The following is a 57,671-nucleotide window of genomic DNA, read 5'->3' as shown; positions in this document are numbered from 1 at the left end:
CTGGCGAAATGATTCGCCACAACATGTGAGGAAAAACAATGAAAAGCTTGAAAACCCTCGTTTGTGCAACGTCGTTTGCCCTGTGCTTTGGCGCGGCGTCGATGGCTAATGCGGCAACTATCGCGCCGGCCGGCGCCGGCTTCTCGACGGCAGGCTCCATCACTGTGACGTCGCCTGCCTCGCTGAACCTGCCCGTCACCTGCAACATCACCTTCACCGGTACCGTCGCAGGCAATGGTGCGAGCGCTGCCATCACCGGCGCTTCGGTCAGTGGTTCCAACTCCCTGTGCAGCGTGCCGGTGCTGCAAGGCCTGCCCTGGACGCTGAGCGTCGCCAGCGGGGGCCCGGATGCGTTCACCGGGACGGTTTCCGGGGTGAACTTCAAGATCCTCAACAACTGCTCGAGCTCGCCGGTGACCATCAATGTCAACTGGAGCAACTCCACCAACACCTTGAGCGTCCCAAGCGCCCAGACCGTGGGCAGCTGCAAGATCACTGCACTGACCGCCGTGCCGAACCCTGCGTTTACCGTGACGCCCTGAGGGCCCGGAGCGCTTGACGTGATGATCACACGTTGAAACACGCAAGTGCCTCGCAAGAGGCACTTGTTGCGGCAGGCCAGGTCGGGACAGCCGATCCTGGAGGATAAAAATAAGGAGTGGAGCATGAATAATAAGAAACGGCAGGCCCGCACGTTGTTGAGCCTGGCAGTCCTCGGCGGCCTTATCGGTGTAACGGGTCAGACGCAAGCCGGCGGTTTTGGCACGCCGACCTTTGGCGCTCCCGGATGGGGGCGTGCCTTCGGTGGCGGCTCGCTGTTCCAGAACGATCCTTCGGCGGCCTATAACAACCCGGCGGCCATGGCCTTTATCGATCACAACATCTCGCAGTTCACCGTTGATTACGCGCGTATCAACGTCAAGTACAAGGGCACGGCCAAGGATTATGCCGGCAATGCACCGGCCAGCGTCGACCCCACGGATTTCAGTTCCACGCCTCGGACCGGCGACGGTGGTCAGGGCGGCTTCACCGCATGGTTGCCAACCGGCTTCATGGTAATGCCGATCAACGATCGCTTTGCCTTCGGCTTGAGCCAGGTGGTGCCGATGGGTGCGCGCACCACGTGGGACCAGGACTGGATCGGCCGCGACTTTGCCGTCGATACCCGCATTGAAACGGTCGGTGTCACCGGCTCGTTATCGTTCAAGGTCAACGATCAGTTTTCGCTGGGCGGTGGCGCCATCGTGCAGCACACCAAGGGCTTTGTGAGCCAGAACCTTGACCTGTATTCGGCCGCGGCGCTGTCGCCGAACATCGGTCTGCCGTTCCCCTCAGGCGTAGGCTCCGCGCTGATGCGCGTGAAGGTGGATAACACCTCCGTGGGCTGGTTTGCCGGGGTGGTCTGGAAACCGACCGATGTCGACACCCTGGGCCTGAACTACCACGCAAAAATCAAGAACAAGCTGGAGGGCAAATACAACATCTACGCCGACGAGACCAACAGGACGTTGATCGAAAGCGGCCTGCCGTCGCTGGCTTATCCAGGGCTGAACCTCAACGCCAACGGCGCCAATGCCTCGGCGCAACTGGACGTGCCCGCCAACGCCTCCGTTGACTGGGTCCACCAGTTCAATGACCGCCTGACCTTGGGCGCCAGCGTCACCTGGACCCAGTGGTCGTCGTTCAAGGCGCTGACGTTGAAGTCCGACGGCCAGCAAATCGTGTCGATTCCCTATAACTACAAGGACACGTGGATGGTGTCGCTGGGCGGTGACTACAAATTTACCGATGACTTCACCTTCCGCGCCGGCGTGGCCACCGACCAGACGCCTACGCGCAACTCCACGCGTGACCCGCGTATCCCGGACGGGGATCGGATTTTCGCGTCCCTGGGCTTCGGCTACAACATTCGCGCCATTCCCGGTTTGAGCATCGACGGTGCCTACTCGCGGCAATTCGTCGAGAAAGCCAAGCTCAGGACGCAAAACCAGGATCGTCTCGGTGGGGCGACGCTGGACGGTAAGGCCGATGCGAAGGGCGAGGTGGTCAGCCTGTCGGCGACCTACGCGTTCTGACCTGTCGCCATGGGTCGCGCAGGCGACCCATGGCGATGCAATCAAGTAACAGGCGGCTGACCGGGTCGGCTGCTTTTTTTGGCTAAAGCATTAAATAAAAATTTCAAAGTTTAATTTGAATTTGCTCCGTCCTGAAATCGAGAGAGGTGTCCCATGGTTATCTGGTTATTGGTGGGTTTCGCCGCCGCGATTGTCCTGGCGTATCGACAAGCCGCCGCCGCGCTGTGGCTCGGCACTGGCCTGGTATGGCTGGCGATGGGTTACCTGTTCAGCGTGGTGGCGGGTGTGGGCATCACCCTTGCGGCGCTGCTGGTGGTAGTGCCCGCGCTGCTGCTGGCGATCAAACCGCTGCGCCGTGCGCTGTTGACCGGCAAGGCGCTCGCGCTGTTTCGCACGATCATGCCGGCGATGTCCGACACCGAGCGTGCGGCCATCGAGTCCGGCACCGTGTGGTGGGACGCCGAACTGTTCAGCGGCAAGCCCGACTGGCAGCGCCTCTTGAAAGCCGCGCCGGCCAGCCTGAGTGCCGAAGAGCAGGCCTTTCTCGACAACGAAGTCGAAACCCTGTGCGACATCGCCAACGACTGGGAAACCACCCAGGTCTGGCAGGACATGTCCCCGCAAGCCTGGCAGTACACCAAGGACGCCGGGTTCCTCGGCATGATCATTCCCCGGCAGTACGGCGGCAAAGGCTTCTCCCACTACGCCCATTCGCAGGTGGTGATGAAGCTGTCGACCCGCTGCTCGGCAGCGGCGATTTCGGTGATGGTGCCTAATTCCCTGGGCCCCGCCGAACTGCTGTTGCATTACGGCACCGATGCCCAGCGCAACTACTACTTGCCGCGCCTGGCGCGGGGCGAAGACATCCCGTGTTTCGCGCTGACCAGCCCGTATGCCGGCTCCGATGCCGGTGCGATTCCCGACCTCGGCATCGTCTGCAAAGGCCTGCACGAGGGCCAGGAAGTCCTTGGCTTCAAAGTCACCTGGGACAAGCGCTACATCACGTTAGGGCCGATTGCCACGGTGCTCGGCCTGGCGTTTCGCGCCGAAGACCCCCAGGGCCTGCTCGGCGCGCCGGGTGCGCTGGGCATCACCTGCGCATTGATCCCCACCTCGCACCCCGGGGTGAACAGCGGCCGTCGCCACTGGCCATTGAACGCGGTATTCCAGAACGGCCCCACCACCGGCAAGGATGTGTTCATTCCGCTGGAGTGGGTGATCGGTGGCCGTGAACAGGTCGGCAATGGCTGGCGCATGTTGATGGAATGCCTGGCGGCGGGGCGCGCGATTTCGCTGCCATCGGCCAACGTCGGCCTGGGCAAGGTTGCGGTGCGCGGCACCACCGCGTACGCGGCAATGCGCAAGCAGTTCGGCCTGCCCATCGGCAAGTTCGAAGGGGTACAGGCACCGCTGGCGCGCATGGCCGGGCATCTGTATGCCTGCGATGCGGTGCGCAAGGTGTCGGTGGCGTCGCTGGATGCCGGGGAGAAGCCTTCGGTGATTTCGGCCATCGCCAAGTACCACGTCACCGAACGTGCGCGGATGATCGTCAACGACGGCATGGACATCGTCGCGGGCAAGGGCATCTGCATGGGGCCCAACAACTTCCTGGCCCGTGCCTACCAGCAAAGCCCCATCGCCATCACGGTGGAAGGCGCAAACATCATGACCCGCTGCCTGATCATCTATGGCCAGGGCCTGATTCGTTGCCATCCCTATGTGTTTCGCGAGATGGAAGCGGCGCGCAACCCGGACCGGCGCAAGGCGCTGGAAGCGTTCGACAGCGCGATGTTCGGCCATATCAGCTTTGTGCTGGCCAACACCGTGCGCGCGGCGGTGCATGGTCTGACCGGCGGCCGCCTGATTGCCGCTCCGGCCCACACCGAACCAGCGCTGGCGTGCTACTACCGCCAGGCCAATCGTCTGTCGGTGGTGCTGGCGCTGGTGTCGGACGTGTCCATGGGCGTACTCGGCGGTGCCCTCAAGCGCAAGGAAAGCATCACCGGGCGCCTGGGCGATGTGCTGTCGCAGTTGTACATCCTGTCCTGCGTGCTCAAGCGCTTTGAAGACGACGGCCGGCCCCAGGCGGACCTGCCGTTGGTGCACTGGTCGGCCCGGGATGCATTGCTGCGGGCCCACGAAGCGTTGGCCGAAGTGCTCGATAACTACCCGTCCAAAGCGGCGGCGGCGGTGCTGCGTGGCTTGAGTTTTCCGTTGGGCATTCCCCAGCGCAAACCGTCCGATCGCCTGCTGGCCGAGGTCGCCGACCTGGTGCAGACGCCCTGCGAAACCCGCGACCGTTTGCTCGCTGATTCCTATATTCCCCGGCCGGAAATCGACAAGCTGGCTTATGGCGAATTGGGTTTCCGGTTGCTGCCTCAACTGGAGTTGATCGAAGCGCGGCTCAAGCCTGCGATCAAACAGGGCCTGCTCGAACCGATGCCGATTTCTGCCACGGCCTTTACCGCCTGGCGCGTCAAGGCGCGGGCGCTGGACCTGATCAGCGACGACGAAGACAGCCTGCTCGGGCGCTATGTGGAATACGCCGACCACGCCATCCAGGTGGACGACTTCGCGCAGGACTTCGGTTTGCTGGAGGCACTGCAGCAGCGCAAGCAAGCGCTGGAACCGGCCAAAGTGGCGAGCGGGCTTACCCCGCGTTGGGGGGCGAAGCAGCCCCAAAACCAGCCCACGCGGAGTGCCTGATACCACGCATTCGTCTTACGGGGGCTGCTTCGCCGCCCAACGCGGGGCAAGCCCTAATGCCGTTCAGTCAAGGAAAATGTGTGGGTTTATTGTGGCGAGCGGGCTTGCCCCGCGTTGGGGTGCGAAGCGCCCCCCATCGAGCAAAACGCGGTGTACCTGATACGGCTCAGCGCCTGGCTTTGGGGCTGCTGCGCAGCCCAACGCAGGACAAGCCTGCTCGCCACAGGGAGTCTGCGCTTAGCTGAACGGCATTAGGGCGCGCTGCAACATCAGGCCGGAGCCTCTGTGGCGAGCGGGCTTGCCCCGCGTTGGGGTGCGAAGCGCCCCCCATCGAGCAAAACGCGGTGTATCTGATACGGCTCAGCGCCTGGCTTTGGGGCTGCTGCGCAGCCCAACGCAGGACAAGCCTGCTCGCCACAGGGAGTCTGCGCTTAGCTGAACGGCATTAGGGCAAGCCTGCTCGCCACACAGGCCTGTGGCGTTTTCGAATAGTGTGCAAGGAATGTATTTATGAGTGACCGCTACCTTTCGTTCGTCAATTCCCCCTGGGGGCGACGCGTGGCCCAGGCCGCCGGCCTGCCGCAACCCGTGCCTCTGCAGCGCCATCGCAGCGGTCAGGCCGCGTTGGTCAATCCGGTGATCGTCGCCGGGGCCGGGCGCCTGGCTGAGCCTGTGCAGCGCCTTTTCACGGCCACCGACACCGTCGCTGCCACCCCGGCGACGCTGAAGGCGCCGTCCACAGTGAAGGTGCAGGGCGCGGTGTTCGATGCCACCGGCGTGGTCGACGTGCAGCAGCTCGACACGCTCTATACGTTCTTCCACGCCAATGCCCGGCGCCTTGGCCCGCAGTCACGGGTGGTGGTGCTCGGCACCGCGCCGGAACACTGCCAGGCGCCGCCGCAGTCCATCGCCCAACGCGCCCTCGAGGGCCTGGTGCGCTCGCTGGCGAAGGAGCTGCGTCGGGCCATTACCGTGCAGTTGCTCTACGTGGCGCCGGGCGCCGAAGACGCGCTCGACAGCAGCCTGCGTTTTTTCCTGTCGCGCCGCTCCGCGTATGTCTCGGGGCAAGTGGTGCGCCTGGAGAAACCGGTGGACGGCCAGGTCGCGGTCGACTGGGACGCGCCCTTCGCCGGTCGCCGTGCGTTGGTGACCGGCGCCAGCCGGGGCATCGGCCTGGCCATCGCCCAGGTACTGGCCCGGGACGGCGCCCATGTGGTGTGCGTGGATGTGCCCCAGGCCCGGGATGCCTTGCAACAGGCGGCGAGCAGCGTGGGCGGCGCGGCCCTGGCGCTGGACATCACCGCCGCGGATGCCGCCGCCCTGTTGCACGACCACATCAGCCAGCACGGCGCCTTTGATGTGGTGGTGCACAACGCCGGGATCACCCGCGACAAGACCATCGCCAAAATGAGCGAAGACGCCTGGCGCAGTGTGCTGGCGGTCAACCTGCAAGCGCCGTTGCAATTGAGCCAGGCGTTGCTCGACCAGCAGGGCCTGAACCCGGGCGGGCGCATCGTCTGCGTGTCGTCGATTTCCGGCATCGCCGGCAACCTGGGGCAGAGCAATTACGCCACCTCCAAGGCCGGTGTGATCGGTTTGGTGAACGCGCTGGCACCCCAGGCGGCGGCGCAGCAAGTGACGGTGAATGCGGTGGCGCCCGGGTTTATCGAAACCCGGATGACCGCGAAAATTCCGCTGATGATCCGCGAAGCGGGGCGGCGCATGAATTCGCTGTCCCAGGGCGGTCAGCCCATCGACGTGGCCGAGACCATCGCCTGGCTGGCCCATCCGGCCTCGGGCGGGGTCAATGGCCAGGTGGTGCGGGTGTGCGGCCAAAGCCTGTTGGGAGCCTGAGCCATGGACTACGTGACGCAGATCATCGACCCGCCACCGTCGCGCAGCCGGCTGCTGCTGGACGGGGTGCGCGCCTTGCGCAAGCCCACGCTCGACGGTGCACCGCCGTTGCCCACTCAGCGCCTGGTGCGTTCGGCCGTGGAGCTGTCGCCTGCCGGTATCGCCGCCTATGGCCGTGCCTGTGGTTTCCGGCGCGAGCAGGGCGTGCCGCTGTCCTATCCCCACGTGCTGGCGTTTCCCTTGCACCTGATGTTGCTGACCCGGCCGAGTTTTCCGTATCCGGCCAGCGGCATGGTGCACCTGGCCAACCGCATCCGTCAGCATCAGCGTTTGCACGAAGGCCAGGCCCTGCGCCTGGAGGTGTATTGCGAACGCTGGGTGGCCCACCCCAAGGGGCAGGCGCTGAGCATCGCCACTCGCGCTTACGGCGCAGGCGCTCTGGTGTGGGAAAGCGACAGCCTTTACTTGCGCCGCGAGGTGGAAAATCCCGTCGGCGAGCTGTGGGACGACGCGCTGGCCTTGCCGGAAGAAGGCCTGTTGCGCACCCAGCGCTGGGTGTTGCCCGCCGACCTGGGACGTCGCTTCGCCAGGGTGTCGGGGGACTTCAATCCGATTCATACCTCGCTGATCGGTGCAAAAATCTTTGGTTTTCGCCGCGCCATCGCCCACGGCATGTGGACCCTGGGCCGGGCGCTGGCCGCCGGGCAACCTCCGGGCGGCCTGGCCGCAGCCGAGGCCCATTGCGACTTCAAATTGCCGATCTTCCTGCCCGGCCAGGTCGCGCTGTGGAGCCATCCGCTGAGCGGCCCGCGCCGGGCATTCGAAGTGCGCAACGTCGCGGGCGACAAGCCGCACATGCGCGGGCTGTTTATCTGGAAAGAGAACCTGGCATGAGTGACTACAGCTTCAACCCGGCGCCGACCCGCCGCGTGGCGATCATCGGCGGCAACCGCATCCCGTTCGCCCGTTCCAACACGGTGTATGCCTTCGAGAGCAATCAGGATTTGCTGGTGGCTGCGCTGCAAGGCCTGGTGGATCGCTACAACCTGCACGGCCAGCGCTTGGGCGAGTTTGCCGCAGGCGCGGTGATCAAACATTCGCGAGACTTCAACCTGGCGCGCGAGTCGTTGCTGTCGACCACGCTGTCCCCTCAAACGCCCGCCTACGATGTACAGCAGGCCTGCGGCACGGGGCTTGAAGCGGCGTTGCTGGTGGCGAACAAAATCGCCCTCGGCCAGATCGAGGTGGGCATTGCCGGTGGCGCCGACACCACGTCCGATGCGCCCATCGGCATCAATGAATCCCTGCGCCACGTATTGCTGGCGGCCAATCGCGGCAAAGGCCTGGGCGATAAGCTCAAGGCGCTGCTCAAGGCGCGCCCGGCGATGCTGTTCAAGCCACTGCTGCCGCGCAATGGCGAGCCGCGCACCGGCCTGTCCATGGGTGAGCATTGCGAAGAAATGGCCAGGCGCTGGCAGATCAAGCGCCTGGCCCAGGACGAATTGACCCTCACCAGCCATCAGCGTCTCGATGCCGCCTACACGCGTGGCTTTTTCGATGACCTGATCAGTCCCCATCGCGGCCTGACCCGTGACAACAACCTGCGCGCCGATACCAGCCTGGAAAAACTCGCCGGCCTGGCGCCGGCCTATGACCGCGAGCACGGCACCCTCACCGCCGGCAACGCCACGCCGCTCACCGATGGCGCCTCGGTGGTGCTGCTGGCCAGCGAAGCCTGGGCCGCCGCCCATGGCTGGCCGGTGCTGGCTTACCTGCGCACCGGCGAGACGGCGGCGGTGAATTTCGTCGACGGCAGCGAAGGCCTGCTGATGGCCCCGGCCTACGCCGTACCGCGCATGCTCAAGCGTGAAGGGCTGGGCTTTGCCGATTTCGATTTCTTCGAGATCCACGAAGCATTCGCCGCCCAGGTGCTGTGCACGCTCAAAGCCTGGGAAGACCCCGACTATTGCCGCGAACGATTGGGCCTGGAGGCGCCGTTGGGCGCCATCGACCGCGCGAAGATGAACGTCAACGGCGGCTCGCTGGGCTGCGGTCACCCCTTTGCCGCCACCGGAGGCCGGCAACTCGCTGCTCTGGCCAAGGCCATCCATGAACGCGGCGGCGGGCGCGGCCTGATCTCGATCTGCGCAGCGGGCGGCCTGGGCATCACCGCCATCGTCGAAAAATAGCGCCACCCATAACAACAACAGGGAAACTGCCATGAACGCTATCAGCCTGGAACAGACCGAACGCATCTGGTTGAACGCATACCTGCCTGGGGTTCCGGCAGACATTGAGGCCGATATCGAGGCCTACCCATCGTTGCGCGAAGTGTTCCTCGAACACCTGGAGAAATTTCGCGACCGCGTGGCGTACGTCAGCATCGGCACCGAGATGACGTACGCCGACTGGCAGGCTCAGGGCATTGCGTTTGCCGCCTGGCTGCAGGGCCAGGGCGTGAAAAAGGGCGACCGCGTGGCGCTGATGATGCCCAATTGTTTGCAATATCCGATCTGCCTGCTGGGCACGATCCTGGCCGGTGCGGTGGTGGTCAACGTCAACCCGTTGTACACCTCCCATGAGCTCAGGCACCTGCTCAAGGACAGCGGCGCCGAGACCGTGGTGATCTTCGAAAACTTCGCCCACACCCTGGAAAAAGTCATGCAGGGCAGCAGTGTCAAACGCGTGGTGGTGGCAGCCATCGGTGATCTGCTCGGCACCTTCAAGGGCGCGGCGATGAACTTCATCCTGCGCCGTGTGCAGCAGCAGGTGCCGGTGTTCAACCTGAGTGGTTCGGTGCGTTTCAACCAGGTGCTGAAACAGGGGCGGGCGCTCAATCACCTGCCGGTGCCGATGCAACGCGATGACCTGGCCTTTCTGCAATACACCGGCGGCACCACGGGCGACGCCAAGGGTGTAATGCTCAGCCACCGCAATATCATCGCCAACCTGTTGCAGGCCAAGGCCTGGGTCGGCGACCAGTTGGACCAGGCGCAACAGCAGAGCAACGTGACGCTGCTACCGCTGTACCACATCTTTTCCCTGACGGTGAACTGCCTGATGTTCATGTGCCTGGGCGGGCGCAATATCCTGATCGCCAACCCACGGGACGTGAAGCGTGTGCAGATGATCCTGCGCAAGGAACGCTTCAACGGGATCGCCGGGGTGAACACGCTGTTCAACGGATTGCTGGAGAACAAGGACTTCTGCGCGCGGGATTTTTCCGCCCTGCGCCTGGTGATCGCCGGCGGCATGGCCACCCACACCGCGGTGGCCAAGCGCTGGAAGGACGTCACCGGGCTGCCGATCATCGAGGGCTACGGCCTCACCGAATGCTCGCCGGTGGTGAGCATCAGCCCCATCGATATTTCGCGCATGCGCGAGATGGAATTCACCGGCAGCATCGGCGTGCCGCTGCCGTCGACCTGGGTGCGGTTCGTGCGGGCAGACGGCGAGATTGCCGAAATTGGCGAGCAGGGCGAACTGCAAGTGCGCGGCCCGCAGGTGATGCAGGGTTACTGGAAGCGGCCCAAAGAAACGGCGGAGGTATTGGACGCGCAGGGGTGGTTGTCGACCGGCGATATCGGGGTGATGGATGAGCGCGGGTATATCCGTCTGGTGGATCGCAAGAAGGACATGATTCTGGTCTCGGGTTTCAATGTGTACCCCAACGAGATCGAAGACGTGGTGGCGATGCATCCCGGCGTGGCTGAAGTGGCGGCCATCGGGGTGGAGGATGGGGTGACCGGGGAGAGGGTGAAGATTATTGTGGTGCGCAAGGATCCCAGCTTGAGCCAGGCGCAGATTCTGGCACATTGTCGGGAGTATTTGACGGGGTACAAGGTGCCCAGGTATGTGGAGTTTCGGAGTACGGAGTTGCCCAAGACTACGGTGGGGAAGGTGTTGCGCAGGGCTTTGCGGTGAGCTTTTTCGCTGGGTTTTACGGGGTACATATCTGTTATTTGGGTAACGGCTGATTATGGTTCCGCCCTTACGGCGGGTCACTTTTGGAAAAGAGCCCGGAATGCCGGCCCAGCCAGCTTGCTCCCGATGAGGGTGGGTCAGTCAGCTTATGGGTAGCTGACCCACTGCTATCGGGAGCAAGCCCCCTCCCACATTTGGATCTCCATTTGTCTGAATGGATATCACACTGCTCTGCTCTGGCTTTTGATCTGCTTTGGCTTTTGATCTTGATCTTGATCTCAGGCGCCCCGTCAACCACGCTGGCCGCACGCAGGCTTGAATCCGTGGGTAACCCGGCAGGACGCCGGGTTAGCCGCGCTGGGCCAGGGATGGCCCATCGCGGCGGCCCACGGATTCAAGCCTGCGTGCGGGCACACCGAGCCTGAGCGAGGTGCCGAGTGGTGGGGCAAGAGCCTTTTTGGTTACTTTTGGGGCTCTTTTCCAAAAGTGACCCGCCGTAAGGGCGGAACCATAATCAGCCGTTACCCAAATAACGGATATGTCCCCCATAAAACCCCAAAAAAAGGGCTCAACCCACATAAGCCCCCGGATTCACCAAATTCAAAGGCCGCTCCCCGCCCAACGCCGCCAGCAGATTATCAACCGCACACCTGGCCATTGCCTCCCGCGTTTCATGAGTCGCCGAACCAATATGCGGCGTCGCCACCACATTATTCAACCGCAGCAACGGCGAAGCATGCTCCAGCGGCTCACGCTCAAACACATCCAGCCCCGCCGCACGAATCGTGCGCTGTTGCAACGCATCCACCAGCGCCGCCTCGTCCACCACCTTGCCCCGCGAGATATTGATAAAGATCGTCTCCGGCCCCATCAGCGCAAACTCGCGTGCGCCGATCAGCTTTTCCGTCTGCGCTGTCAGCGGCAACGTGAGGCACACAAAGTCAGCCTGTTGCAGCAGGTCGTCCAGGCTGCGGTACTGCGCAGCAAAACGCGCGTCCACCGCAGGTTTTGGCGAATGACTGTGGTAGATCACCGGCATGCCAAAGCCGAAATGCCCGCGTTGGGCCAGGGCTTCGCCGATGCGGCCCATGCCGACGATGCCCAGGGTCTTGCCGTGCACGTCGCTGCCAAAATGCGCGGGGCCGATGTTTTTGTGCCATTGACCGGCGCGCACCATGTCGGCCAGTTCCACCACCCGGCGGGCGGTGGCGAGGATCAGCGCAAAACCGGTGTCGGCGGTGGTTTCGGTGAGTACGTCCGGGGTATTGCTGAGCAGGATGCGGCGTCGGGTGAGGTAGTCGATGTCGTAGTTATCGACGCCCACCGAGACGCTGGCCACGGCCTCGAGTTTGGGCGCCAGGTCGAGCAGTTCGGCGTCCAGGCGCAGGCTCGCGCCGAGCAGGCCGTGGGCGCCGGGCAGGGCGTCGCGCAGTTTGGCCAGGCCGGCTTCGTCAAGGGCATCGATCAGGGTCACGTCTGCGTGTTCGTGCAGGCGCGCCATCAGCGGCGCGGAGAGTTTTTTGTACAGCACGACGGATTTTTTCATGAGGTCTTTACCTTCAGCTCCAGAGTAGGTGAGGACGCGCGGTCGCTGGCGCCGGGCTTGAGGAAAATGGTCAGCACCACTGACAGCATCAACGCACCGCTCATCAGCAGGTAGGAAGTGCCCGGCGAACCGGTGCTGCTGTTGAGGTAGCCCACCAGGTACGAGCCGCCGAACGAGCCGAGAGCGCCCATGCTGTTGATCAGTGCCATGGCGCCGCCGGCGACGTTGGCCGGGAGAATTTCCGGCACGATGGCAAAAAACGGCCCATAGGGCGCATACATACAGGCCCCGGCAATCACCAGCAGGGTGTAGGACCACCAGAAGTGTTCGGCGCCCAGCGCGTAGGAGGCATAGAAGGCGATGGAGGCAATCAGCAGCGGCGGCCACACGAAGCGTTTGCGCTTTTGCAGTTTGTCCGAGCCCCACGACACCACGAGCATGGCGATCACCGCCGCCAGGTATGGCAGCGCTGACAGCCAGCCGGCCTCGACCATGTCCATTTGCAGGCCTTTCTTGAGGATCGACGGCAACCACAACACAAAGCCGTACACGCCGATGCTCCAGCAGAAAAACTGCAGCGCGAGAATGATCACCTTGGGCGAGCGAAACGCTTCGGCGTAGTTTTTTACGGCCTTGATGCCCACCTGTTCGGCGGCGAGGGCGCTTTCCAGGCTGTGTTTTTCGCTGTCGCTGAGCCATTTGGCGTCCTTGGGGCGCTCGTCGGCGAGTTTCCACCAGATAAACGCCCACAGCACCGCCGGCAGGCCTTCGATGATGAACATCCAGCGCCAGCTGAAATGCTGCACCAGGTAGCCGGATACCACCGACATCCACAGCATGGTCACCGGGTTGCCGAGGATCAGGAAGGTGTTGGCCCGCGAACGTTCGGCACGGGTGAACCAATGGCACAGGTACACCAGCATCGCCGGCATCACTGCGGCTTCGACCACGCCGAGCATGAAGCGAATCACGATCAGCATGTAGGCGTTGGACACCACGCCGGTGAGGGTGGCGAGGCCGCCCCAGAGGATCAGGCTGACGAAAATCAGTTTTTTGACGCTGCGTTTCTGCGCGTAGATCGCCCCCGGCACCTGGAAGAAGAAATAGCCAAGGAAAAACAGCGCACCGAGCAGTGATGACATGCCCGGCGTGATCATCAGGTCTTCGGCCATACCGGAGGCGGCGGCGAAGCCGTAGTTGGCGCGGTCCAGGTAGGCCAGGCTGTAGGTGATGAACACGATGGGCATGATGTACCACCAGCGGCGGGTGGCGAGTTTCACGGTTTCCATAAGGTTGCTCCTGAGCTTGTTGTAGTTGTGGCAACAGGGAATGGGTTATGCGACGGATCGGGTGGTCAATTCAGCACGGGTCGGCAGGCCCTCCATGTCGCCGCGACTTTGCACGGCGCGGCTGCCGATCCAGTTGCCGCGCTGCACCGCTTCGGGGAAGCTCAGGTTTTCCAGCAGGGCGCTGATCATGCCGACCGCGAAGCCGTCGCCGGCACCGACGGTGTCGACCACTTTGTCCACCGGCACGGCGGCGATAAATCCCTGGTCCATCTGGGTGCGGAAATAGGCGCCGTCCGCGCCGAGCTTGATGGCCACGGCTTCGGCGCCCTGGTCCAGGTAGAACGCGGCGATATCGGCCGGGTCATCCAGCCCGGTGAGCAGACGCCCTTCGTTCAGGCCCGGCAGTACCCAGTGGGCGAGGGCGGCAAGGGCGTTGATTTCGCGGATCATCTGTTGCTGACTGGCCCACAATGCCGGGCGCAGGTTGGGGTCGAACGACACACTGCGTCCGGCCTTGCGCATCTGCGCCATCAACTCGAAGGACAGCGCGCGCGTAGCGTCGGACAACGCCGGCACAATCCCGGTGGCATGCAGATGCCGCGCCTGCAGCAGCGCCAGGTTCAGCGAGTCGACGGACAAATGGCTGGCCGCCGAGCCCTTGCGGAAATACTCCACCTGAGGATCGTTGCCCGTCTCTTCGCGGGACTTGAACTGAAAGCCCGTAGGGTGAAGCGGGTCGACCGCCACATGCCGGCAGTCCAGCCCTTCGTTTTGCAAGGTGTCGACCACAAAGCGGCCGAGGGAGTCGTTGCCCACCCGGCTCAGCCAGGCGACCTTGAAACCCAGGCGCGCCAAACCGATGGCGACGTTGCTGTCGGCCCCGGCAATGCGTTTGTGAAATTGCATGACCTGAGCCAGATCACCGGTTTGCTCGGCGACCAGCATCGCCATGGTTTCGCCGAACGAAAGGATATCGATCTCAGGCATGGGCACTCTCCGCGCGAGGTTGGCCAAGGCAGGCGAGGGCGGCGACCTGGCGGGCAGTGACCTCGACCAGGTCATCGCCCTGCAACGGAAACTCCACCGCCCGGGTAATACCTTGGTTCATGTGTTTGAGTAATTGTTCCCACAGGTGCAGGTCGGTGACACTGGGCGGCAGTGCGACCAGCTTGCCGTCCGCACGCCGGGCCACGGCCTTGCAATGCAGGTAATCGACGTGCCTGCCCAGCAGGCGCGCGGCCGTGAGGGACGACTGGTCCTGCCAGTGCCAGTTGCCGATATCGAAGGTCATCTTCACTGGCAGGCCAAGGCGCTCGACCTCGCTGAAAAAACGCTGCATCGGTTCGATCCGCCCGCCATGCAGGGTCTGGTCGTTTTCCACCAGCAACTGCACCGCGTGCCGGTTGAGCAGGGCGTGCAGGCTTTGCAGGTCGTTGGTGTCGGTGAAGTAGCCGAGGGAGACTTTCAGCCAGCGCGCGCCAAAGGCCTGGGCACGGTCCAGGGTGGCGGCGAGTTCCGCATTCGGCTGGGCGCGGCCGGCCACCCACAGCTCCAGCGGTGAAGAAAATACCGCTTCGAGGCCATGACTGGCAGCGGCCTGGGCCAGCTGGGCGGGTTGCTCGGTGGTCAGCAATTCTTCGCGCAACTCGATGCGTTGCGCGCCGGCAGACGCCAGCAACTGGACGAAACTCAATTGGCCCTGCTGGCGAACCAGGTCGGCGCCGTAGCTGGAAAGGCTGATGGAAACGGGGTAGTTATGCATTGTTGTGTACCTCTGAAACCGGTTTCATTTTTATACGCAAACAAATGTGGGAGCTGACTTGCCTGCGGTAGCGGTGGGTCAGTCGACTACTGCTTCGTCTGATAAACCGTCATCGCAGGCAAGCCAGCTCCCACAGGTAATTGGGTGGAGCCTCGGATAATCAGTTGCGGCAAAAAATCCAGCGTGCGCGTCGGCGCGTCATCACCGCGCAAGCGTTTGAGCAGGCAATCGAAGGCGCTGGCGCCAATCGCTTCGGTCGGCTGGGCGAGGGCAGTAATGCCGTTGCCCACCAGCGGATACCAGTCCAGGTCATCCAGAGCGATCAGGCCGACTTCCTCAAACAACGTGCAACCCAGGGCCTTGAGCGCGCGCGTACAGGCCAGCGCGGCAATGCCGTTGGCGCAGAACAGCGCCTTGGGGCCAGGGTTGGCAAGAAAGGTGTGCAAGTGCTTTTCCAGCGCACTATCCAGCTCCAATACCGCGCCGGTCAAACCAGGGCGGGCGGCGATTTCGGCCTTGAAACTGGTCTGGCGTTCCAAGCGGGAACTGGTGCCGTCGGCGGCTTCGCTCACCAGCAACACATTGAGATAACCCTGCTGTTGCAGATGCTCGACGGCGATGCGCACGGCTGCGGCGTTATCCAGCCCTACCAGGTCGCTATGCAGCGGCTCAACCTTGCGGTCCACCAGCACCAACGGCATTTCCTGTTGCAGTTCCAGCAATTGATCAAGGTGATGGCCGAGGGTATTCACGATCAACCCTTCGATGTTGTACGAGCGCAGCGCGGCGAGGTGCTGACGCTCCTGCTCGTCGCACCGGTCGGTGTTGCACACCACCAGGCTGTAGCCATGCTGGCGGCAGGCAGTCTCGACGCCATGCATCACGGCAATCGAATAGGGGTTGCGGATATCGGCCACCAGCATGCCGATCAGGCGCGTGCGGCCACGCTTCAATCCACGTGCCATCTGGTTGGGGCGGTAGCCGAGTTCGCTGATGGCCTGTTCGATGCGCAGGGCAATGGCATCGGAGAGCAGGGCGCGGTCGTCGCCGATAAAGCGTGACACGCTGGCTTTGGAGACGCCTGCGCGCTGGGCCACGTCAAGCATGGTCACGCGGCTGCGCTGGGCGGAGGAAAAGGAAGTCACGATAGCGGCCTTTCTTATTGGAGTGTGCGGTTCCCGCGTGGGCATGCGAACGATGAAACCGGTTTCATAAAATGCCAGGCTGCCGGGTTCCGTCAAGGACTATTTGGAAATGCTCGCTGCGCCGAGCTGGAAAAAACCGACGAATGGATGGGGCCACCTGTTAGTTATGACAGTATCCGGGTACGGGCTTTCAGCGTTTAATTTTTCCTACAGCAGCCAGGAAGTGCTCTTCCCCTGACATGCGGTGGCGAAACTAATCCCGAGGCCTGGAACATGACCATTATCGTAAAGCCCTATTCGCGTCGTTCCGGGCTGACCGCGAGGATCGCCGTCACCTCAACTGGCCTGGACCCGCTAACGGTACCGGGCGTCAATACCGCAGACGGCAGAGGCGTGGTTGCGCAAAACTTGTTGCTGGCTCCGCTGAAGCTGCAAATCCCCGCCTGGCAACCCATCCCGGACGCGGTGGATGATCCCATGCATACCTGCGAGGTCTGGTGGGAGAGCGATGATGGCGTCAGGCTTCTCGACCGGTTTTACGTGGGCGCGCCACCGCCGGACATGCCCGCGTTTTACGAACGTGAAATCAGCCTGCTCAACCTGCGCAGCCGCACTCGGGTCGCTCACCTTTATTACAGCGTTCGCAACGCCAGCGGGCAGACGTCCAGCGATCCCAAAGTGACGATCACCATTGACCTGGAGCGCCCGACACTGCTGCGCCCAACCGACAGGCTGGAGTTTCAGGTGCCTCCCGTGCCGGTGCTTGATGAGCAATATGTGCTCGACCATCAACCCACGGTCTTCAAGCTTCCGGCTTATAACATCGAGGCGCCCGGGGATCGGGTCGAGATCTATTTATCCAATTCGAGCACCCCTCCGGTGGCGCAGGCAGACGGAGGCTCGCCAGTGAATTTCGGCACTGTCCCGCGCACGGCCACGCTGAATGCTGATGCTTTTCGAGATCTGAATAATGGCCAGGCTTATGCGTTCTTTCGAATTTTCGACGAGGCCGGCAATTTCAGCGAGATGAGTGCGGGCCTGCCTTTTGTGATGGGGATTGGCTTGCCGGCGCCAAGCATTCGTCCTCCTGCCTATGACGATCGGTTGATCAAGCGTGATGACGCGCGTTCGGGCGTGTTCGTTCGTATCGACTATCCCGGATGGTCGGCAGCCGCCGGGCATCAAGTGATCGTGTACTGGGATGCTCGGCCAACGAACGCGCAAGGGGTGTCCCGGATGCCTTTCGAGGTTGAAATTCCGTGGCCCGTTCTAAGAGGACCCAAACCTGCGTTGGCGGCAGAAACTGTGCAAGTGCGTTACGAGGTGATCGGCCTCAATCTTTCGCCGACACCGTCAGCGCCCCTCGCGGTCAATGTCAACCTGACGATTGCCGGGCAGGATCACGCCAATGCGCCCGCGTTGCTCAACCCGACGCTGGCGCCGGTGGAAGTGGTGGGGCGCACCGGCACCAATCTGCTGGTCAACGACGACAGGGGCTACCCCATTCGTGTGCGCGTGCGTCTGTTTGATACGCCGCGACCAGGGGACACACTGCAGCTGTTCTGGAATGGCGACGGTCCGGTGGCCACTTATTCGGTAAGGGCGGGCGATGTAGCCGGTAGCTGGGTGAATTTTTCCGATGTGCCGGCTGCCGTGCTCGATAGCACCACCGTGACCGCTCACGCGGTGCATTACATCACCAGCAACGGTGTTAACGAGCAACGTTCCCCGGTGACCACGGTGAATGTCAGGTTCGTACCGTTGCCTGCACCGGTGGTGCAACACACGTTAACCAATGGTTATTTGACCTGTCGCTCGCAAACCCAACCGGTGAATGGGGTGGCGTGGTCGATGTTGGCCAATGGGGTGCGCTGGTTTATCGCCGCGCACACCGGCCTGCGGGTGGGCGACACGATAAGGTTCAAGTGGCAAGGGTTTAACGAGAATAACTGGAGCACCCAGAATTCGAATGTTGTATTCGAGCGGTCATTGCGTTGGGAACCTGAATACGCTGCCGCAGGAACAACGATCGTCGTGGACGCCTACGACACGGCGTTGTACCCCTTGCGTAATTTCAAATCCGCTACCGGCAGTTATGAGGTATGGCGTGACGGAGTGAAAGTGGGCGCGTCCGCGCCCGGGTGGGTGCGAGTTGATTTGACTTACTCCACCGGTTGTTACTGCACGCCTCGCGGAGTTGTGTGCGGTTGAACGAAGTTGTTTTCGCCTTCCGTAATCAGGTGAGTTGTTGTGGCGTTGTTTGCAGGCTTTAAAAAATTCGTGGTTGATGAACCCATCAGGTTCATTCAATTAACGAGGCGTGTCCTGATGTTCAGTGGCTTACTGTCCGGAGCAAGATAATGGAATCTACAAACAGAGAAATCATTGACAACTTTGTACCCAAATTTCCTAACGATTACACGCCTCAGCGATTTGACATCGCAGCGCTTGAAGATCAGGTACCCGGTTATACCGGCTTGCTTTCACGCACGGGCTCAAAGAAGCAACAGACTAACTACAATATTCCCCTGTGGATCGGTGCCAGTACCGACTCGCTCCAGCCCGATATCGTCACCTTAGAGATTGCTCCCTATCTTGATCTGAGCGGCCTGGACTCAACTGCTGAAGATGCCTATTTCGCTAGCAACAGCAGCAGATTTCAACGTTCTCTGAGCAATCAGCCTGACCCTGTGCCGTTGCCGATACCACAGTCCTATCGTGCCCCCGGCTTGTATTTGATCAGGTACAGGGTGTTCGTCGCGGACTCGGGAGTGGATAACTATTCGGTCGCGCAACTCCTGGTCGTTGACGAGACGACTCCTTACGACGGCCCCCGCGTCAAGCCTCCCGCACCACAGCTGCCTGCGGGTATGACCGGACCGCTGGATCGCGCGTTTATCGCCAGCCAGCCAAACCAGACGGTAAACCTTCCGATTCCATACAGCGCGCTGGACGGGCTGTCTCCGGACGATACCGTTGAAATGTTTTTTGGCTCTTCGGACAGACCCTACGTGTTCACGCCTGCCCCAGGCACCGACACGAAATATCGCCTGGATCCAGCCTTGCCACCGTCTATCCCACTGCCGCTGTGGGTGGTTGAGGCTGAAAAGAAAGGGAATTACACAGTTCGCTACGTCATATCCGACGTTGCCGGCAATCCCTCTGAAATATCCTACAGCCTTGACCTTGAAGACTTGGCTGAGGCTCCCGCACCTTCAGACTTCCTGACACCGCAGGTCGAACTCGCCGCCCCGGGTGACGGTTTAATTAACATCAAAGACGTGGCTGATGCGAACGGTGTCAGGGTGATGATTCCGTCCTACCTGAACGTTGTGCGTCCGACAGACCAACTGGTCGTCACGCTCTCCTCGTCGTTTGGGTCAATTCCCATAACCGTACCGGTGGGCAACACGCCCTTTGCGATTCCGGTTACATTCACGCCCGCCAACATGGATACGCTGTACGGGCCTCGAGCGGCGGGCAAGAGCCGGGTGCCGGTGACGGCATCCTACCAGGTAAGACGCGGGACCAGCATCTATCCGGCCGCGCCGTTAAGCACTCCATTCGATCTGGACCTGTCGGTGGTGGGGCCAGACCCCACGCCGCCAGGGGACGTCAACACCAACCTGCCGCCAGTCGTGGTTCAGGCGATACGTGCCGGTGGTACATTCGGGCCACCCAATCACCTGGAGGCGGCCGACGTGAATCTGCCTGCCAGAGCGCTGGTGCCATTGTGGACGGCGGCGGTGCTCCCCCAGGATTCGTTGCCTTTCACGGTGACGTTGAATTACGGTGGTCGGCTGTATCCGCAGACCGTCACGGCCATTCCTCCGTCTGGGGCCATCGAATTCCAGATTCCCTTCGCCGATATCAGGACGTTGGGCGGTCCTACCCAGCCGGCGTCTTACACCCTCACCTCGCTTGCCAGTGCAAACCCGCAGACGTCGCCCCCTACACTGGTCAGGGTAGACTCCGTGATTCTGCAAATGAGCGCACCGAGGGTGCTTAACAACACCGGAACGCTCAACTGCGACAGCCTGCGACCCATTAACAGTGGCAACCTCGTCGTGCATATTCCCGGTTCGGAATATTTGACGGCAGGGCAGTTCGTCAGTGTGACGTTCGCCGGTTATCAAAACAACACCGGTTCGGGGGCTGCGGTGGTTACTGAAGTTCGAACTTTCTCGGTGCCGGATGATGTGGCGGCCCGTAATGGTTTCGATGTGACGTTCCCTGCAAACTCTACGCTTCTGTTTAATCCAATTAACGCCAATAGGTCGTTGTTGACCACTGGTTCTGCAACGGTCACTACCAGCACGCTGTACCTTGGCTCGACAGTGTCCTCGCTTCCCGCAACTTATCGTGTTCGAGGGTTCAGGCCTGCCACCAGTAGCGCCAACTACTGTGCCGGGGGGGCAGTGCCCACGTAATTGAAGTTCAAGCGTAAATGCCAAAGAGGGGCGTCACCCTCTTTGGCGTTTTCCCCATTTATTATTATTTATTGTGCAACGGTACCGCTGCAATTGCGCCTACGCATCTCGCTGCGTATTCAATTGAATTGTTCGGAAATGTCCTACAGATTTCGGGCTTGCACTGATCAATCATGGCGCCGCTTGATTGGCTGGGTCTCAAATGGTTTAGAACCCGCCCTATCGTTTCGTGCAGGAACTAGAGGTTCACTATATGTCGGCAGTCTTTAACTTCAAACCCACCCCCCTGAGCGTTGCGTTGACGGCCCCAGCCATTGCGTTATTGCTTTTGGCAGCGCCCAATGCTCACGCGCGAACCATCGTTACACTCCCAAATACCTCGATATCGAGCACGACGCGTGTTGATGATTATTCGCTGAACCCAGCCTCAAGCTTGATTGCCCACGGCGCCATCACCAATCAGATTGTGATGAGCGGTGCAGGCCTGACGGCAGAGGCAGGTAGCAGGACGTTGGATATTGATGCAAGGCAGCAGTCGACTGTGGTCATCGATGGCTCACAAGTGACTGCCCGTTCGATGATAAACCAGGCCATTCTGGTTACCGGCAACAGCAGCCTGCTGGTGACCAATAACAGTACGGTTACAAACTCTACCGGTTGGGGTGTGTCCGTCACCCGGACGACAGGGGGAGTAGACGGTTCAAGGGCCACGGTGAAAGACAGCAGCGTCACCGGCTCGACCCGTGGTATTTCGTCTGCCGGCTACGGCGTGGTGAACCTGGATAATGCGCGTGTCGAAGCCACGGCCGCGACGGGTGTCGGTTTGGTGCTGCTCAACGCCGACGCTGCGGCGCGCAACAACAGCCGTATCATCGGCGGCGTCAATGGCGTCAACATGCGCACCGACGCCACACTGACCCGCACCAACTCGTTGATCCTCGATAATTCCGTGGTCCAGGGCAAGACCGGCGCGGCCATCCTGGTGAACCCGCCCGTTGGCAATGGCACCCATGCCGATATTCAAGTGCTTAACGGTTCGAACCTGCTCAGCGGCAATGGCGACCTGCTTCAGGTAGCCAATAACTCCACCGCGAACATGAACGTCGACAACAGCAGCCTGTTCGGTGATGTGCGCATTGGCGCGGGCAGCACGGGCACTGTGCAACTCAATAACAACGCGTCGCTGACCGGCCAGTTGTTCAACGTCAAGCAACTGGATGTCAACAGCAATGCCCAGTGGGTGCTGGTGGGTGACAGCCAGGTCAACGCGCTGAAAATGGGGGGCGGTAATGTAGTGTTTGGCGACCCCGCGCAATACGTCCAGTTGAACACCAACAGCCTGACCGGTAACGGCACCTTCAAGATGCACACCAACTTCAACACCGGCGATACCGACCTGTTGAATGTCAACGGCAACGCCGAAGGTAATCACCAACTGCTGGTGGGCGCCAGTGGCTCGGAATTGGCTACCGGCAACGCAATCAAGGTCGTGCACACCGAAAGTGGTGGTGCCAGGTTCGGCCTGGTAGGCGATACCGTCGACGTCGGTGCGTTCGAATACGGGCTCAAGCAGGAAGGCACCGACTGGTTCCTGGACACCGAGAAGCGGGGCACCAGTACCAGCGCCAAGGCCGTATTGGCGCTTGCCAACGCGGCACCGGTCGTACTGCGTGGCGAGGAAAGCATCCTGCGCACACGCATGGGTGAAGTCCGCTTCGGTGAAGGCAAAAGCCAGGGCCTGTGGATGCGCGGTTACGGTAACAAGATTGACGTAGCGGCCAACAGCAACGGCGTCGGCTACTCCCAGAATCAGGCAGGCCTGAGCCTGGGTGCAGACTGGGCGATGGATGAGCTGTGGACACTGGGTGTGATGGGTGGTTACAGCAACTCCAACCTGGGCCTGAGTCGCGGCAGCAGCGGTATGGTCAACAGCTACTACGCCGGTCTCTACGGTATTTTTCGTGATGACGAGAGCGGGGTGTATGTAGACCTGACGGCCAAGGTCAACCGACTGAACGGCCAGAGCCAGGTCAACATGAGTGACGGTCAGCGCGCCAAAGGCAAATACTCGCAGGACGCGGTCAGTGCTTCGGTTGAAGTCGGCAAGAACATCAAGCTCGATGACGACGGTTTGTATCTTGAACCCTTCGCGCAGTTGTCCGTCGCCGCTGTTGGCGGTTCCAACTACACCATGGACAACGGTCTGAAGGCGAAGAGCGATCGTGCCACGTCGGCCATCGGCAAGGTGGGCATGACCGCCGGTAAAAATATCCAGCTCGACAGCGGCGGCGTCCTGCAGCCGTACCTGCGTGCGGCAGTGGCACGTGATTTCAGCCCGGACAACAAGGTCTATATCAACGACCAGGCCTTTAAAAACAACCTGTCGGGCGGCAGTTACGAGGTCGCGGGCGGCATGGCAGTGTCGTTGTCGCCAAGCCTGAGCGTGCATGCTGAAGCCACGCACATGAAAGGCAAGGCCTACGATCAGCCGTGGGGCGCCACGGTAGGCGTGCAGTACGCTTTCTAAGGGACTCACGCATGCGAAAAGGGGAAGCTCAGGCTTCCCCTTTTTGCGTTTTAACCGAACAACCCTGCAGCAATATTGATCGAAAAACCCAGAATCGCCGTATTGAACAGAAAGCCGATCAGCGATTGCCCCAGCACCACCTTGCGCAGGCTGCGCGTGGCCACGCCCACATCCGAGGTCTGCACCGCCACGCCGATGGTGAACGAGAAATACAGAAAGTCCCAGTAATTGGGCGTACGCAACCCTTCGGCAAAGCGCAGCGCGGGCTCGTCGCCCTCCCAGGTGTAAAAGAGGCGGGCGTAATGCACGCTGAAGATCACCCCGATCAGTAGCCACGAACCGATCACCGTCATCCCGGTGAAACCGTAGTGCAGCAGGCGCGCGGTGCTGTCCAGGTCCTTGATGCCCACCAGATTCAGGGTGATGGTCGCCAGGCTGGCAATCGCGGCGATGCACACCACGAACAGCACCAGCCCGGCGTTCTCGTCTTCGATCTCGGCGATGCGTTTTACGTCGTCGGCGCGCGAGCGGCTGGTCAGCCACAGCATCAGCAGCAGATAGGTCCAGACGCCGGCGTTCCAGCCGATCAGGATTTTGCCGATCAGCGTATCGGCCGGAGCCAGGATGCCGACGGCAACGCCGAGGACGGCGGCGCAGGAAAGGCGAGGGTGGGTGCGGGCAAGGAAGGCCATGGGTGCTCACAACAGGGTAGTTGAGAGCACCATAGCCTATTCGGTTGCACTTGATCATGAACTCGACAGCGAACACCGGGGTGTCGATCAGTCGGGCGTATGCCGCTTGCGTACCAGCTTCATCACCACCACAAAAAACACCGGCACAAACACCACCGCCAGTGTCGCCGTGATCATCCCGCCGATCACACCCGTGCCAATCGCCTGCTGGCTCGCCGAACTGGCGCCGGTGGCGATTGCCAGCGGCACCACGCCGAGGATGAACGCCAGCGAAGTCATGATGATCGGCCGCAACCTCAGCCGCGCGGCCTTGAGCGTCGCGCTGATCAGGTCTTCGCCCTGGTCATACAGGTCCTTGGCGAATTCGATGATCAGAATCGCGTTCTTCGCCGACAGGCCGATGATGGTGATCAGGCCAACCTTGAAGAACACATCGTTGGGCATGCCGCGCAAGGTCACCGCCAGCACTGCGCCGAGCACGCCCAGCGGCACCACCAGCAGTACCGATGTCGGAATCGACCAGCTTTCATACAAGGCCGCCAGGCACAGGAACACGATCAGCAGCGACAGGCCCAGCAGGATCGGCGCCTGGGAGCCGGACAAGCGCTCCTGCAACGACAGTCCGGTCCATTCCTGGCCCAGACCGGCGGGCAACTGGCTGACCAGGCGCTGGATTTCCGCCATCGCCTCGCCGGTGCTGTGCCCCGGCGCGGCTTCGCCGGTGATCGCGATAGCGGGGTAACCGTTGTAGCGGGTCAACTGCGCCGGGCCCTGGGTCCACCGGGCTTCGACAAACGCCGACAACGGCACCATCTTGCCGTCCTTGTTGCGCACGTTGATTTTCATCAAGTCCGCCACCTGGCTGCGCTGATCGCCTTCGGCCTGCACCACCACCCGCTGCATGCGGCCCTGGTTGGGGAAGTCGTTGACATAGGCCGAACCGATCGCCGAGGACAACACATTGCCCACATCGGCAAACGATACCCCCAGCGCATTGGCCTGCTTGCGGTCCACTTCGAGCTGCACCTGCGGTGCCTCGGCCAGGGCGCTTTCACGCACGTTGGCCAGGATCGGGCTTTTTGCCGCCGCATTGAGCAGGTCGGTCCGCGCCGCCATCAACGCTGCGTGGCCGACGCCGCCACGGTCTTGCAGACGAAACTCGAAACCGCTGGAGGTGCCCAGGCCGTCAACCGGCGGCGGCAGCACTGCGAAGGCAATCGCGTCCTTGAGGCCGCCAAAAGCCGCGTTGGCGCGGTTGGCAATTGATGCTGCGGAGGCATCGGCGCCGCGGTCCGACCAATCCTTGAGCGTGGTAAACGCCAACGCTGCGTTTTGCCCTGAGCCGGAGAAACTGAAGCCCATGATCATGGTGGTATCGCCCACGCCGGTCTCGGTGGCGTTGTGTGCCTCGATCTGCTCGGCCACCTGCACCGTGCGGTTCTTGCTTGCGCCCGGCGGCAGTTGGATGTCGGTGATGGTGTAGCCCTGGTCCTCCACCGGCAGGAACGAGGAGGGCAGGCGCGTGAACATCCAGCCCAGGCCCACCAGCAACACCAGATAAATCAGCAGGTAACGCCCGCTGCGCTTGAGCGCATAGGTCACCCAGCCTTCGTAGCGGTCGGTGAGTTGTTCAAAACGTTTGTTGAACCAGCCGAAGAAACCGCCCTTGGCATGGTGCTCGCCCTTGGCGATCGGCTTGAGCAAGGTGGCGCAGAGGGCCGGGGTCAAGGTCAGCGCCAGGAACGCCGAGAACAGGATCGAGGTGGCCATTGACAGCGAGAACTGCTGGTAGATCACCCCCACCGAGCCTTTCATGAAGGCCATCGGCAGGAACACCGCCACCAGCACCAGGGTGATGCCGATGATGGCGCCGGTGATCTGGCCCATGGCTTTTTTCGTCGCGTCCTTGGGCGACAGGCCTTCGCTGACCATGATGCGCTCGACGTTCTCCACCACCACAATCGCATCGTCCACCAGGATGCCAATCGCCAGCACCATGCCGAACATGGTCAGCACGTTGATCGAGAAGCCCAGTACCAGCATGGTGGCGAAGGTGCCCATCAAGGCAATCGGTACCACCAGGGTGGGGATCAGCGTGTAGCGCACGTTCTGCAGGAACAGAAACATCACCGCAAACACCAGCGCCATGGCTTCGAGCAGGGTGTAGACCACTTTGGTGATCGAGACCTTGACGAACGGCGAGGTGTCGTACGGGATCTTGTATTCCACATTGGCCGGGAAATAGCGCGACAGCTCGTCCATCTTGGCGCGCACCAGGGTCGCGGTGTTCAACGAGTTGGCGCCCGGCGACAGTTGCACACTCACGGCGGTGGACGGCTTGCCGTTCAGGCGCGTGGAGAACTGGTATTCCTGGCTGCCGACTTCCACCCGCGCCACATCGCCGACACGTACGGTGGAACCGTCCGGGTTGGCCTTGAGCACGATGTCGGCGAATTCCTGCGGCGTCGACAGCTGGCCCTTGACCAGAATCGCTGCGGTGATTTCCTGGGTGTTGGTGCCCGGCAGGTCGCCGATGCTGCCGGGGGCAACCTGGGCGTTCTGCGCGGCAATCGCGGCGTTGACGTCGGCCGGCGTGAGGTTGAAGCCGATCAGTTTCTGCGGGTCGATCCAGATGCGCATCGCCCGTTCCGAACCATACAGCTGCGCCTTGCCCACGCCGTCCAGGCGCTTGAGCTCGTTCATCACGTTGCGCGCCAGGTAATCGCTGAGCGCGGTGTCATCGAGCTTGCCGTCATTGGAGGTCAGGGTCACCAGCAGCAGGAAGCCGGCGGAGACTTTCTGCACCTGCAGGCCTTGCTGGGTAACGGCCTGGGGCAGGCGCGGCTCTACCGCTTTGAGGCGGTTTTGCACATCCACCTGGGCCATCTCAGGGTTGGTGCCCGGCTGAAAGGTGGCGGTAATGGTGGCCGAGCCCAGGCTGCTCTGGGATTCGAAATACAGCAGGTGGTCGGTGCCGTTGAGCTCCTGCTCGATCAGGCTGACCACGCTCTGGTCCAGGGTCTGGGCCGAGGCGCCCGGGTACACCGCGTAGATTTCGACTTTCGGCGGCGCGACGTCAGGGTACTGCGCCACCGGCAACTGCGGGATGGCCAGCGCACCGGCCAGCAGGATAAACAGGGCCACCACCCAGGCGAACACCGGGCGGTCGATAAAGAACTGCGGCATGGCGGGTTATTCCTTCACGAGCGGGCTGGCGTCGACTTCAACGGTGTCACCGGGACGCGCGTGTTGCAGGCCTTCGACGACGATACGGTCGCCCGGCTTGAGGCCGCTGCTGACGATCCAGCGATCACCGATTACCGAGCCCAGTTCCACCGGCTGCTGGCTGACTTTCTGCTCGGCGTCCAGCAGCAGCACCATCGGGATACCGGCGCTGTCGCGGGTGATGGCGCGTTGCGGCACGCTGATGCCTTGCCGGTCGACGGCCTGCTCCAGGCGCACCCGCACAAAGCTGCCGGGCAGCAGGTCGAGGTCCGGGTTGGGGAACTCGCTGCGCAGGATGATTTGCCCGGTGCCGGGGTCGACGCTGATCTCGGCGAACAGCAATTTGCCCGGCAGCGGGTACAGGCTGCCGTCGTCCAGAATCAAGGTGGCCCTGGCCTGGTCCTGGCCGACCTGCTTGAGGCTGCCGGCGCGGAAGGCGCGGCGCAGGTCGTTGAGCTCGCGGGTGGACTGGGTGAGGTCGGCGTGAATCGGGTCCAGTTGCTGGATGGTCGCCAGCGGCGTGGCTTCGTTCTGGCCGACCAGCGCACCTTCGGTGACCAGCGCACGGCCGATGCGTCCGGAAATCGGTGCGGTGACGGTGGCATAGCCCAGGTTCAGGCGGGCGCGGTCGACGGCGGCTTTCTGCGCGGCAACCTCGGCGCTGGTCTGGCGCACGGCGGCGCGGGCATTGTCGTAGTCCTGGCCGCTGATCGCGTTGCCTTCCACCAGTTGGCTATAGCGCTGCGCTTGCAAGCGCGCCTGGAAGGCGTTGGCCTCAGCCTTGCTCAGGTTGGCCTGGGCGCTGTCGAGGTCGGCCTTGAACGGTGCCGGGTCGATGCGAAACAGCACATCGCCCTGTTTCACGTCATGGCCTTCCTTGAACACACGCTGCAGCACCACACCGGCCACCCGGGCGCGCACCTCGGCAATGCGCGGCGCGGCGATGCGCCCGCTCAGTTCGTTGGTGATGGACAGTGGCTTGGCCTGCAGGGTTTCGATGCGCACTTTGGCCAGGGGCATTTGCGGCGCCTTGGCCGTGGACTTTTCACAGGCGCTCAGCGCCAGTGTGAGTGCCAACAGGCAGAATGGCGCAAACAGATTCTTCGACATGCTCTTATCCCAATATTGACTGGCGCATCCTAAGGTCACCGGCGCCGTGGTGCTGTAAAGCTGTGTAGGTGGTGTGTGAAGAAATGTAAGGTGCAGCCCACTGTGGGCCGAGGGCGTATATCCTTGCACAATCCTGCAAAGCCGTACTATTTGGAAACATCTTGATGCCGAACATTCTGCTGGTGGAAGACGACGCCGCGCTCTCCGAGCTGATTGCCAGCTATCTGGAACGCAACGGCTATCAAGTCAGTGTGCTCAGCCGTGGCGATCAGGTGCGTGAACGGGCGCGCCTGAACCCGCCGGACCTGGTGATTCTCGACCTGATGCTGCCCGGCCTCGACGGCCTGCAGGTGTGCCGCCTGCTGCGCGCCGACTCTGCGGGCCTGCCGATCCTGATGCTCACCGCCCGCGACGACAGCCACGACCAGGTGCTGGGCCTGGAGATGGGCGCCGACGACTACGTGACCAAACCCTGCGAGCCGCGCGTGTTGCTGGCGCGGGTGCGCACCCTGTTACGGCGCAGCAGTTTATCCGAACCGCAGGCGGCCAACGACCAGATCATCATGGGCAACCTGTGCATCGACCTGTCGGAGCGCACCGTCACCTGGCGCGAGCAGCCGGTGGAGTTGTCCAGCGGTGAATACAACCTGCTGGTGGTGCTGGCGCGCCATGCCGGCGAAGTGCTCAGCCGCGACCAGATCCTGCAGCGCCTGCGCGGCATCGAATTCAACGGCACCGACCGTTCGGTGGACGTGGCCATCTCCAAGCTGCGCCGCAAGTTCGACGATCATGCCGGCGAAGCCCGCAAGATCAAGACCGTGTGGGGCAAGGGCTACCTGTTCAGCCGCTCCGAGTGGGAATGCTGAGCCATGTTTCGTGTCCTGCTGCGCCTCTACCTCATCACCATCGTCACCTACAGTGCGGCGATCTATCTGATTCCCAAACTGACGGTGCAGTTGTTCGAGCATCGCTACCTGGATTACAACATCGAGCAGTCGCGCGGCCAGCAAAAGCTGATCGTCAAACAGTACCTGCGTGCACCGGTGGAGCGCTGGTCGCAGGTGACCGAACAATTGGACCGCGACTTTGCCCCGCAGAAAGTACATCTATTGCTGCGTAAGGACGCCAGCTTCACGCCGGCCGAAGAGAAGCTGCTGGAGCAGGGCAAACCGGTGGTCCGCCTGGGCGAATGGGGCTGGATGGGGGAAATCAGTTCACCGATCAACGATCAGTTCGTGGTCAAGCTGACCATCCCCGACGACCCGCTGGACATCAACCTGCTGTACTGGTCGATGAATGTGCTGGTGGGCGGTGCGCTGCTGGCCTGCCTGCTGGTGTGGCTGCGTCCGCACTGGCGTGACCTGGAGCGCCTGAAAAACACCGCTGCGCAGTTGGGCATGGGCAACCTGTCTGAACGCACGCACATCCCGCCCAGTTCCAACATCGGCGGTCTGGCTGCGGTGTTCGACACCATGGCCGGTGACATCGAACGGCTGCTCAACCAGCAGCGCGACTTGCTCAACGCCGTCTCCCACGAGTTGCGCACGCCCTTGACCCGGCTGGATTTCGGCCTGGCGCTGGCATTGTCCGAAGACATGCCCCAGGCCGGGCGCGAGCGCCTGCAGGGGCTGGTCGCGCATATTCGTGAGCTGGACGAGTTGGTGCTGGAACTGCTGTCCTACAGCCGCCTGCAGACTCCGGCGCAATTGCCGGAGCGCGTGGAGGTGATGCTCGACGAGTTTATCGACAGCGTGCTGGGCAGCATCGACGATGAGCTGGCAAACCCCGCGATTGTGATCGACGTATCGCTCGACTGCGCAGTGGAGCGCTTCAGCCTCGACCCGCGCCTCACCGCGCGGGCGCTGCAGAACCTGCTGCGCAACGCCACGCGTTACTGCGACGCGCGTATCCAGGTGAGCGTCAGGGTGGACGCCGAGGGCTGTGAAATCTGCGTGGATGACGACGGCATCGGCATTCCCCGGGACCAGCGTGAACGCATCTTCGAGCCTTTCTACCGCCTGGACCGCAGCCGCGACCGTGCCACCGGCGGCTTTGGCCTGGGCCTGGCGATCAGCCGGCGCGCCCTGGAAGCCCAGGGCGGCAGCCTGATCGCCGAGGCGTCACCGTTGGGCGGCGCGCGTTTTCGCGTGTGGTTGCCCACTGTCGGTTGATCACAGCACCTTGACCGCGCGGCCGATGGCCTGGATCGGCCCGGTCGGTTTGCCGGTGGGCGAGCCGCGCGGATCTTCCAGTGTCAGTTCGAACAACTGGTTTGGCGCAAGCGGCGGCAACCGGTCCAGCGGCACCGACAGCGTTTGCCCGGGCTTGACCAGCCCCAGGGACACCGGGCCCTGCCAGCCGTCGCCCTTGGTCCAGAACTGCAATGCCTTGTCGGCGGGCACTTGCATCACCCCCAAAGGAATCAACTGGATCTGCTGATTGCTGCTTGCCTGGATCACCCAGCCGGGCGCCTGGCTTTGCGGCGCCACCAGCACCACCACAAAACTCGGCTCGGCGAGGGGCGCACGGACCAGCAACAGCGTTGCCAGCACCATGCTCGCCGCCAATCCTGCAGCGGCAAGGCCACGCCAAACGGCCAGCAGGTTCCACCACGGCACGCGCGGGGCGGGCACGGCGAGCGTCTGCTGAATGCGTCGCCACAGGTGCTGCGATGGCACCACCGGCGCCGCCAGCGTCGTCAGCGGCAACAGGCGTTGCTCCCAGGCATCCACCGCCGCGCGCAGGTCGGCGTCATGCCCGAGTCGTTGTTCGACCTCGGCGCGCTGCGCCAGAGGCAGAGTGCCCAAGACGTATTCGCCAGCCAGTTCTTCAGTGTTCATGTCATGCACTCCCGCAAGGCGGCGAGGCTGCGTTTGATCCACGCTTTGACGGTGCCCAGCGGGGTGCCGAGTGCCTGCGCGATTTCGCTGTGGGAATAGCCGTCGACATAGGCATGCAGGATGCAACGGCGACGGGCCGGGTCGAGCCGCTCCAGGCAGGTGTGGATCTGCCCGGAACGTGCGGGGAATTCAAAGGTTTCAGCCGGTTCTGCCAGTGGCTCGTGCTCTTCGCTCAGTGGTACGTCGCGGGCGGTCCTGCGCACCACGTTCAGCGCCTGGTGGCGGGTCACGCTGTACACCCAGCCGCGTGCCGAACCTCTGCCGGGGTCAAAACCTGCAGCGCCGTGCCAGATCCTGATAAACGCGTCATGCACGGTATCTTCGGCCAGCGCCTTGTCGCGCACGATGCGCAACGCCACGCCGAGCAAACGGCTGCTTTCCTGCTCATACAAGCGGCGCAAGGCCTGTTGATCGCCACGGGCACAAGCCAGCAGGCAGGCGTCGTAATCAAACAAATGATGTCCCCAGCACAAACCTTCTGCAGGCGCGACCAACCTCGCTCCTGCAGAAGGAAACGGTGATATTCCTCCGGCAGCGTAGCTGAATTTACTCAGCTGGCTGACCAGAAGAGATAGTCCGCCTGGTATTTCACCACTTCCTGCTGGCCTTTATTGGCAGCGGTGCACGCGCTGCTCGGCGCAACGCCACCTTTGAGTGCCACCCGCTGGATGTAACTGACGCCGCTCATGGCGCCCTTGCCCTCGGCCGGGTTGGCCTTGACCAGTTGATACGGCAGGTTGCCGGGGCTCGACGGCGCCACGGCCAACTGCGTGCCGGTGATTTTCGAGCCATCCTTGGCCTGCCAGGTCGCAGGCGGGCCGAAATAGGTGCCGACCGGTTTGCCGCTGCGGTCATTCAGCACGGCCTTGGGGCCGACGAAGGTCCATTCTGTTTCACCGGCAGCGCTGGCCTTATCGCGGCATTCGTAGGTGATTTCGCCGACGCCGGTGGTCTCCATCGACACTGTGTGGCCAGCCGGCACCTTGATGCTGTCGGGCAGGTTGGTCTGGGCGAATGCCGCAGGGCTTGAGGCCAGCAAACCGGTCAGGCAGAGCAGGGCTTTTGCGTTCATGGTGTTTCTCCATTGAGTAGAACAGCAGGGTTGCTGCAGCTACTACCCAGGCGCGCGGCGATTGGATGCACGCATTAGAAAATAAAAGCGAGGAGGCGCACACTGTGGCCCCGCTTTACCCGAAGAGAGATTGGCCATGACTGGTGTTCACACGTCCGCTCAACAAGGTTTCTCGACTCAGGCCGCGACCTACGCACAGGGCCGGCCGAACTATCCACGCCAGCTCACCGGCTGGCTCGCCGATACCTTGCGCATCAATGCGCAGTCGACAGTGATCGACCTGGGCGCCGGCACGGGCAAGTTCACCCGCCTGGTCAGCACCCTGGCACCTGCGTTGATCGCGGTAGAGCCGGTGGCGCAGATGGGCGCGCAGTTAGCCAGGCTGCTGCCGGATGTGCGGCTGGTCAACGGCACCGCCGAAAGCATCCCGCTGGCCACGGCAAGTGCCGATGCGGTGGTCTGCGCCCAGGCCTTTCACTGGTTCTCCACCCAGGCTGCGCTGGCGGAGATTCACCGCGTGCTCAAACCCGACGGATGCCTGGGGCTGGTGTGGAATGTGCGCGATGAATCGGTGGATTGGGTGGCGGCGATCACCGAAATCATCACGCCGTATGAGGGCGATACACCGCGCTTTCACAGCGGGCATTGGCGCGAGGCCTTCACCGGTGAGTATTTTTCCTCACTCGACATGACGTGTTTTCCCTACCGTCATGTCGGCAGCCCTCAGGAGGTGATCATCGATCGCTTCCTGTCCGTGAGTTTCATCGCTGCGTTGCCTGCACCGGACAAAGCCCGGGTCAGCGCACAATTGCGCACACTGATCGACACCCATCCAGCCCTGAAAGGTCGCGATACGGTGGCCTTTCCTTACCGGACCGAGGCGTACGCGTGTCGCCGACTGGCGCAAAAGGCATAAAGTCAGATCACATTGATATAAGTGGTTATAAGAAAAATCGCTATCCTGCCGCCAGAAATTTATAAGGCCGCAGGTAGCGTTAATGGATGTGGGAAATATTGGTTTTGTGGTTGCCGGCCTGATCGTGGGGTTTATCGTGGGCATGACCGGCGTCGGCGGGGGCTCGCTGATGACGCCGATCCTGTTGTGGTTTGGCATCAACCCGGCCACCGCCGTGGGCACCGACCTGTTATACGCGGCCATCACCAAGTCCGGTGGCGTGCTGGTGCACAGCCGGAACAAAAACATCGACTGGACCATCACCGGCTGGCTCACCCTGGGCAGCGTGCCGGCGGTGTTGCTGACCCTGTGGTTCCTCGCCAGCCTGCACACCGACCCCACTGCGATGAACGCGGTGATCAAGCAGGCCCTGGGCGTGGTGCTGCTGCTCACGGCCCTGGCGATCCTGTTCAAGCAACGCCTGTTGGCCTTCGCCCAGCGCCATGCCGGCGATGATTACCACATGAGCCCGCGCAACCTGAACGGGCTGACGGTGGTCACCGGCGCGATTCTCGGCACCATGGTCGCGCTCACGTCCATTGGCGCAGGCGCCCTCGGCACGGTGGCGCTGTTTATTCTTTATCCGTTCCTCGCCACGCGCCGTCTGGTCGGCACCGAAATCGCCCATGCCGTGCCCCTGACGCTGGTCGCAGGTCTTGGCCATGCGAGCATGGGCAACATGGACTGGCACCTGCTGGGCTTTTTGCTGATGGGCTCGCTGCCGGGCATTTACCTGGGCAGCCACATGACCGGCAGGATCCCGGACGGCGTATTGCGCCCGTGCCTGGCGATCATGTTGATGGCCGTCGGCTACAAACTCGCGTTCTAACCAGCACACCCTTCAAGTGTGGGAGTGAGTAGGCCCAGGCAACCACACTCCAATGGCGAGCGGGCCCGTTGTGGAGAACGGGCCTGTCGTGGCGAGCGGGCTTGCCCTAATGCCGTTCAGTTAAGCGCAGCTCCCCTGTGGCGAGCAGGCTTGTCCTGCGTTGGGCTGCGTAGCAGCCCCAAAACCAGACGCTGAGCCGTATCAGGTACACCGCGTTTTGCTTGATTGGGGGCGCTTCGCACCCCAATGCGGGGCAAGCCCCAATGCCGTTCAGTTAAGCGCAGATTCCCTGTGGCGAGCAGGCTTGTCCTGCGTTGGGCTGCGCAGCAGCCCCAAAGCCATCCTCTGCGCAGTGTCAGGTACACCGCATGTTCCTTGATGGGGGCGCTTCGCACCCCAACGCGGGGCAAGCCCGCTCGCCACGACAGGCCCGCTCGCTGCGACAATCGCGCTCGCCACAGAGGTTCCAGGTCGAGCTTCCAGCATTCGATCCTGTAGGGTTTCAGGCTTGTTTCGGGCCATTACCGATCTGCCACACGAACGGCGGTTCGCTGCCGTTGATCACCCAATCGCCGATAATCCGCGCCTTGTAGATCACCGGGTTGTGTGACGACACCGTGCGTGCGTTGCGCCAGTGCCGGTCCAGCGCCTTGCCCTGACGCACATCCGAGGCGCCCAGCGCATTGAACAATTGGCTGGTGGCGCGCTGGATCAGTTCCGAGACCACCACCTGCGCCGTCGCCGATTCAATCTCGGCGGCCACATTGGCGTCACGCTCTGCGGCATCGTCTCCGCCGAACCGTGCCAGGTAGGCGCGTTGCGCCGGCACCGCCGCTTTCAGCGCGCTGGCCTCGGCGGCATACACGAGCGCGGCGACTTCACCCACCACCTGTTGCACCTGCGCGTCCTGGCTGACATGCGCGGCATTGCCATGGCTATAGATGCGTTTACGGTCACGCACCTGCCGGGCCACATCATTGAGCGCCGCTCGGCCGATGCCGGCCAGGGTTGCCAACAGGACTAACTGGTAGAACGCGGTCTGGTATTTGAAGCGGGTGGCAAAGTCGATCACGTCCTGCGCTTGCACCACCGCATCGGTAAACCGCGTGGTGCCGCTGCCGGTGGTGCGCTGGCCGAAACCGTCCCAGTCATCGCTTTGCACCACGCCGGGCTGGCGAGTGCGGGTGGCGGCGATCACGTCGCCGCCTGTATCGCTGCGCCGCGCATACACGTCGATCCAGTCAGAGAAAATACTGCCGGTGCTGTAGAACTTCTCACCATTGAGTGTCCACTGCTCGCCGTCGGGGCTGACCTGGGTGACCACATCGCCAATCGCCACCGTGCCGATTTCGGTCCAGGCGCAGCCGACGATATCGCCGTCGACAAACCGTTTGAACCACAGGTCGCGCCCGGCGCTCGGTGGTGCGTTCAGGCGGTCTTCGGCAAACGCAAAATGCCCGCGCAGGGCCTGGGGCACGTTGGAGTCGGCAGCCGCCAGCTCGATCAGCAGTTCAAGCAACTGCGGCAACGAGGCGCCGCCGCCGCCATATTCCACCGGCACGCGCACTGCGCCGAAACCGGCCTGCTTGAGCCACTGGATCGGTTCATGGGGCAGGGTGCGCGTGTGTTCGCGCTCAAGCGCGCCCTCGGCGATACGTTCAAAGATCGGCCGGAAACGGGCGGCCAGTGTCGGGTAGTCGACGCCGATGGACAACGGGTTGATGACGTGGTGTTCGGTCATGGGGGACGGCTCCTGGGCAGTGATCATGTGCCAGGGGGATTGCACACTCCGTGCCGGGTGCGACAGCCCGTGTTTACGGGGGGCAGGTGCCATTGACTGTTGCGCCAGCAACAGTGGATCGACAAACCGGCGCAATCGGTGACAGTGTCCGGTGGCTATGCCCGGTGCCCGTTTTACGGGCGCAACCCTTGTGCGCCGGGCCTTTACCGAGGCCTGGCACGCTTGCTGCTCAAGGCTTGATACATCCCTGTGTGCGAGGAACCTCAAGATGAGTCAGCAAGCCGTGAAATTTGCCTATTGGGTGCCTAACGTCAGCGGTGGGCTGGTGGTGAGCAAGATCGAACAGCGCACCCACTGGGGCATCGACTACAACCGCAAACTGGCGCAACTGGCCGAAGCCGCCGGCTTCGAATATGGCCTGACCCAGATCCGCTTCACGGCGGGTTATGGCGCCGACAACCAGCACGAATCGGTGGCATTCAGTCACGCCCTGCTGGCCGCGACCACCAAACTCAAGGTGATTGCCGCGATCCTGCCGGGCCCCTGGCAGCCGGCGCTGGCGGCCAAGCAATTGGCGACCATCGACCAGCTCACCAACGGCCGCATCGCGGTGAATATCGTCAGCGGCTGGTTCAAGGGCGAGTTCCAGGCCATCGGCGAGCACTGGCTGGAGCACGACGAACGCTATCGCCGCTCCGAAGAATTCATTCGTGCGCTCAAAGGCATCTGGTCGCAGGACAATTTCACTTTCAGAGGCGACTTCTATCGCTTCGACAACTACACCCTCAAGCCCAAGCCACTGGGCCAGCCGGAAGTGTTCCAGGGCGGCAGCTCGCGGGCCGCGCGGGACATGGCGGCGCGGGTGTCGGACTGGTACTTCACCAACGGCAACACGCCCGAAGGCATCCAGGCCCAGGTCAACGATATTCGCACCAAGGCCGCGGCCAACAACCATTCGGTCAAGGTGGGTGTGAACGCTTTTATCATTGCCCGCGACACCGAAGAAGAAGCCCGTGCGGTACTTGCGGAAATCATCGACAAGGCGGACCCGGAGGCAGTCAACGCCTTTGGCGATGCGGCCAAACAGGCGGGCAGGGCCTCACCGGAAGGCGAGGGCAACTGGGCCAAGTCCAGCTTTGCCGACCTGGTGCAGTACAACGACGGCTTCAAGACCAACCTGATCGGCACGCCACAGCAAATCGCCGAGCGCATCGTGGCGCTCAAGGCGGTGGGTGTGGACCTGATACTGGCCGGGTTCCTGCACTTTCAGGAAGAAGTCGAGTACTTCGGCCAGCGCGTGCTGCCCCTGGTGCGTGAGCTGGAAGCCAAGGCCGGCATCAAACAGGTGGCCTGAGGTGAACGCGGGGGTCAGGGCAGGGCCTGCAAGGTCAGCACCTCGAACCCCTGCGCCGTCACCGCGACGGTGTGTTCCCACTGTGCCGACAGGCTGTTGTCCTGTGTCACGACCGTCCAGCCATCCTTGAGGTTGCGTACCTTGGCGCTGCCCTGGTTGAGCATCGGCTCGATGGTGAACACCATGCCTTCACGCAATTGCAGGCCGGTGCCGGGGCGGCCGACGTGCAGGATCTGCGGTTCTTCGTGCATGTCGCGGCCGATGCCGTGGCCGCAGTATTCACGCACCACGCTGTAGCCGTTGGCTTGCGCATGGCTCTGGATCGCGTGGCCGATATCGCCCAAGTGTGTGCCGGGTTTGACCTGGCGAATACCTTCCCACATCGCCTCGAAGGTCTTATCCACCAGCCGCCGTGCCTTGGGCGCCACGTTGCCGATCATGTACATCTTGCTGGAGTCGGCAATAAAGCCGCCTTTTTCCAGGGTGATGTCGATATTGATGATGTCGCCGTCCTTGAGCACGTCCCTGGCATTGGGCATGCCGTGGCATACCACCTCGTTGATCGATGTATTGATGGAGAAGGGATAATCGTATTGCCCAAGGCTGGCCGGGCGCGCCTGCAGGTCGTTACGGATGAAGGCTTCGACGGCGGCGTCTAGTTCCAGGGTGGAGCGGCCGGCGGCGACGAAGCCGTCGAGCAGGGTAAACACCTCGGCCAGCAGGCGCCCGGCTTCGCGCATCACGGCAAGTTGTGCGGGAGTTTTGATCATTGTCTGCGGGACGACCTCAGGGTTAAAAGTTTGCTATATATTTCTGCAAGTTTAACCTGTTTAACCGAGTTTGCCGGGTTAAACGTTTAATCGAAGTCGTTCGGCGATAATTCAGGGCACTGTGATAGTTCCAGATTCAGTTATGTAAACGACGCCTCAGCTTATGAGGAAAAGTTACAACGCGCGTCAGTTTTGCCGAGTACGCTCATTAAGTGAAAGCGTCTTCCAGGGTTGGCAGGACGCGGCGGGGACCTGCCCGTCAGACACATAACAATCAGTTGGCAGTCTCATAAAAGGAGAGGTTAGCCATGCTTTCGGAACTGGAACTACGCAGCATTATTGAAGGAAGTTTTCTGCCCAAGCGGTGTGAATGCATTAAAGCCGAAGACGCGTCGCTGACGATCAAAGTGTATGACGAGCGTGATCGTGACCGAGTGGATCTGGAAGTCAAAGGCATCAATGCCGACAAGCTCGACAGCAGCCGCGCCATTTGCAACCTGATCACCGGGTTGCGCGAAGACCTCAAGCACACGCAGGAACCTGTCAAACGTATGGGGTCGATTTACCGATGACCCGCAGGCTCGGTTAAGCGCCGAGCCCCTGTCAGAACGGCGGTTGCCGTTCTTTTTTTTGCCCGGGCAGGCTCAGTCCAGCTGCAGACGGTACGGCAGGTCGGGCCCAGTCCGGGTGCAGGTCAAGGCCGAGGCGCGAATCGCAAAGCCCAGCATCGCGTCGATCTGTTCGCGCGTCAGCTGGTGCAGGCCTTGCACCGAGTCCAGTTGATGCTCGGTCAACCAGGCAATCAACGCAGCCTGGAAGGTGTCGCCGGCACCTACGGTGTCGGCCATCACGATCTTCATCGCCGGTTGCGACCAGGTGCCATGCCGGCGGCTGAACACACTGGCGCCGTCGCCGCCACGGGTGAGGAACACCAACTGGCAGCGGTGTTGCAACCAGTCCTGCAGCACGCTTTCCGGTGATTGGTCGGGGTAGAGCAGGTGCAGGTCTTCGTCGCTGACCTTGATCAGGTCGGCATGCTGCGCCAGTTGCGCCACGCGCTCGCGCCACAGTTGGATATCCGGCTGCGGGTTGAGGCGCACGTTGGGGTCCAGGCTGATCAGGCGCTTGCCGCTTTCACGCTTGACCAACTCGAGCAGGGTATCGCCAATCGGCTGCACCACCAGCGAAAACGAACCCACATGCAGCCCGCGAATTTCATCGCCCAATTGTGGCAGGTGGTCGATTTCCAGCAGGCGGTCGGCGCAACCCTCGCCGCGGAAATTGTACTGCGGTGAGCCATTGGCCCCCACCGCAACCATCGACAGGGTGGTGGGCGCGGCGAACTCCAGCAGAAACCGCTCGCTGACGCCTTCGTCCTTGAGCACCTGCAACAGGCGGCGTCCCAGAAAGTCGGTGGACAGCCCGCCAAACAGCCCGGCCTCGATGCCCAGGCGGCGCAGGCCGACTGCCACGTTGAACGGCGAGCCGCCGGCAATCGCCCGGTAATTGAGCTTGGCAGCCTGCCCGCCGACCTCTTCCTCGCTGAAAAAATCAAACAGCGCTTCACCACACACCAGATACATAGTCGTTCGCTCTTAAAGGGTTGCCACGTGCTGTTGATAGCGTTCGTAAGCCTGCTGACAGGCAAGGACATTGGCCGCCACCGGCAACGTGCGGCTGGCCGGGTCGACGCTGACGCATTTGTCGCACAGGCTGGCCAGGGATTCGCCGCTCTGGCACCACGCCGCCTGGATCGCCGCGCCGAGGGCGGCGGCTTCGGGTTGTTCGGTGCAAATCACTTCGGTGTTCATGATATCGGCAACCATCTGCCGCCACACCGGGCTTTTCGAGCCGCCGCCGATAAGGCGGATACGCTGGCTTTGCAGGCCGGTTTCGCGCAGCAGGTCGAGGCCGTAGCGCAGGCCGAAGGTGGTGCCTTCGACCACCGCGCGGCACAGGTTGGCGCGGGTCAGGTTGGTCATGGTCAGGCCGTGCAGGCTGCCGGTGGCATGGGGCAGGGCGGGTACGCGCTCGCCGTTGAGAAACGGCAGCATGCTCACGCCGTCGGCGCCAATCGGAGCCTGCGCGACGAGGGCGTTGAAGGCCGCCAGGTCCAGCTCGAACAGCTCGCGAATCACTCCGGTGGCGTTGGTCAGGTTCATGGTGCAGATCAACGGCAGCCAGCCGCCGCTGGAAGAGCAGAAAGTCGCCACCGAGGCCTGGGGGCTGATGTTGGGCTGATCCGAAAAGGCGTAGACAGTGCCCGATGAGCCCAGGCTCATGGTGATCACGCCCGGCGCGATATTGCCGGTGCCAATGGCGCCCATCATGTTATCGCCGCCGCCGCTGGAGACGATGGCGTGGGGGTTGATGCCCAGGCGTTCGGCGATGGCGGGGAGGATCGTGCCCACGGCCTGGTCGGCTTCGATCAGCTCGGGCAGGGCCGCTTCCAGGCGACCGCTGGGGTCGATGTGTTTGAGCAGCGCAACATCCCATTCACGGGTGCGCACGTTGAAATAACCGGTGCCCGACGCATCGCCGTATTCCGCCACGGCACGCCCGGTCAGCCAATGGTTCAGGTAGTCGTGGGGCAGCAGGATATGGGCGATGCGGCTGAACACATCCGGGTGCTGTTCGCGGGTCCACAGCAGTTTGGACAGGGTGTAACCGGGCGCAATCGCCACCCCCAGGCGCTCCAGCGAACCGCGTTCGCCGCCCAGGTGTTGCAGCAACCGGTCATTTTCAGGTGCGGTTTCGGTGTCGCACCACAGCTTGGCCGGGCGCAGTACCTGGCCCTCGTCGTCGAGCAGCACCAGGCCGTGTTGCTGGCCGGAAACGCCGATACCAAGGATGTCGCGGCCGTCCACGCCGGCCTGTTGCAGGGCGCGGTGGGTGGCTTCGGTGAACGCATCCAGCCATTCCTGGGTGTGCTGTTCGCGGCGGCCATTGGCGCCGCTGATCAGGGTATGTGCGGCGGCGCCCAGACCCAGCACCTTGCCGGTGGCCGCGTCGAGGACAATGGCCTTGGTGCCCTGGGTGCCGCAGTCGATGCCGAGGAACAGGTTTTGCTGGGTCATGAGGGAGTGCTCAGCAGTTTTATTATTGGATTGAAATGCGGTCAATGTGGGAGGGAGCAAGCCCCCTCCCACAGTTTTAAGCCGGTTTCTTCAGGAGGTTTTGCAGGGTTTCAGTGACGCCATGATCGCGCAAACTTGCATAACACCGCTCGAACGCTGCCACAAACGCGGGTGAGTTGGGAATAGCCTTGCCGAAAATCTCTTCCACCCCCAGCAGTCGCTGGCTGATCAGCGCGTCGTCACTGACCAGTGCCTGGCAGAACTCGGCACGCGGATCCGGGATTTTGTAGCTCACACCGTTCTCATCCACGCCCTTCAAGTACAACGCCCAGGCTGCGACCACCAGTGCTGCCCGCTCGGTCTCACGGCCATCGGCAATCAAACGGTTGATGGTCGGCACGGTGAACTTGGGAAACTTCGACGAGCCATCCGAACACACGCGCTCCAGTTGATCGGCAATCGCCTGGTTGGAGAAGCGGTCCACCAGCGTCTGTTTGTACGCGGTCAGGTCGATGCCCGGCACCGGCGCCAGGTTTGGCGTGACGTCCAGGTCCATGTAGGCACGCATGTACGCCACAAACACCGGGTCATTCATGGTCTCGTGCACAAACCGGTAACCCTTGAGAAAGCCCAGGTAGGTCAGCGCCAGGTGGCTGCCGTTGAGCAGGCCGATCTTCATTTCTTCATAGGGCGTGACGTCATCGGTGAACTGCACCCCGACTTTTTCCCAGGCCGGGCGGCCGTTGACGAAGTTGTCTTCCAGCACCCACTGCACAAAGGGTTCGCACACCACCGGCCAGGCATCGTCGATGCCGTGCTCGTCGTGCAGTTGCAGGCGGTGCGCGCTGCTGGTCATGGGCGTGATGCGGTCGACCATGGCGTTGGGGAAACTCACGTTGGCCTTGATCCAGTCGTGCAGGTCGGCATTGTGCAGGGCGGCGAACGCCAGCAGCGCCTTGCGCGTGACGGCGCCGTTGTGCGGCAGGTTATCGCAGGACATCACGGTAAACGCCGGGGTGCCGGCGGCGCGGCGTTGGCTCAGCGCCGCGCAGATAAAACCGAACACGGTGGTCGGCGCCGCAGGGTGGGCCAGGTCATGCTGGATCTGCGGCAGGTGCGCCATGAACTCGCCGGTGCTGTCGTCGATGCAGTAGCCGCCTTCGGTGATGGTCAGCGAGACGATGCGAATGGCGGGGTCGGCCAGTTTGTCGATCAGCGCCTGGGCGCCGTCTTCGGCCAGCAGCATGTCGCTGATCGAGCCGATCACGCGCACTTCGGTGTCGTCGGTGTCGCCCAGTTCATAGAGGGTGAACAGGTAATCCTGGCCGGCCAGGTCGTCGCGGGCCTTGCGGTCCTCGGCCCGCAGGCCGACGCCGCAGATGCTCCAGTCCAGGCCAACGCCGGTATTCATCAGCGCATCGGTGTAATACGCCTGATGCGCGCGGTGGAAACCGCCTACGCCGATATGCGCGATGCCCTGCGTAGTGCTGGCAATGGCGTAGGCGGGGATTTTCACTTGCGGCGCCAACAGGGTGAGGTTCTGCTTATTCAGTTTCATCAGAAGATACTCGCGAAATCAGGCGGCAGCGCGCAGTGGGCGGGCCACGGCCACGCCGTCGGTGTCGAACAGGTGGCAGTGCGCCGGGTCGAGGTGCAGGTGCAGCGTCTCGCCGTATTGGCTGGCCATGTCGCCGCGAATCCGCATTGTCAGCGGCTCGCCTGTTGAGGTGATGACGTGGCAGAAGGTGTCGCTGCCCAGGCGCTCGCCGACGTCGGCGATGACGGTCAGGGTGGTCTGGCCCGCTGCGGCGATTTCCAGGTGTTCCGGGCGAATGCCCAGGGTCACCGCGTTGCCGACGCTGAGGGTCGGGCCGCTGAGTGGCAGGTTGATCAAGGTGCCGGCGTCCAGTTGCACTTCACAGCTCTGCGATTCGACCCGCGTGACCTTGCCCTTGAGAAAGCCCATTTTCGGTGTGCCGAGGAAACCCGCCACAAACAGATTGGCCGGCTGGTGATAGAGGTCCAGCGGCGAGCCGACCTGCTCGATGCGCCCGCTGTTCAACACCACCACCTTGTCGGCCAGGGTCATCGCTTCCACCTGGTCGTGGGTCACGTAGATCATGGTCGCCTGCAGCTCCTTGTGCAGGCGCGCCAGTTCCAGGCGCATCTGCACGCGCAGCGCGGCATCGAGGTTGGACAGCGGTTCGTCGAACAGGAAGATCTTCGGGTTGCGCACAATCGCCCGGCCAATCGCCACGCGCTGACGCTGACCGCCGGACAGTTGCTTGGGCTTGCGCTCAAGCAGAGGCCCGAGCTCGAGGATGCGCGCCGCTTCGCTGACCTTGCTGTCCACCAGCTTCTTGTCGACGCCGGCCAGGTCCAGGGCAAACGACATGTTCTTGCGCACGCTCATGTGCGGGTACAGCGCGTAAGTCTGGAACACCATCGCCAGGTCGCGCTTGGCCGGGGTCACTTCGGTGATGTCGCGCCCGTCCAGTTCGATGGTGCCTTCGCTCACTTCTTCAAGCCCTGCGATCAAGCGCAGCAGGGTGGACTTGCCGCAGCCCGAAGGGCCGACGAACACCACGAATTCCTTGTCGTTCACTTCCAGGTCGATGCCTTTGATGATCGAGAAACCTTCGAAGCCTTTTTGCAGATTCTTGATTTTCAGGTTGGCCATGAGATGGGCCTCCGCTTGCAATTATTATTTGACGGCGCCGAAGGACAAGCCACGCACCAGCTGCTTCTGGCTGATCCAGCCGAAGATCAGGATGGGCGCACAGGCGAGGGTCGAGACGGCGGACAATTTGGCCCAGAACAAACCTTCGGGGCTGGAGTAGGAGGCGATCAACGCCGTCAGCGGCGCTGCGCTGGAGGAGGTCAGGTTCAACGACCAGAACGCCTCGTTCCAGCACAGGATCAGCGACAGCAGCACCGTGGAGGCCAGGCCGCCCTTGGCGATCGGCAGCAGCACGCGAACCATTTCCTGCCACAGGGTGGCGCCGTCCAGGCGCGCGGCTTCGAGGATGTCCTTGGGAATGTCCTTGAAGTAGGTGTACACCATCCACACTACGATCGGCAGGTTGATCAGGGTGTAGATGATGATCAGCGCGATGCGCGTATCCAGCAGGCCAAAGCTCTTGGCCAGCAGGTAGATCGGCATCAGCACGCCCACCGGCGGCAGCATCTTGGTGGACAGCATCCACAGCAGCGTGCCCTTGGTGCGTTTGGTTTCATAGAACGCCATGGAGTAGGCGGCCGGTACCGAGATCAGCAGGCACAGGGCGGTGGCGCTGAACGAAATGAGTACCGAGTTCCACGCGTAGGCGAAGTAGTTGCTGCGTTCGTTGATGTGCAGGTAGTTCTCCAGCGTCGGCGTGAAAATGAACTGCGGCGGGGTGGCGAACGCGTCGATTTCGGTCTTGAAGCTGGTCAGCACCATCCAGAAGATCGGGAAGAAAATCAGGATCGCGATGGCCCAGGCCAGCGTGCCAAGCAACAGGCTTTGCAGGCGGCGGGATTGTTGAAGCGTCATGGCGCGGCCCTCAAGGCTTGTCAGTCAGGTTTTTGCCGATCATCCGCACCAGGATGATCGCCGCGATATTGGCGATGACCACGGCGATCAAGCCGCCGGCCGAGGCCATGCCCACGTCGAACTGCACCAGCGCCTGGTTGTAGATCAGGTAGGCGAGGTTGGTCGAGGCGTAACCGGGGCCGCCGTTGGTGGTGGTGAAGATTTCGGCGAACACCGAGAGCAAAAAGATCGTTTCGATCATCACCACCACCGCAATCGGGCGGGCCAGGTGCGGCAGGGTCAGGTGCCAGAAGATCGCGATGGCGCCGGCACCGTCCAGGCGCGCGGCTTCCTTTTGCTCCTGGTCGAGGGACTGCATGGCGGTCATCAGCAGCAGGATGGCGAAAGGCAGCCATTGCCACGACACAATGATGATGATCGACAACAGCGGGTAGTGCGCCAGCCAGTCCACGGGTTCGGCGCCGAAGAACTTCCACACGGCGGCGAGAATCCCCGACACGGGGTGGAAAATCAGGTTCTTCCAGATCAGCGCACCGACGGTGGGCATGATGAAAAACGGCGAAATCAGCATCACCCGCACCAGGCCACGGCCGAGGAACTCACTGGCCTCAAGCAGGGCACTGATCAACACGCCAAACACCACGCTGATCAACAGCACGCTGCCCACCAGCAACAGGGTGTTGGTGGCGCCGGGCAGGAACCCCGAGTCGGTGACGAAATAGGTGAAGTTCTCCAGCCCTACGAACTGGTTTTCACCGGGGTAGAGCAGGTTGTAGCGGATCAGTGAAAAGTACAGGGTCATGCCCAGCGGTACGATCATCCACAGCAGCAGCAAGGCCACCGAAGGGCTGACGAGAAACCAGCCAGGGTTGGCCAGACGGTTTTTGGGTGTTGTATTCATGGCAATCAGGACCAGTGCGGAGCATGAATCGGAGTGCGGTCAGTGTGGGAGGGGGCTTGTTCCCGATAGCGGTGTATCAGTTGATGAATCAGTTGGCTGATCCACTGCTATCGGGAGCAAGCCCCCTCCCACATTTACTGTGGTATTCCCAGTTTATTTGGGATAACCCGCCCGCTTCATTTCACGCTCGGTGGTGGTCTGCGCGGCAGCCAGTGCCTGGTCGACCGTCTGCTGACCGGTCAAGGCACCGGAGAAGAACTTGCCCACTTGCGTACCAATCGCCTGGAACTCGGGAATGGTGACCAGCTGAATCCCGATATACGGCACCGGCTTGAGGGTCGGCTTGGTCGGGTCGGCGACTTTCAGCGATTCCAGAGTCACCTTGGCGAACGGTGCGGCCTTCATGTACTCATCGCTGTAGGTCGAGGCGCGCGTGCCTGGCGGTACATTGGCGATGCCGTCCGTCTTGGCGACCAGTGCGCCATATTCCTTGGAGGTTGCCCAACTGGTGAACACCTTGGCGGCGTCCTTGGCCTTGGAGCTGGTTGGAATCGCCAGGCTCCAGGAGTACAGCCACGAGGTGCCCTTGTCGGTTTTTTCGTGGGGGGCGAAGGTGAAGCCGACATGGTCAGCCACTTTGCTCTGGGTCTTGTCGGTGACGAACGAGCCGGCCACGCTGGCATCGACCCAGATCGCGCACTTGCCGCTGTTGAACAGCGCCAGGTTTTCGTTGAAACCGTTGCTCGAAGCACCCGGCGGGCCGGATTTCTTCATGTTGTCGACGTAGAAGTTCAGCGCGTCCTTCCACTCGGGGCCGTTGAACTCGGGCTGCCACTTCTCATCGAACCAGCGCGCTCCGTAGCCGTTGGCCAGGGTGGTGATCAGCGCCATGTTCTCGCCCCAGCCGGCCTTGCCGCGCAGGCACAGGCCGTACTGCTCCTTGGACTTGTCGGTGAGTTTGGCCGCGTATTCGCCGATCTGGCTCCAGGTCGGGTGCTCGGGCATGGTCAGCCCGGCGTCCTTGAACAGGTCGGTGCGGTAATAGGTGATCGAGCTTTCGGCGTAGAACGGCAGGGCGTACAGCGAACCCTTGACCGACAAACCGTCACGCACCGAAGGGAATACATCATCCAGGTCGTAGGAAGCCGGCAGGTCCTTCATCGGCTCCAGCCAGCCCTTGGCGCCCCACAGTGCAGCTTCGTACATGCCGATGGTCAGCACATCGAACTGCCCGCCCTGGGTGGCGATGTCAGTGGTGAGGCGTTGGCGCAGTACGTTTTCTTCGAGCACCACCCAGTTTAGCTTGATCTCCGGGTGCTCGGCCTCGAAGGTTTTCGAGAGCTTTTGCATGCGGATCATGTCGCTGTTGTTGACGGTGGCAATGGTCAGGGTCTGGGCGCCGAAGCTGACGGCGCTGAGGGTCATGCAGGTAGAGACAAGCAGTGCTTTCGCTGTGAACTTCATCGCGCACTCCATTTCCGCGCCCAGAGGGCTGCAGAAGGACAGTTATTGTTGTTGTGTCTTCCTACAGGTAGTCAGGAAGAGTGTGCGTTGATTACAGCCCTGAAATGCGCTTGTGACAAATCCTTGGGTGCACGTTCGCTGATACTTTTTTGCACTCGTTGGCAGTTTGGCTGAGGGGGGCAGGTCAGGTTAGGCTTGGGCAAAGCGCGCCGATCACACGGTGACGGCGCGCTTGTTCCTGTGGAGGGTGTTCAGGAACGGTTATACCCGTGAGGAAAGGGATTTTTTGGTTTCGTTATGAGATTTTCCATCCAGTTTTTATTCAACGGGCTAATTAATGCCTCTCTCTCCAATATCTTTATATTTTTACCTTCCCACTGGGCCATGACTTTCTTGAGGTTCTGTGTGTATTCGCGAGCGGGACAGGCAATATCGGTCCATGGGTCCACGATCCAGGCGTCGTTCCAGGCTTGCTCGGAAAAGTCGACGGTCCCTGATGGTAGCGTTGAGGGTCCACCCACCACCGTGAACGCGTGAGCGTCCGATGCATACCATTCATAGGCTCTACCGCCGCTCTTATTAATAATGTCCTTGGACAAAATCGCCATTTCTCCGCAGTTGCCAGCCCCGGTTTTAAGCACGAGATTGGCGCGATTTGGCGCGTGGCTCTCCGCAGTACTACGTATCCAATTGATGGTGTCTAATGCGGCTTGCGCACGCGCCTTATCCGCCGTGGACCGCACTTGATTGCCGGGTCCCAGCCCTGTGGCTTTCATTCCAAGATTGACATTGGATTTGGCTTGCTCTGCATAGAATTTGTTCTGCTGTTCCACCGTTCTGGTTGCGAAGTCAGCAGGTTTATCCAATGCGGCCACTTGTATCGGCCTTAGAGCGATGTCGGCTTTACCGATCGCGTCGTGCCGTTGCAGTTGATAAACGACTTCACGCTGCTGTTCCGGGGTCATCTCTTTACAATAGACTTTTAGCTCATCGACTTCCTGTCTCGTATAGCCAGAACGCTCCAGCGCTTGAAACGCCATATCGAGTTTCGGCAAGGCAATAAAATCGTGATCAATGGGAACGTGGGAAACGCCTTGGCGTATGTTGAGCTTAGCCTTATAGCTCATGACCAACGGTAATTCTCTGGATGTGCATTTTATAAAGGTCAGTTCGTCGCCAGGCGCTTTGTTTAATGTCGCAACGTAAAACTCGCCGATATCCGCTTCGATCACCAAGTATTGATTGGTACTGCCGGTGATCGAGTCCTTAACCACGATACCTCGCAACTCGCGCTTGTCATCGCACGCCGTGCTGATGCTGTTGAGCTTCACCACCCGGCTTTCCCGCGCCAACGCGTCACTGGGTTGCGCACTGTAAAAGCCGAACTGTGGATCCTGCGTGATCGTGCCTTTGACAATGTCCTTGTAGGTGATGCGTTTTTTATCAAGGACGGGCATCAGTTGGGGGCCCATTTCACCTTCAACCAACTTGAACCGACGTCGCTCGAAAATGACGAACTGATCCTTTTTGAACAGCTTCGGCTCCGAGGGGAACAGCCGCACGTGCTCAAGCGCCTGCAGTTCCTGGGTCAACTCACTGGATACGTTGTCGATGATCTTGGAGAAACAGGTGTCATTGGCACCGCGCCTGAATCGGCCAGTGAGCCCTGTCGGGGCTCGGCAGATCGCCTCGAAACCTTCGAGCGGTTTAAAGTGATCGGCCGATTCCAGGTCAGTCAATACACCAGGCGCGTGGGTATCGTAACGGTAGACCTTGCCCTCGTTGATCAGGTCGAAGCCATTGACGCGCGGTAGGGTAAAGGCGTCTTCGGCCAATGATTTTTGCGCTACCAGCGCTGAGGTGCCGTCTGAAAAGGTTTCTTTTTGCACGAGTGATGTTGTGTCGGACACGAACCCTTTCAGCGCCGGCCCATAGGCTTGTGCTGTTTTGCTGTCGTAGGCGTACCAGTTACCTTCCTGGAAGATTGCCGTCACTTTGGTGTGTGGGGGTGTATCGGAGCTTATGACGACACCGTCTTCCATGTTGGATGGCTGCACAAACTTCCCGTCGCCCAGTTCCGCCAGATGGCTTTGCTGCAGTCGACTGGTTGAAAGGAGCGTCTGTGAGGTACTGTTGGCTGTAAGGTCTCTGATCACAAGATCTTCACCTTCTTTGGCGCCGAACTTCTCAATGAATTTGGCAGACACCTTGACCGCCGCCCAGCCTGTACCCGATTTGAGCAGTGACCAGAGTTTGCCTGCACCTTCCGTGGCTGCATACATGACGATGTCGACGCCCAGATCGTATACCGCTTTCTTATAATCGCCGTTGTAAAGGTCCAGAATACTCGAGCCGCCGGGTACTACTTTCATGAAGCCCAGGAAGACATCACTGGGCTCGACGGCATTGTCCACAGGGTTGAACCCACGTTGTTTGTTGGTGAAATTGGCCTTGTTCAGGTAGGCCGTGTCAACCAGCACTTCGGCCACGTGTTGGAACCTGATACTTTCGTAGTTGGCGGGCGTAGTGCCCGCCTGCTCTGCAAACAAAAGTCGCCTGCCCCCTTCATAAACATTGGGGTCGACAACGTGCAGGGGCGTCAAGACGACGTTGGGGGTGAGTTCAGGTTTTGGCTCTGCGCCACTTTGGAAGGCCTTCAAGTCGATGGTTACGCTGCCGGCTTTGCCGTGAAGCACCGAACGGTCTATCGCCGGGATTTGTATTATTTTTCCAGCGCCCGGGTAGACGGCGAGCGTGTACTGCTTTCCGTAGTGATCGACATCCAGCACGATACCGCCGGTATTTCCCACGGCGTACAGGTTCATTCCGCCATTCTTCAAGGCAACGCGAATCGGCAATGGCAGTTTGCTGAGCATATCCTTGAGTTGCGAAATACTGTGGGTCCTGCGCTGCGTATAGTCCTGTTCGATAGCGTTATTAAATTGCTCTTTTATGACCGGTAATTCAGAGGCGTGCCTGCGCAGGTTCTCGACGTCCACCCCGGGCTTTTCCGGATCCCACTGATCACCCAGACGGCCGGACTCATACACTGCGGCAATGCTCGCTTTAACGCCGGAAAATATCTTGCCGACCCTCTCCCGTACGTACGTATTCTCGAAATCGATAGTGGAACCAAATTTTGCCCGCAACGCTTCAAGGGCCATCGCCCGCCTGCTGGGCGCCTTGACGGTACCCAGAAACTTGCTGGCGGCAGCCACTTCAGTGGTCTGTTTATTCAGGGATTTTTGCGCGGTTGCCATTTGTTCCAGGGTGTATTCATCCTTGTCACTCTTCACGACATGACCGTTGCAGATAGCCCAATCCATCACCGGATTCATCCCGGCCATGGCGCGTTGTTGGGTCTCATCAGCTGAAATGGGATCAATCCCGATAAACCGGGTGATCTGTTCATCGCTCATGCCGGTGGCTGCACCGGGGGCTATCTGCTCGACCAGATTTACCCCCATCGTGTAGATGGCAAACTCGGAGGAGCCCAGCGTTGCCGCTGACGGCAGGTCTTTGCGTACAAACTGTGGCGCCATACCTGACTTCAGCAAATGCGAGGCGATCGGGGCCAGTGCCGCGGGTACCTTACCGGTGTCAATCAAGTGTTTATCGAAACGCTGGCTGATTTCGTTGGGGTGAAGTCCCCAGTTATCAGCGTGCATGAAGTGGAAGTCTGCAACCTTATTGCGCGCAGAGCCCGCCTTCGGATCGAGCTCCAGCACCAGGGCTGTCAACAGCCACTGCTTCAGGCTGGACGTGGTCGTGCGCCCCTGCATGTCGATTTCCAGCTTCGCGGCAAATTCGACGGCTTTATCACTGGACAATATCCGTTCCAGTGCTTTGTCAGGTTGGGCGTCGAGGCCAGTGATACCGGCGCTTAAATAGCTCCAAAGGCTGTCGTGCTGGCCGATATTGTCTTTCACAAACTCCGCCACCTTGCTGCGCTGTTTAACGCTGAGCGGGAGGTCGGTGGAGAGAAACCCCCAGAGGTTGCCCAAGGCCGGTGATTGAGGGACGGGCGTTTGCAACGCCTTTAACAGGTTTTCGGTCTGCTGAGTCGACGTGACGTCGTTCCATTTGTTGTCTCGAAGAAACTGCCGAAGAGTTCTGGCACCCTTAGGCTGATGCGACGAATCAGGATCGCTATTGATCCATGTCGAGGTGTCCTCCGCATTGAGGCGTTTAAGCTCACCAATGAGGGCGTATCGATCATTGCTGTCCCCCAATGCTGTTTTTTTTCGGATCAAATCGTTCACGATTCGATCCGTGTCTTCAACAGGCGTAGGGAACTGTTGTGTTCGCCCCATCATCTGTGTTTGTTGTGCGAAGGCCGGGCCGCTGTAGTGGGTGCTGATACCATAAAAATTGCACACCGATTCAAACGGTGCATTGGCGCTGATGGTTCCCGGCAGCTTCATTTCTGCTCCACGTGTTGCGAAGGGCGCTGCGGCATTCAACACTGGCGTGAGCACGTCAAAATACCCAGGGTATTTTTCCGCAAAATCATTGGCGGTATAACGCCGGTCTATGCCATTGACCTTGCCGACCAGCGCCCGGTCCGAGGGGGCATAGCGCAGGGACGCCAAGTCCACTTTCTGTTCGCGGGCCCACTCGATGAACCCGCGTGCGTTCAGCGCCTTGCCAAGGTAATCCCACCATTGTCCGAACAGACTGTCGTGCGGTATCGAATCGATGATTTTGTTGGAGGCTTGGGTGGGATCGGCCTTCACTGCGAGCATTGCGCGGTACATGGCGATGGCCAGTGCGCTTTCGGCGCTTTCTGCTCCTGTTTCCACTGAGTCAGCGTCACTGGATTTAATCGCTTGCGCCAGAGCTTCAAGCCTGGATGGCTTAATGGACGTGTCAGAGAGTTGATTGCTCACTGCCTGCTGTCGCTTGCGCACAACCTGGGACGCCGCATCGTTGGCGGTTGTGTCCACCAATGCTTTGAAACCTTTGTTTTGGGACATCTCTGCTATTCGGCGCAGGACGCTCACCACAGGCTGTTGTGTTGAACCTTGTCGTTCAGGGACCGGCTCGTTGTAAAACCGCATCACTTCGTCCAATGATGCAGATGCGGCCGGATATTCAACGGCAGCGCCAGAGCCGCCTGCCATTTGTTGGACGGCGTTCTTGATTTTTTCCCAGATATCATGCCAATCCGAAACATCGTTCAAGGTGAAGGTCTTGTCCTTGCCTTCGACGTTGCCTGTCAATTCCCCGCTGTCTGGAAGGAATCTGACGCTGGAAGCAGTGATGTTGTTGTTTTTTAAAAAGGTTGTAAAAACGTCGCTGCTCAGCGCTTTTAAAAGGTGTGCGCGCGCCTGGTTAAATGTCGAATATTCCGGAATTTCGTTGAGGATAATCTCAGAGGCCGACAGCCCCATGTGTGTGCTACGCGGTTCCGGCAACAGCTTAATCAATGCCTGACTGCATAGCACCGCCAGCTCTTTGTCAGCGCATTTTACTCTTTCTGCTGCCGTTAACGGCGCGAACTCGGCCAGGCGCTGGTTCAGTTGATGCGGCGGTAAGTCTGCGATCGCCTGGCGGGCCTCTTTTTTTTGCTGGTCGCGCTTGGCAACAAGCTGCGTGTAATGCTTGTCGGATTTGTCCGGCTCTGGGAAGGTGCCTTTCAACAGTTTTTCGATGATAGGCAGCACGTCATCACCGGTAGTGGATCGAGGCAAATCGTAAAACGCGATCAGGTTTCTGAGGGACACGAAATCCTTGTCAGAGAAGTTGATCAGGTCCCAAATGGATAGTTTTTCTACTGCCGCCAGAACGTCCACCGAAGCACGCGCCCAATCGTCATCCGTCCGTGAGTAGATGTCATAGTAAGTGCCCTTTTTGAGCGCAATCAAACTCCCTGTTTTATCGATCATGATGGTGTTGAGGTCAATATCATTGGCCTGCGCAAACGATTTGAACGGCTCCGAGTGCAGTGCGTTCGCAAGTTCGCTCCAGCGCTGACGGAAAGTGGAGTCATTTGGGATTGCTATCTGCTCGGAATCAACAGATGCGTTTTTGTCGAGCTTTTCGCGGATCAGGCCATTGGCAATATCGGCGGCCAGTTGGCGGTCACCACGCTCAACCAGGGCGTCGGCGAATTGGTTGATTTTCTCTTGGCGCGGGTTGGAAGCAGGCGTTGAACCTTGCAGGTCCCTGCGCGTTCGCAAGGCAGGGCGCATGTTCGCCGCGCTGAGCGTGGCAGCGTCGGCAAGCGGCACGCTTGGGGCGCTCTCAGCCGGGTGAGGGTGCTGTGTGTGGAGGGCAGGAAGTTTTTGCGCGCTAATGATCATTGCCTATCCTTGAACCGGCTGTCAGAAAAATATCACCTGCTAAGGAGAGCGGTGATGTTGTTGCTGAGTGGCTGGAGGACTAATGGCGTTCACTAGGCATGTGTGACAGGCAATGTAGCCATTTTTTGATCGTGCCTGCACGGAGGTGGGTGCGGTCAATGTCAGGCGAGGTTCTGCTCGGTCAACCGCTGCACCGCCAACCGCCTATAGTGGGAGGGCGTCATGCCCTTGAGCTGTTGAAAACGCCGGTTGAAGTTGGAAATGTTATTGAACCCCGATTCGAAACACACATCCGTCACCGCCTTCTCTCCGTCAGCCAGCAACTCGCAGGATTTGCTGATGCGTAAACGGTTAACAAATTCGACAAAGGTACGGCCCGTCGCCTGCTTGAACACTCTTGAGAAGTAGGTGGGCTTCATCCCCAGGTAGTCCGCCACTTCCTCCAGCGGCAACTCCCGTGCGTAGTGAGCAAAAATGTAATCCACCGCGCGGTTGGTGCGGTCAATGTTGTGTTCGTCGGCCAATTGCGGCGTGGTGGCGCCCGAGAGCAATTGATAATCCTCACACGTGCTCAGCGCCTCCATCAGGATGAAGAAGTGCCCCAGTCGCGCGATGCCCTGGGTCTCCTCAATGCGCTGCATCAGGCCCATGGCCAGTGCGATGGTTTTTTTGCAGCGAAATTCGATGCCGTACTGTGCGCGCTCCAGCAACGGTTCCAGGCGTTTGAGTTCGGCGAAGACATGGCTGCCGTGTTCGAATAATTCATCGGTGAAGTTCACCAGCATGTCGCGCTTGGGCACCACTTCGTCTTCCTCCACCTGGCTGATCCAGTTGTGGGGCAGGTTGGGGCCGGTGAGAAACAGGCTTTCCGGGTAGAAGTTGCCGATGTAGTCACCGATAAACACCTTGCCCGAGCTGGCAACGATCAAGTGCAGCTCGTATTCCTTGTGGAAATGCCAGCGCACCAGCGGGCAGGGGAAACCGTGCTGGCGATAGATGATGGACAGACCGTTGTGATCGTCCATCAGTTCGTAGGAAGGGTCGGTAACTCGCGTTGCTCGGGTCATGGCGCCGTCGCTTTATTGTGATTGCTGCACAGGATAATGCCTCCTCAAGCACCACCTCGCCAGCGCCGGCCTCATAGGGCGCGGTTTTTTGCCTCGATCCACTGCGACATGTACTGCGTGCTCTTGTGGGCATGGTGACGCAGCATGCTGCCGGTGAAGTTGTTGCGGCGGTGGCTGGCGAGGTGGATGCGGCAGTTTTCCAGGCATTGCACCAGCGCCGGGCCGTGGATGCGTTGGTCATAGCGGCGGGCGAGCAGTTGGCGACCCTGTTCCTGGGCCTGGGTCCAGCGCTCACGGTCCTGATAAAGGGCGACGGCGGCGGCGGCGAGCGCCTGGGCTCGGTGTTCGATCATGCCGGGCCAGGGCTGTTCATCGCCCATGGCTTCGGCACCGATGGGCGTGGTGACGTTGGGTGTGCCACACAGCATGGCGTCGGCCAGTTTGCCTTTTATCCCCGCGCCGAAGCGCAGCGGCGCCAGGCAGATGCGCGCGGCGCTCATCACCTGCAGCGCATCTTCGGCCCAGTTCAGCACATGAAAACCCTGCGCCGGGTTGTGCAGGGCAGTGGCCTTGGGCGGTGTGTAAGCGCCATAGATGTGCAATTGGACGCCCGGCAGTTGCTGGCGGATCAGCGGCCAGATGCTGCTCTTCATCCACAGCACGGCATCCCAGTTGGGGGCGTGGCGAAAGTTGCCGATGCTGAGAAAATGCGCGCGGTCTTCAAAGGGCGCAAAGGCGGCGGTGGGCGGCGGCATCATCAGCGGGCACCAGTGGAGCAGGGCGGCTGGCACCTTGAATTGCTCGGTGAGCAGGCGGATTTCCACGTCGGAAATCATCAGGCTGATATCGCAGCGATAAATGGCAGCGATTTCGCGTTTGGCGAGGTCCGTGTCAGCCATGCGCTGGAATTCGTCCCTCAGCGCAGGGGCGAACAGAGCAGTGAAGTCGTCACTGTCGGAATGCGCTTTTGCGTGCTCCTTGAAACGCTGGTGACGTGCGTCGCGCAGGCTTTGCAGGTCCGAGGTTTCCAGCACGCGCAGCGCGCCGGGGCAGCACTTTTCCACGCGCCAGCCGAATTGCTCTTCCATCATGAAACGGTCGAACAGCACGATATCCGGGGCCAGCTCACGGATAAACTCATCGAAACTGCTGTTATTGAGTTCGATGGCGCATTCGGCGATGCCCAGCGTCGACAAGTCGGCCTTATGCTCGCCGAGTGCGGCCGGACTGCTAAAGGTAATGTCCCAACCTTGGGTGAGAAACGTCTCAAGAATCTGCATCATATGCCCGCCTGCAGCCGAGGAACGGGGTTCCGGCCAGACGTAACCAATAACCAGGACTTTGGTGGAGGGCTGATTTATCAAGGGCGGGTTCCTGAAAAGGGGCGGGCAAAAAGCGTGCAATTAAACCACAACCCGGGGTGATGACAATTTGCCTGCGGGGTAGGTAGCGGCGGCACTTTGTGGTTAACTTCGGCCTCTCGAATTCGTTTCATCAAACCCGTATAAGGATTTCGTTCATGGCTCAAGTCACTCTCAAAGGTAACCCTGTCCAGGTTGAAGGCGAACTGCCACAGGCCGGTTCCCAGGCTCCCGACTTTACCCTGACCGCCGGTGACCTGTCGGAGGCCACCCTGGCTTCCTTCGCCGGCAAGCGCAAAGTGTTGAATATCTTCCCAAGCGTCGATACCCCGACCTGCGCCACCTCGGTGCGCAAGTTCAATGCCCAGGCCAACGAGCTGAGCAACACCGTGGTGCTGTGCATTTCCTCCGACCTGCCGTTCGCCCAGGCGCGTTTCTGCGGTTCCGAAGGCCTGGAAAACGTAAAAAGCCTGTCGGATTTCCGCAGCGCTGCCTTCTCCCAGGACTACGGTGTCGATATCACCGACGGCCCACTGCGCAGCCTGACCGCCCGCGCCGTGGTAGTGCTGGACGAAAACGACACAGTGCTGCACAGCGAGCTGGTGGCTGAAATTGGCCAGGAGCCAAACTACGAAGCCGCCCTGGCTGTTTTGAAGTAACTGTTTCGGTACATTACTGCGATCTTGCAGTAATACGCCTGATACATGCTTGCGGCCTGGCCTCGTCCAGGCCGTTTTTATTTGAGCTTCAGCGGCTTAGCGAAATAGCATTTGAACTAAGCTGCAACGGTTGAAACCTGTAAGCCCAAGGTAAATAGCCGGTAAAGGCGCTTTTCTTAAACTGCCCCAGTGCTTATCTTTCAGCCTCCCAAAGAAGAAGCTCTCGCGCCCAATGGTTGATCACTCCATGCAATCCTCCCCCCGCAACTCCCGCCGCTGGCTGTTCGGCCTGCTTGTGCTGCTGGTTATCGCCGGCCTGTGCTGGAAATTCTGGCCCGGCAGTAGCGCCCACAAGGACGCGGCGGCGGGGCACACCGGCAAAACCGGCATGGCCCGCCCGGGCTTCGGCGGGTCCACCGGGCCGGTGCCGGTGCGTGTGGCGCCGGCGGTGCTGGGGGAGTTCCCGGTGTACTACAAGGCGTTGGGTACGGTCACCGCGCTCAACACCATCAATGTACGCAGCCGGGTCGGTGGGGAGCTGGTCAAGATCGCCTTTGAAGAGGGGCAGATGGTCAAGGCTGGCGACCTGCTGGCGGAAATCGATCCGCGCAGCTACCAGAACGCCTTGCTCCAGGCCCAGGGCACGCTGCTGCAGAACCAGGCGCAGTTGAAGAACGCCCAGGTTGACGTGCAGCGTTATCGCGACCTGTACAAGCAGGACAGCATCGCCAAGCAGACGCTGGACACCGCCGAAGCGCTGGTCCTGCAATACCAGGGCACGGTCAAGACCAACCAGGGCGCGGTGGATGACGCGAAGCTCAATCTCGAATTCACCAAAATCCGCGCACCGATTGCCGGCCGCGTTGGCCTGCGTCAGCTGGACGTCGGCAACCTCGTCGCCGCCAACGACACGACCGCCCTGGCCGTGATCACCCAGACCCAGCCGATCAGCGTGGCTTTTACCCTGCCGGAAAACACCCTGGACACCGTGCTCGCCCGTTACCACGCCGGCAACAAACTGCCGGTTGAGGCCTGGGACCGTGGCGACGCGAAGAAACAGGCCGTCGGCGTACTGCAAAGCCTGGACAACCAGATCGACGTCACCACCGGCACCCTGAAATTCAAGGCACGCTTCGATAACAAGGATCAGGCACTGTTTCCCAACCAGTTCGTCAACGTGCACCTGCTGGCCGATACCCTGCGTGACGTGGTGCTGGCGCCGTCCGCCGCGATCCAGTTCGGCAACAACGGCACCTTCGTCTACGTGCTCGATGGCGACCGGAAGGTCAAGGTTCAGCCGCTGGTAGTCGGCGATACCGACGGCGACAACACCGTGATCAAAGAGGGCCTGAAGGCTGGCGACCGCGTGGTCATGGAAGGCACCGACCGGCTCAAG

42 protein-coding genes (1 of these 42 only partly in view) are annotated in these 57,671 nt (G+C 61.2%); 19 read left to right on the top strand and 23 right to left on the bottom strand.

Annotation, left to right across the window (positions count from 1 at the left end; translation table 11 throughout):
- Window positions 1-38 precede the first annotated feature (38 nt).
- From praB to ACXX81_RS11700, 7 genes are all read left to right on the top strand, one after another.
- A complete protein-coding gene (praB, locus tag ACXX81_RS11730; RefSeq protein ID WP_209981425.1) occupies window positions 39-542 on the top strand; it encodes an alkane oxidation protein activator PraB in 504 nt (167 codons plus the stop codon).
- 123 nt (window positions 543-665) lie between these two features.
- Window positions 666-2,075, top strand: a complete 1,410-nt coding sequence (locus tag ACXX81_RS11725; RefSeq protein ID WP_458571722.1) for an outer membrane protein transport protein — start codon at window positions 666-668, stop codon at window positions 2,073-2,075.
- A gap of 153 nt (window positions 2,076-2,228) precedes the next feature.
- Window positions 2,229-4,781: an acyl-CoA dehydrogenase gene (locus ACXX81_RS11720; protein WP_209981430.1), complete on the top strand. Its 2,553-nt coding sequence runs from the start codon at window positions 2,229-2,231 to the stop codon at window positions 4,779-4,781.
- Window positions 4,782-5,291: 510 nt separating this feature from the next.
- The gene (locus tag ACXX81_RS11715; protein ID WP_458571721.1) at window positions 5,292-6,635 is read left to right on the top strand and encodes a 3-oxoacyl-ACP reductase; all 1,344 of its coding nucleotides are present in this window, start codon (window positions 5,292-5,294) and stop codon (window positions 6,633-6,635) included.
- 3 nt (window positions 6,636-6,638) lie between these two features.
- Window positions 6,639-7,529 carry a MaoC/PaaZ C-terminal domain-containing protein gene (locus ACXX81_RS11710; protein WP_458571720.1) on the top strand — a complete coding sequence of 297 codons (891 nt, stop codon included), beginning with the start codon at window positions 6,639-6,641 and terminating at the stop codon, window positions 7,527-7,529.
- Window positions 7,526-8,824, top strand: coding sequence for an acetyl-CoA C-acetyltransferase (locus tag ACXX81_RS11705; protein ID WP_209981435.1), 1,299 nt, complete (start codon window positions 7,526-7,528; stop codon window positions 8,822-8,824). The genes ACXX81_RS11710 and ACXX81_RS11705 overlap by 4 nt, the downstream gene beginning before the upstream one ends.
- Window positions 8,825-8,855: 31 nt before the next feature.
- Window positions 8,856-10,559 (top strand): AMP-binding protein, encoded by a 1,704-nt coding sequence (locus tag ACXX81_RS11700; RefSeq protein ID WP_458571719.1) that lies wholly within the window; start codon window positions 8,856-8,858, stop codon window positions 10,557-10,559.
- A gap of 568 nt (window positions 10,560-11,127) precedes the next feature.
- On the opposite strand, the gene ACXX81_RS11695 is transcribed toward ACXX81_RS11700, so the two are convergent.
- From ACXX81_RS11695 to ACXX81_RS11675, 5 genes are all read right to left on the bottom strand, one after another.
- A complete protein-coding gene (locus ACXX81_RS11695; RefSeq protein WP_209981440.1) occupies window positions 11,128-12,105 on the bottom strand; it encodes a 2-hydroxyacid dehydrogenase in 978 nt (325 codons plus the stop codon).
- On the bottom strand, window positions 12,102-13,394 hold the full coding sequence (locus tag ACXX81_RS11690) for an MFS transporter (protein ID WP_057010196.1): 1,293 nt from the start codon (window positions 13,392-13,394) through the stop codon (window positions 12,102-12,104). The genes ACXX81_RS11695 and ACXX81_RS11690 overlap by 4 nt, the downstream gene beginning before the upstream one ends.
- Window positions 13,395-13,439: 45 nt before the next feature.
- Window positions 13,440-14,381, bottom strand: coding sequence for a sugar kinase (locus ACXX81_RS11685; RefSeq protein ID WP_458571718.1), 942 nt, complete (start codon window positions 14,379-14,381; stop codon window positions 13,440-13,442).
- Entirely contained in the window at window positions 14,374-15,156 is a 783-nt protein-coding gene (locus ACXX81_RS11680) for a sugar phosphate isomerase/epimerase family protein (RefSeq protein ID WP_458571717.1), read from the bottom strand. The genes ACXX81_RS11685 and ACXX81_RS11680 overlap by 8 nt, the downstream gene beginning before the upstream one ends.
- Before the next feature lie 86 nt (window positions 15,157-15,242).
- A complete protein-coding gene (locus ACXX81_RS11675; RefSeq protein WP_269325509.1) occupies window positions 15,243-16,301 on the bottom strand; it encodes a LacI family DNA-binding transcriptional regulator in 1,059 nt (352 codons plus the stop codon).
- Window positions 16,302-16,574: 273 nt separating this feature from the next.
- Here ACXX81_RS11675 and ACXX81_RS11670 point away from each other — a divergent pair, with 273 nt between their 5' ends.
- The 3 genes from ACXX81_RS11670 (at window position 16,575) to ACXX81_RS11660 (ending at window position 23,258) form a co-directional block, all read left to right on the top strand.
- Window positions 16,575-18,512 (top strand): hypothetical protein, encoded by a 1,938-nt coding sequence (locus ACXX81_RS11670; RefSeq protein ID WP_458571716.1) that lies wholly within the window; start codon window positions 16,575-16,577, stop codon window positions 18,510-18,512.
- A gap of 149 nt (window positions 18,513-18,661) precedes the next feature.
- Window positions 18,662-20,731 carry a hypothetical protein gene (locus ACXX81_RS11665; protein WP_458571715.1) on the top strand — a complete coding sequence of 690 codons (2,070 nt, stop codon included), beginning with the start codon at window positions 18,662-18,664 and terminating at the stop codon, window positions 20,729-20,731.
- A 769-nt stretch (window positions 20,732-21,500) separates the two neighbouring features.
- Complete coding sequence (locus tag ACXX81_RS11660) at window positions 21,501-23,258, top strand: autotransporter outer membrane beta-barrel domain-containing protein (protein ID WP_209990305.1); 1,758 nt, start codon at window positions 21,501-21,503, stop codon at window positions 23,256-23,258.
- A gap of 50 nt (window positions 23,259-23,308) precedes the next feature.
- On the opposite strand, the gene ACXX81_RS11655 is transcribed toward ACXX81_RS11660, so the two are convergent.
- From ACXX81_RS11655 to ACXX81_RS11645, 3 genes are all read right to left on the bottom strand, one after another.
- Window positions 23,309-23,950, bottom strand: a complete 642-nt coding sequence (locus ACXX81_RS11655) for a DUF1345 domain-containing protein (RefSeq protein ID WP_209981449.1) — start codon at window positions 23,948-23,950, stop codon at window positions 23,309-23,311.
- 87 nt (window positions 23,951-24,037) lie between these two features.
- A complete protein-coding gene (locus tag ACXX81_RS11650; RefSeq protein WP_209981451.1) occupies window positions 24,038-27,136 on the bottom strand; it encodes a multidrug efflux RND transporter permease subunit in 3,099 nt (1,032 codons plus the stop codon).
- 6 nt (window positions 27,137-27,142) lie between these two features.
- Window positions 27,143-28,285 carry an efflux RND transporter periplasmic adaptor subunit gene (locus tag ACXX81_RS11645; protein WP_209981452.1) on the bottom strand — a complete coding sequence of 381 codons (1,143 nt, stop codon included), beginning with the start codon at window positions 28,283-28,285 and terminating at the stop codon, window positions 27,143-27,145.
- Between the two features lie 164 nt (window positions 28,286-28,449).
- On the opposite strand from ACXX81_RS11645, the gene ACXX81_RS11640 reads away from it, so the two are divergent.
- Window positions 28,450-29,151, top strand: a complete 702-nt coding sequence (locus tag ACXX81_RS11640) for a response regulator (RefSeq protein WP_209981454.1) — start codon at window positions 28,450-28,452, stop codon at window positions 29,149-29,151.
- Between the two features lie 3 nt (window positions 29,152-29,154).
- Window positions 29,155-30,456, top strand: coding sequence for an ATP-binding protein (locus tag ACXX81_RS11635; protein ID WP_209981456.1), 1,302 nt, complete (start codon window positions 29,155-29,157; stop codon window positions 30,454-30,456).
- Here ACXX81_RS11635 and ACXX81_RS11630 read toward each other — a convergent pair whose 3' ends face one another.
- The 3 genes from ACXX81_RS11630 to ACXX81_RS11620 all read right to left on the bottom strand — a co-directional run bounded on the left by ACXX81_RS11630 (window position 30,457) and on the right by ACXX81_RS11620 (window position 32,257).
- A complete protein-coding gene (locus ACXX81_RS11630) occupies window positions 30,457-31,125 on the bottom strand; it encodes an anti-sigma factor (RefSeq protein WP_209981459.1) in 669 nt (222 codons plus the stop codon).
- Window positions 31,122-31,640: a sigma-70 family RNA polymerase sigma factor gene (locus tag ACXX81_RS11625; protein WP_209981461.1), complete on the bottom strand. Its 519-nt coding sequence runs from the start codon at window positions 31,638-31,640 to the stop codon at window positions 31,122-31,124. The genes ACXX81_RS11630 and ACXX81_RS11625 overlap by 4 nt, the downstream gene beginning before the upstream one ends.
- A gap of 95 nt (window positions 31,641-31,735) precedes the next feature.
- Window positions 31,736-32,257, bottom strand: coding sequence for a DUF3455 domain-containing protein (locus tag ACXX81_RS11620; RefSeq protein ID WP_231423698.1), 522 nt, complete (start codon window positions 32,255-32,257; stop codon window positions 31,736-31,738).
- A 136-nt stretch (window positions 32,258-32,393) separates the two neighbouring features.
- On the opposite strand from ACXX81_RS11620, the gene ACXX81_RS11615 reads away from it, so the two are divergent.
- Together ACXX81_RS11615 and ACXX81_RS11610 are read left to right on the top strand one after the other, a co-directional pair.
- Window positions 32,394-33,173 (top strand): class I SAM-dependent methyltransferase, encoded by a 780-nt coding sequence (locus ACXX81_RS11615; RefSeq protein WP_209981465.1) that lies wholly within the window; start codon window positions 32,394-32,396, stop codon window positions 33,171-33,173.
- 82 nt (window positions 33,174-33,255) lie between these two features.
- Window positions 33,256-34,041, top strand: coding sequence for a sulfite exporter TauE/SafE family protein (locus tag ACXX81_RS11610; protein ID WP_057010206.1), 786 nt, complete (start codon window positions 33,256-33,258; stop codon window positions 34,039-34,041).
- A gap of 502 nt (window positions 34,042-34,543) precedes the next feature.
- Here ACXX81_RS11610 and ACXX81_RS11605 read toward each other — a convergent pair.
- Window positions 34,544-35,782, bottom strand: a complete 1,239-nt coding sequence (locus tag ACXX81_RS11605; protein WP_458571714.1) for an acyl-CoA dehydrogenase family protein — start codon at window positions 35,780-35,782, stop codon at window positions 34,544-34,546.
- Between the two features lie 99 nt (window positions 35,783-35,881).
- Here ACXX81_RS11605 and ACXX81_RS11600 point away from each other — a divergent pair, with 99 nt between their 5' ends.
- Together ACXX81_RS11600 and sfnG are read left to right on the top strand one after the other, a co-directional pair.
- Window positions 35,882-36,022: a hypothetical protein gene (locus ACXX81_RS11600; RefSeq protein ID WP_209981468.1), complete on the top strand. Its 141-nt coding sequence runs from the start codon at window positions 35,882-35,884 to the stop codon at window positions 36,020-36,022.
- Window positions 36,023-36,050: 28 nt separating this feature from the next.
- Complete coding sequence (gene sfnG / locus ACXX81_RS11595; RefSeq protein WP_209981470.1) at window positions 36,051-37,136, top strand: dimethylsulfone monooxygenase SfnG; 1,086 nt, start codon at window positions 36,051-36,053, stop codon at window positions 37,134-37,136.
- A gap of 14 nt (window positions 37,137-37,150) precedes the next feature.
- Here the strand turns inward: sfnG and map are convergent, their stop codons facing one another.
- On the bottom strand, window positions 37,151-37,906 hold the full coding sequence (gene map / locus ACXX81_RS11590; RefSeq protein WP_458571713.1) for a type I methionyl aminopeptidase: 756 nt from the start codon (window positions 37,904-37,906) through the stop codon (window positions 37,151-37,153).
- A gap of 308 nt (window positions 37,907-38,214) precedes the next feature.
- Between map and ACXX81_RS11585 the strand changes: the two genes are divergently transcribed.
- Window positions 38,215-38,478 carry a DUF1652 domain-containing protein gene (locus ACXX81_RS11585; protein ID WP_209981473.1) on the top strand — a complete coding sequence of 88 codons (264 nt, stop codon included), beginning with the start codon at window positions 38,215-38,217 and terminating at the stop codon, window positions 38,476-38,478.
- A 72-nt stretch (window positions 38,479-38,550) separates the two neighbouring features.
- On the opposite strand, the gene ACXX81_RS11580 is transcribed toward ACXX81_RS11585, so the two are convergent.
- From ACXX81_RS11580 to ACXX81_RS11535, 10 genes are all read right to left on the bottom strand, one after another.
- Entirely contained in the window at window positions 38,551-39,489 is a 939-nt protein-coding gene (locus ACXX81_RS11580) for a carbohydrate kinase family protein (protein WP_458571712.1), read from the bottom strand.
- A 12-nt stretch (window positions 39,490-39,501) separates the two neighbouring features.
- Window positions 39,502-40,983: a xylulokinase gene (xylB, locus tag ACXX81_RS11575; RefSeq protein ID WP_209981477.1), complete on the bottom strand. Its 1,482-nt coding sequence runs from the start codon at window positions 40,981-40,983 to the stop codon at window positions 39,502-39,504.
- 76 nt (window positions 40,984-41,059) lie between these two features.
- Complete coding sequence (locus ACXX81_RS11570; RefSeq protein WP_209981479.1) at window positions 41,060-42,541, bottom strand: mannitol dehydrogenase family protein; 1,482 nt, start codon at window positions 42,539-42,541, stop codon at window positions 41,060-41,062.
- Window positions 42,542-42,559: 18 nt separating this feature from the next.
- Window positions 42,560-43,663, bottom strand: coding sequence for an ABC transporter ATP-binding protein (locus ACXX81_RS11565; RefSeq protein ID WP_209981481.1), 1,104 nt, complete (start codon window positions 43,661-43,663; stop codon window positions 42,560-42,562).
- 24 nt (window positions 43,664-43,687) lie between these two features.
- On the bottom strand, window positions 43,688-44,518 hold the full coding sequence (locus ACXX81_RS11560; protein ID WP_003233033.1) for a carbohydrate ABC transporter permease: 831 nt from the start codon (window positions 44,516-44,518) through the stop codon (window positions 43,688-43,690).
- 10 nt (window positions 44,519-44,528) lie between these two features.
- Window positions 44,529-45,419, bottom strand: coding sequence for a carbohydrate ABC transporter permease (locus tag ACXX81_RS11555; RefSeq protein WP_057009372.1), 891 nt, complete (start codon window positions 45,417-45,419; stop codon window positions 44,529-44,531).
- Window positions 45,420-45,572: 153 nt separating this feature from the next.
- A complete protein-coding gene (locus ACXX81_RS11550) occupies window positions 45,573-46,844 on the bottom strand; it encodes an ABC transporter substrate-binding protein (RefSeq protein ID WP_458572583.1) in 1,272 nt (423 codons plus the stop codon).
- 290 nt (window positions 46,845-47,134) lie between these two features.
- Window positions 47,135-53,188, bottom strand: a complete 6,054-nt coding sequence (locus tag ACXX81_RS11545; protein ID WP_458571711.1) for a hypothetical protein — start codon at window positions 53,186-53,188, stop codon at window positions 47,135-47,137.
- Window positions 53,189-53,349: 161 nt separating this feature from the next.
- Complete coding sequence (locus ACXX81_RS11540) at window positions 53,350-54,255, bottom strand: AraC family transcriptional regulator (RefSeq protein ID WP_231423830.1); 906 nt, start codon at window positions 54,253-54,255, stop codon at window positions 53,350-53,352.
- Between the two features lie 71 nt (window positions 54,256-54,326).
- Window positions 54,327-55,616: a glycosyltransferase gene (locus ACXX81_RS11535; RefSeq protein ID WP_458572582.1), complete on the bottom strand. Its 1,290-nt coding sequence runs from the start codon at window positions 55,614-55,616 to the stop codon at window positions 54,327-54,329.
- A gap of 158 nt (window positions 55,617-55,774) precedes the next feature.
- On the opposite strand from ACXX81_RS11535, the gene tpx reads away from it, so the two are divergent.
- Window positions 55,775-56,275: a thiol peroxidase gene (tpx, locus tag ACXX81_RS11530; RefSeq protein WP_458571710.1), complete on the top strand. Its 501-nt coding sequence runs from the start codon at window positions 55,775-55,777 to the stop codon at window positions 56,273-56,275.
- 232 nt (window positions 56,276-56,507) lie between these two features.
- Window positions 56,508-57,671, top strand: the 5' portion of a protein-coding gene (locus ACXX81_RS11525; RefSeq protein WP_322213435.1) for an MdtA/MuxA family multidrug efflux RND transporter periplasmic adaptor subunit. Its footprint extends 135 nt past the window's final position; the window shows 1,164 of its 1,299 coding nt (coding positions 1-1,164); it begins with the start codon at window positions 56,508-56,510; its stop codon lies beyond the right edge, outside the window.

The organism is Pseudomonas sp. GNP013 (assembly GCF_054343995.1).
This window is presented reverse-complemented; position numbering and strand designations above follow the sequence as displayed.

Excerpts from the sequence above, each read along its gene's own strand:
- ACXX81_RS11555 (WP_057009372.1), bottom strand. The coding sequence starts at position 45,419 with ATGAATACAACACCCAAAAACCGTCTGGCCAACCCTGGCTGGTTTCTC.
- ACXX81_RS11695 (WP_209981440.1), bottom strand. The coding sequence starts at position 12,105 with ATGAAAAAATCCGTCGTGCTGTACAAAAAACTCTCCGCGCCGCTGATG.
- ACXX81_RS11715 (WP_458571721.1), top strand. The coding sequence starts at position 5,292 with ATGAGTGACCGCTACCTTTCGTTCGTCAATTCCCCCTGGGGGCGACGC.
- ACXX81_RS11690 (WP_057010196.1), bottom strand. The coding sequence starts at position 13,394 with ATGGAAACCGTGAAACTCGCCACCCGCCGCTGGTGGTACATCATGCCC.
- ACXX81_RS11665 (WP_458571715.1), top strand. The coding sequence starts at position 18,662 with ATGGAATCTACAAACAGAGAAATCATTGACAACTTTGTACCCAAATTT.
- ACXX81_RS11655 (WP_209981449.1), bottom strand. The coding sequence starts at position 23,950 with ATGGCCTTCCTTGCCCGCACCCACCCTCGCCTTTCCTGCGCCGCCGTC.
- ACXX81_RS11635 (WP_209981456.1), top strand. The coding sequence starts at position 29,155 with ATGTTTCGTGTCCTGCTGCGCCTCTACCTCATCACCATCGTCACCTAC.
- ACXX81_RS11630 (WP_209981459.1), bottom strand. The coding sequence starts at position 31,125 with ATGAACACTGAAGAACTGGCTGGCGAATACGTCTTGGGCACTCTGCCT.
- ACXX81_RS11620 (WP_231423698.1), bottom strand. The coding sequence starts at position 32,257 with ATGAACGCAAAAGCCCTGCTCTGCCTGACCGGTTTGCTGGCCTCAAGC.
- ACXX81_RS11605 (WP_458571714.1), bottom strand. The coding sequence starts at position 35,782 with ATGACCGAACACCACGTCATCAACCCGTTGTCCATCGGCGTCGACTAC.
- ACXX81_RS11645 (WP_209981452.1), bottom strand. The coding sequence starts at position 28,285 with ATGTCGAAGAATCTGTTTGCGCCATTCTGCCTGTTGGCACTCACACTG.
- ACXX81_RS11545 (WP_458571711.1), bottom strand. The coding sequence starts at position 53,188 with ATGATCATTAGCGCGCAAAAACTTCCTGCCCTCCACACACAGCACCCT.
- ACXX81_RS11580 (WP_458571712.1), bottom strand. The coding sequence starts at position 39,489 with ATGTATCTGGTGTGTGGTGAAGCGCTGTTTGATTTTTTCAGCGAGGAA.
- ACXX81_RS11650 (WP_209981451.1), bottom strand. The coding sequence starts at position 27,136 with ATGCCGCAGTTCTTTATCGACCGCCCGGTGTTCGCCTGGGTGGTGGCC.
- ACXX81_RS11565 (WP_209981481.1), bottom strand. The coding sequence starts at position 43,663 with ATGGCCAACCTGAAAATCAAGAATCTGCAAAAAGGCTTCGAAGGTTTC.
- tpx (WP_458571710.1), top strand. The coding sequence starts at position 55,775 with ATGGCTCAAGTCACTCTCAAAGGTAACCCTGTCCAGGTTGAAGGCGAA.
- ACXX81_RS11540 (WP_231423830.1), bottom strand. The coding sequence starts at position 54,255 with ATGACCCGAGCAACGCGAGTTACCGACCCTTCCTACGAACTGATGGAC.
- ACXX81_RS11705 (WP_209981435.1), top strand. The coding sequence starts at position 7,526 with ATGAGTGACTACAGCTTCAACCCGGCGCCGACCCGCCGCGTGGCGATC.
- ACXX81_RS11610 (WP_057010206.1), top strand. The coding sequence starts at position 33,256 with ATGGATGTGGGAAATATTGGTTTTGTGGTTGCCGGCCTGATCGTGGGG.
- ACXX81_RS11570 (WP_209981479.1), bottom strand. The coding sequence starts at position 42,541 with ATGAAACTGAATAAGCAGAACCTCACCCTGTTGGCGCCGCAAGTGAAA.
- xylB (WP_209981477.1), bottom strand. The coding sequence starts at position 40,983 with ATGACCCAGCAAAACCTGTTCCTCGGCATCGACTGCGGCACCCAGGGC.
- ACXX81_RS11680 (WP_458571717.1), bottom strand. The coding sequence starts at position 15,156 with ATGCATAACTACCCCGTTTCCATCAGCCTTTCCAGCTACGGCGCCGAC.
- ACXX81_RS11615 (WP_209981465.1), top strand. The coding sequence starts at position 32,394 with ATGACTGGTGTTCACACGTCCGCTCAACAAGGTTTCTCGACTCAGGCC.
- ACXX81_RS11720 (WP_209981430.1), top strand. The coding sequence starts at position 2,229 with ATGGTTATCTGGTTATTGGTGGGTTTCGCCGCCGCGATTGTCCTGGCG.
- ACXX81_RS11725 (WP_458571722.1), top strand. The coding sequence starts at position 666 with ATGAATAATAAGAAACGGCAGGCCCGCACGTTGTTGAGCCTGGCAGTC.
- ACXX81_RS11685 (WP_458571718.1), bottom strand. The coding sequence starts at position 14,381 with ATGCCTGAGATCGATATCCTTTCGTTCGGCGAAACCATGGCGATGCTG.
- praB (WP_209981425.1), top strand. The coding sequence starts at position 39 with ATGAAAAGCTTGAAAACCCTCGTTTGTGCAACGTCGTTTGCCCTGTGC.
- map (WP_458571713.1), bottom strand. The coding sequence starts at position 37,906 with ATGATCAAAACTCCCGCACAACTTGCCGTGATGCGCGAAGCCGGGCGC.
- ACXX81_RS11550 (WP_458572583.1), bottom strand. The coding sequence starts at position 46,844 with ATGACCCTCAGCGCCGTCAGCTTCGGCGCCCAGACCCTGACCATTGCC.
- sfnG (WP_209981470.1), top strand. The coding sequence starts at position 36,051 with ATGAGTCAGCAAGCCGTGAAATTTGCCTATTGGGTGCCTAACGTCAGC.
- ACXX81_RS11670 (WP_458571716.1), top strand. The coding sequence starts at position 16,575 with ATGACCATTATCGTAAAGCCCTATTCGCGTCGTTCCGGGCTGACCGCG.
- ACXX81_RS11710 (WP_458571720.1), top strand. The coding sequence starts at position 6,639 with ATGGACTACGTGACGCAGATCATCGACCCGCCACCGTCGCGCAGCCGG.
- ACXX81_RS11585 (WP_209981473.1), top strand. The coding sequence starts at position 38,215 with ATGCTTTCGGAACTGGAACTACGCAGCATTATTGAAGGAAGTTTTCTG.
- ACXX81_RS11700 (WP_458571719.1), top strand. The coding sequence starts at position 8,856 with ATGAACGCTATCAGCCTGGAACAGACCGAACGCATCTGGTTGAACGCA.
- ACXX81_RS11640 (WP_209981454.1), top strand. The coding sequence starts at position 28,450 with ATGCCGAACATTCTGCTGGTGGAAGACGACGCCGCGCTCTCCGAGCTG.
- ACXX81_RS11560 (WP_003233033.1), bottom strand. The coding sequence starts at position 44,518 with ATGACGCTTCAACAATCCCGCCGCCTGCAAAGCCTGTTGCTTGGCACG.